The following is a 53398-nucleotide window of genomic DNA, read 5'->3' on the forward strand; positions in this document are numbered from 1 at the left end:
ATAAATTTGGCGCGAGCTTGACGTGATTGAGAAGATCCTTGCTCAAGGAATTCCTGCATCCAAGCGCGGCGGGTAATTCTCTCGTCAATCTTGCTGGCGAGCTGATCCAACATGCTGGCCGATTCCGGCATAGCAATGGGCGCCGATAGCGGCCCCTTCCCGATCATAGCTTCGATTTCTGGCAGCGGTGTCTCTACTCTGCGGCCATCCCAAGAACGCCAGACTACAAACCATTGACTGAATGGCCCTGTGCGATCTGCGTTCTTGGAAGCATCGGGAACAGGCCGCCCGACTATATCGAAATCCGGGAACAGCCTCTTGAGGAGGCTAGGCGAAGGCTGCGCCAGCGCCGCTTCCAAGCTAATTCTGGAAACGCCGCGCCGGTTGCCCCCTTCACCATCAAAAGCGTAGCATTTGTCTCCCGCCACCCGTTCGTCGAAGGTCGGATCATAAAGAGGACCGCAAACCACACGGGACCTAGGGTCGGGTTCGAAAAACCTGTCACGCTCTTTGATGTCTGCTACAGAATAGGCTCCCTCCGTTAGCTGACGCAGCGCCATAAAACGCCAGAAATTCTGCGCGATTAAAGGGTATTTTTCAATTATGCACGATGCAAGAGCATATCTGTAGAGTGGCTTCCATCGGCTGATTGCAATGCCCTCATCGACTTCCGGACAGCCTATCGAATCTGCGCGTCGCTCGAGGCGGATCTCGTTTGGATCGAAATCAAATGACCTGGCCATATCGGCAATTGCCTTGCCGACAGGCTTCAAACCCTCGATCTCGTCATCTTTATCTTCGTGACCGCGTAACGTGCGGAGCCGATCATTGACGGCCTTCTCATCGGCATCCAACGTGGAAACCTCCTTGATCAGCCGATCGAGTTCCGCTGACCTTCGCTCGCCCCTGCTGTCGAAGAGCTTGGGCGCAAGTGCTGCGCGCTTTTCAGCGATTGCCTTTTGTTTTTTCCGCAGATCCTGGACGACTGACGAAAGCTCGTACGCATCCCAGCGCCGCACAGTTTCCCGCCAACCCTCCCCGAGCAACTGAGAACGGCCGTATTGGCCGACAGACATGGCATCCTCTAAAAACGTCAGAAGCGGAAGCCCTGACTGGATCCCGTTCTGGACATAAGTGACATCCAGGAGGTCACCCATTCGGCTTAGATCATCGAATTCGCGCAGCCGACCGATGAAGTAATCGTCGTTCCTCTCCCTCATCTCCTTAAGCGAAGCTAAGCGTTCGGCACCGCCGTCCTTAACAAGGATCGACTTGTCCTGTGCGAGTAAAAGCCCCGCCGTCAGGGATACCGCCACCGCTTCTGGGCGAACCTCATTCTCGAAGAGGCGCCAGCGCGCCGGCGAAAGATTACCAGAATCGGTTCGGCTGAGAAATTTTGGCAGTGAGTTAGCACTCGGAGGCGACGCGCAGCCTGTGCGCTCGAGGTTTCTGAGATAATCGAAAAGAGGCCTTGTCTCCGAGAAATTGCTCAAGCCGAGCGAAAGATACCCAATGACCGGATCAAAGCATGACTCGGAATCATCGGTTAGACCGTAGACTGCGGCTATCTGACGGCGAATAAATCGCCTCGAACGATCCATTGCTTCTGCCTGCGCCGAGTTAGATCGAGGCGATTTGATCAAGGCGGCGTGCAGGCTAGGAACGCCCGTTCGAAAGACAGTGGTCGATTGTGTCACATATGAAATGCAGAGATCCCGATCGGCGGCCTGCTCATTCCAATGGCGGTACCGCGCCTCGAAATTGCGATAGGAAAGGCGATTGAGGTTCAGGCCGTAAATTGCAGTTCCCGAACGCATAAAGCGCTGGCATGCATCGGCTTGTGGATCCAAAAGCCCCGATGTTACCACGTCGGTCACATAGTCAATCTTCGCCGATATTCGGTCTAGGCGTTCGTTGATTTTGCGATCTAAAGCGTCGATCTGCTCAGATAGACGCATGATGCCTTGAAGCGCGAGTTGCTGCTGATGGAGTATGCGGTCGAGCTTCTCGTTGATTAGCCCTAGGGCCTGCATTATGCGGCCCATCATCACCTGCTCTTGAGTTGGCCCTGCATTTCCAAATGCATTTACAAGCGTAGTGGCCATTCCGACCGCAGATGTCCAGCTTCCAATACTCGTAAACGCAGCACTCGCGGCAAAATTTGCCACCTGTGTCGAGAAACTTAATGCAAATGAAACTGTCGATATTGCCTTGGCGAGCTCGGCGTCTATAATATTTGCTCTAGCTAATGCGTTAGCTAACCCGGCAACCGCCTCTCCAAATTTCGCTTTTTCCTGAAGAGCCTCCATACGAGCCTGGACTTTAACCTGCTCTTCGAGCTCATCTCGGTTCTGCATCCCAAGAAAGAAGCCGCCACTTCTAAGTGCCTCTTGCTTCTCGCGAGCACTCATATTTCGCCAAGCCGCATGCTGTAGATAGTCAATTTGCTGAGCATGCACGTCCACCGTCGACCGGACGCGGTCGAGGTCAACCCTAATGATCCCCACCTCTATGATCAGCGCATCGTAGCTCTGCTCCAATGCGTCAAGCCGCCCATCCGTTCGCTTGGCGAAGTCCGCGAACGCCGCTTTCACCTCTTCAAGCCCGGCGCGGGCGGCAGTTGCCTGCCTTTGCAAATCTAAAAGCGTTTCGCCAATTGGTAATCGGAAATGGGCACGCACGGTTGCTCTGGTCAAAGCCTCACATGCGTCTGGGGACAAAGATTTGCAGACGACGGTTGACCCTGCCTGCCTGATGAAATTTTCTGATTTCACTAGTTCCTGCGCGCCGCGCTCTCTGAGCTCAGCCGCACGAGCATATTGCCGGCGCTCCTCCGCTAAGCGCGCTTCCCTATAGTAATTCTCGGCCGCTTCGCTGCCCCGTATTGAACCGGCTCCAATGGCCGCTCGTATTTCCTTGCCTTGAACCTCAACATACTTCTCGTACACAGCCTTGTTCAAAGCGTTGAAGGCCGGATCCATGACGGAGGTCGCAGCAAGCCCTAAGGGCCCCGCCATTAAGGCGGCAGTGATCTTTATGCCACCCTGCATGCCCTTTATACCGTAGCGGTAGGTTTGATACTCACCGTGCGCGGCATTAATGCTGCCAGCCATCTCCGCCAGCAAGGGATCCGCAATAAGCGCGCTTGCCTGCCGCCGCCCACGCGCGTCGCTGATGTCCGTTGCTGCCTCTAATGCAAATTCTATTGTTTTGCCCTTGCCGTTGAGAATTAGCTCAGCGCCCTCCTTGCTCGAAATGGAGAATTCGTCGGCGGCTTGGCTCCAGGAGATAGACGACAACATGATTCCAGCGGCAATCACGCAGGAGCCCGTTCGACATTTCAGCGCCCAGATCATGCCCATCCCCCCGGAGAACAACTCACCGTAGCAGTCTGGCGCTGGTTGTAAATCCAGTCTGGACTTACCGAGGGGTGATAAATTAGATATTGGATCCCCCGACACTTTGCTAATGAACTAGGCCGCTGGCGAGCCAAGAATTTCACGCGCGATTAATGCGCGCCTTTAACTCGATGAGGTCGATAGGCTTCGTCATTTGTAGGAGATGTGCAGTTCACGCTCATCATGGGGCCACGACGCCCTGTCTTCGCGATATGCCCGCACCTTCGGCTTTGCCCCGTGTGCCGCCTCGAGGGGATCGTGAGGGCGCTCCATCCTCCACAGACGGGCTAGTTGGCCAAGGCCTGCCTTCAGGGCTGCCAAGCCATCCTCATCGACAGCGCCTTCCCGCAGCACCACGCCCTCCATCACGACGAATACCTGCCGGCGATCAGGCAGGCGCCGAATGGCGTTCATTGCCGCCCCATGCTGAACCAGCACCCGCTCGCGGCGCTCTTCTTCGGTTTCGGTGCCCACATCCGTGCCAGACCGCTCCTCACGGCTGCGGCTGTCCTTGTCGACCTCGTTCGCCACCATCTGCCCCATCGAAGATCCGGGCATGACCGGGGATGCGAGAACCTGGTGAAATTCTCCCACCAGCCGCCGCCAACGATCGCCGGCCCAGTACTCCGATTCCGTGATCTTGTCGGCCAGAAGCAGCCGTCCAAGGGCGTTTTCGGCCAGTTGGTCCCCGCGCCTCCCCTTGCCCAGCCATGCCCGATGAGGTTGCGAGAGTGCCACGTTCATCACGCCCTGAAGGCCACGCGCCGCGCGCTCCGCATTGGCCTCGGAAAGCTTCCCCGAGCGGGTTCGCAGTCCGTCTTTCCGCTTGCGTCCCTTGCGTGCCATCTTTCCGACCTCCACCACCACCGTCCATTCACCCGCCCGCCGCCTGCTGCTGCTGGCGGTCAGGCCCGTCCCGGCTCGGTGGCCACTCGCTGGGCATGTAGCGGCCCGTCACGGCCTTGGGGCGCCCGGCGAAGGGGCGAGCCGCATAGCCGATCGCGCGCAGCGGCAACTGCGCCTCATCAGCCACGGCCTGCCATGCCGCCCATTGCGGCGAGCCATGCTCGACCATCACGCCGCCGGTGAAATTCGGCCCCAGAGCCCGGCGCAGAGCCTTCACGGCCTCGCTCTCAGGCGCCCTTGGGGTCAACCGGACGGTGAAGTTTTTGAACGTCCCGCGCAGGTAGGTCGACGGGTCGCTCATCTTGCGTCGCTCTTTGAGGCAGGTCGCCCGGCAGAGCGGGATGGCAGCGATAGCGGCCTTTCGCTCGTCGTCGGTCAGCTTGAGCCACTGGCGATGCCCGCGGTGCTTCGGCCATGCCTGGGAGGGGCCGTACTCGGCGAGGAAGGCGAGATAGGTCGGATCCTGCTCCCATCCCTTCGAAGTCTCGCCTCGCACCGCCCCCTTGGGGGCTATGGGGGAAACCTTCGGTTCTTCTAACGGTTCTATGGGGGTGTCAGCAGTGACACCCTCGGGGGTGTCTGCCGTGACACCCTCCCCCGAAACCGGGAGGGTTTCAGCCTGACACCCTCCCCCGTGAACGTCCGAGAAACATCCTTGCGTGGATGCAACATCATCTCGCGTCAGGTTCTTCATTATCATCAAGCGGTAGTGGTTCGCCCGTTGCCGGCCGCTAGCCTCGTGCACCTCTGTCTTCTCAACGAGCCCCTGTTCGATCAGCCAGCCGATCCGGCGCAGCACGGTGCTCTTGGATTGGCACGATTCCTCGCAGATGCGGGCGATGGTCGGCCAGCATTCCCCGGTCCTCTTGTCGGCATAGTTGGCCAGCGAGATCAGGACGAGCTTGGTAGCCGCGTCGGTGATGTACTGATCCAGTGCCCAGGCGACGGCTTGCACGCTCACGACGTCTGCTCCCATCGGAGCCTGTCGAACAGCGGACCATGATTTCGGCGACGCGATGGTGTGTCCCAGTGACGGCCGCTGACCGAGCCAACCAAATGCGAACCGGCAGCACGCAGCGAAGCTCCACACTCTGAGGCAAGAGTGTATGTCACGACCCAGCGACAGCTGCGTCCGAATGCTGCGCGACAAGCTGAACGTGACAGAAATGAGCAGGCTTCGCGTGGGCCATTAGAGGCTACCCGCCGGATCTCGACGGTGAAGCCATCCTGCGATGCGCCCGCGATCGGACGGCCAACGATTGATACCGCGACCAAACTGCCGCCCAGTTTAGCGCCCGAGGAACAGAGATGTCCGACGACCGGATCGTTGTGATGATGATGTCGATCAACGAAGGCAATCGCCTCAGCGAGCTCAAGGGGGGCAAGGACGAGATGGATCATCGCCGATGCCCTTCTGACCGCCTACGACTGATGGTAACATCGCCTGTCGAAACGGGGCGCAGGGAACACCAGCGATGGCTTTGATCGGTACGGGCAAGCAGCCGGACTATGACGAAAACATGAGGGTTAGATTTGCGATGAAGGATAGCAAAACAGACGCGACCGTCGTTTGCACCATTTCGGGAGAAGCCTTGCAGGATCGGTTTTCTGCCAACATTGACGGACCGCTTGCCGCCTTCCATTTCAGTAGAAGTGAAATAGAGAACGCCGCATCGAGGCTGTACCGCGACGATGGCAAAGGCGTTAGCCTGACGAACGCCTCCTTCTGAGTAAGTCACAGCCCGCACCCCGCTTCGCAGACCATGAGCATGCCTTGGCCGGCTTCCTCGTCGGTGCGAAGGTCGACTTGGTCGAGCGGCTTTAGGGAACGGTGGATATAGAGCTGGCCGGTCATCGTCCCCTTCGCATTCCGGACGATTCCGGGCCGGATCGCCGCATCGATGGCTACGGCATCTGCAAAATCGGCCGGGGATGTATCCCGCAGCCGCGCAAGCTCAGCATTGGTGCGGTAGGGACAGAAGGTGCAGGCGCTCTTCATCGGCACCTCGTATCCATGCCGGCGCAGCCACTGCTCGCAATCCCACCGGGTCATCGCATCGCGGTGCGGATCCTTGCTCTGCTCCAGCAAAGGATGCCGGTTAACGATCCAGTTTTCGAACGCTGGCGCTGCGCGAATGATCTCGTCCTGAGAAATGCCAATCCACACCTCGGCGCTCGCCGCCGGGATCCGCTGGCGCGGACGATAGCCAAGCATGCGGCGCAGTTCAGCGTTGATCGGCTCTATCTTGTAGGCCGAGGTGCATTGCCGCCTCAGGGGTGCCGCCGCCCCGTTGCGTCCATGCGTGTAGAACGGCGCCGATGCCGCCCGGCCGCCGGTGCTGACAGCCTGCCCGGAGAGGATGGTATGCAGATCGTCCCGGATGTTGCCGGCGGAGACGGTGACAACCGGAAAGGGCAACACGTTGCCAGAAGAGAGCCAACGGACGTGCTCATAAACCGCCGCCGGCTCCGCTCCCGTATCCGCAAAGATGGCGAAGTCCGGCATGGGGCCAATCTCGCCATGCGCCGCCATCAGCGCCAGCGTCGTCGACTGCACTCCGGCACCCAGCGAAAGCACACGAAGCTTGGCGCCTTCGACAGGCCCCCAGGACCAGCCGCCGCGGCGTAAACGCGGCGTCTTCGGGGCCGGTGGAGAGGTGAGGGAAAACGATGCAGTCATGACACCACCCTCTCGACAACCGGAGGGCAAGCGGGCAGCGTCCAAGCATGAGAAAAGGGACGAACGACCTTTGGCCCCTTGCGATCATCCTGATGGCTGTCGCGCTGATCGTTTGGACGGGCATTGATGGGCCGGTAATCAAATCGGCCGGCATTGCCACAGCCGCCGAATGGCTTGGCTTTTTCGGAGCACTGATCGGCGCCTTCGCGACAATCGCTGCTGGATTTGTGGCGTGGACTTCCGTTCAGCATCAAATTGCGAGGGCCGATGCCATCAGAAATGAAGAGCAAGCCTATGCGTGCGCTCTCTGCGTCGAGTACGTTTCTCACGTGAAGAGTCGGGCGCGCCCCTTCGCAGACGCTCTCGGCCGCGCCCTCATCGGCGATGACGAAGGTTGGGACGCGGTGATCGTTTGCACGGGTATTGCAAGGCAAGAAGGCCTCGCTCCCGTCCGTTTCGACGTTGAGAATTCTCTGAAAAGTGTTCCGTTGCGGATGCTTCGTTTGACCCGAGCATGCATTGAAGCGGAACGGAGATTTGATGCCGAATTGGAGCGGTGGCCTCGCAAAGCGCGGGAGATCGTCTCGGTCGATCGGGAGCACATCCATCGCATGCGAACCGCTGCGCAGATGGCAGCCATTCGCGCCGAGGCAGCTCTCAGTGGCTCCTCCGAGTTGGGTTTTCACTCCACCGCATCCGCCAGCCCGACCCGTACCGAGCGCGGCGCTTCCAAGTCCTGAAAGGGCGCCGACAGCAGCACCTCCCAACCGAACTCGCCTCGCGATCCGTGTATCGCGGCCGTGTCGCGTTTCAGCGCATCCAGGCTTGAGGACCGCAATTCGAGCGACAGAGCCTCCAAGTTCACTGCTCACGACGCGCTCTCCCCGGCCAGCAGGTCGAGCACCTTACCGATCGGCGAGAGCGCCCTGCCCTCCTCGTCGCGGGAGAGGCCATGCCGGAGCACATCGGGGCTGGCACCGTGCTGGAGCGCTATCGAGGCGACGACGGCAGCGTCGCGCGCGTTGACCTCGATGTCGGTGCCGGCCTTCGGGCCACAGAGGAACACCTCGCCCAGGCGACCGTCCTCGTAGAAGCCGAGCGTCGCCGTGTAGCGGATATGTCCGATCTCGAAATCGAAGCTCTCGGCCGGCCGGCGGTTCGGAAGCGTCTCACGGGTCATGCCGCCACCCTGTCGAACTTCTGGGCCTCATCTCCCCAAACCGTCCAGCCCGGCCGGCTCTCGCGACCGAAGATCTCGAGATACGGGCCCGGCGCGAAGGCCTGCACGCTCTCGTAAAATTCCTCGGGCTTGCGGCTATGCTCTCGGCGCGGCGCTACGATGAGTTCAGCGACCGACTTGCTCAGGCGCTTGGGCCGGCCGATCCGGAAGAGCAGGCAGATCTCTGCGTTCTTGCGGGTGGTGTAGCCCATGCCCTTGTGGAAGCAGTCGCGCGGCAGGAATAGGGGGATGCCCCCTCGCCCGAACCGCATGTGCGTCTTGACCCAGATGAAGCCGACAGCCGAGTAGCGGAACCGATAGGCCCGGGCGATCTCGAATGCCTTGGGCAACTTTGGCCCCGTCGTCCAGAACAGCAGCCAGCACCCGGTAGGATCGGCCAGCGAGCGGACAGGGAGCGCGGCAATCTCTGCGTCGGTCATGCGCTTGTAGTGCTGCGGGCGCCCCTTGGTGCCGGCTGCGAATTTGTGCGGCGCATCCATGCAGATGACGCGATAGGTGCCGGTCAGGTTCGCGAAGGGTCCGCGCTCGGCGCTCATGGCGTCGGCTCGCCGGTGATCGCGGTGCGCAGCCGGCCGATATCAGCCGCGACCGCCGCGTCCGTTTCAACCTGTCGCGCGAGTTTGTTGACGGCGTGCATCACGGTGGTGTGGTCCCGCCCGCCCATGCGTCGACCGATTTCCGGAAGCGAGCGCAGCGTAAGGAACCTGGCGAGATACATCGCGACCTGACGCGGCATCATCACATTGGCGGTGCGACGGCGTGACAGCAGATCATCCCGAGACACATCGTAGTGCCGGCAGACAGCCCTCAGAACGTCGTCCAGACGCACGTTTCGCGCGGATACAGGCTGGGGTGCGATTTGGGCGGCGTGGGCGGCGATCGCCTCCATTGTCACCGGCACGCCGCTCATCACCAGTGTGCGCAGCGTGGCCAGCATCGCCGGCAGGCCGAGGTCGAGCGCCACCAAACCGTCAAGCGTTCGCTCGTCCAGGACGCACACCAGCCGGCGCGCCTCGATCTCTAGGGCGGCCCGGCAGAGCGATGCATCGGGTGGCTGTATCTCGACAATGACAGCCTCCGCCAGCGTCTCACCGGCCCGGCAATCGGAAGGCGGCAGCCGTCCGGCTGAAAGGCCGCGTACGATCCGACCGGTGACATGCCGACAACGGCTCTCGGCTGCGTCATGCGCGTCGTCGAGAATGCGGAGGCGCTGGCTGGGCAGCACCGCGCGGGCCGCCGACAACATCAGGCTCTTGCCGCAGCCAGACGGCCCATAAAGGTAGAGAGATCGTCCCGGCAGTTCATCGCGCAACAGCCGGCGAAGCATTTCGACCGCCAGCGCATTGCCGGGACCAATGGCGATGCCGGCGAGCGCGGCGGCGATCTCCTCTTCCTCGAGGTCCTGCGCCGGCAACGCCGCTTCTTCACGCGTCACCGCAGGCGGCTCGGGAGCCGCGACCTGCGTCGGCTCCCGCCTGCTGCTGCGGGGCCGCGCAAGACGCTGCCGTACGGCGTTGTAATGCGCCGCCTGAGACGCGCGGTCGTGGAAAGGGATGGTTTCGTCTGACGGGATCAGCGCGGCGAGCGGGTGCCTTGTCAGCGCCGCCGGCCTCGCTACCGCGACCCCGTGGGCTTGGGAGGAAGGGTCGCCCCCCCCACTCTGCGGTTCCACTCCGCTGCTCTCGCTCGCTACCTTGAGCACCGGCGCGGTCGTCTCCGGTGCGCGCACGGCGCGCGGAAGTATCGCGATCGCCACCCGCGCGGCTCGGCGCGTCTCTGGCGGGGCGTAGGCCAGCAATGCATGAGCCCGGCAATAGGCTCCCTCTGCCACCCGAGCCCCGCAATAGCGCCCGCCGTCGACCGCGCGCTCGACATGACTCCAGAGTGGCCAACGGCACATGGTTCCGTCGAGATCCAGTATTCCAGTGTCCGTCTCGGCTACGGCCGTGCTCTCATCAGCAAGCTCAAGCATGCGACCCGTCCTGTGTTTTCAGACTGTTACAGTGGGTGTTTCCCGTGGAACTGGGTTCCGGGAAGGGTTTGACGGTCGTGGCGTGCGGGTGCAGGCCGACATAGGCGGCGCAGCGCGCCAGGCTGTCGAACGAAAGCTCGTGCCCGTTCTCGCATCGTGAAATTGTCGCGGCCGAGACACCGACAACGTCCGCTGCCGCCCGGACCGAATGCCCGCGCAATTCGCGCGTCACCCGCACGCCGGCGCCAAGGGTTGCCCAACATACGGAGCCGCCCGGCCGGCTATCCGGGCAGATATCCACCGTGACGGGATCCACCGCGAGGACCGCACAAATCGCCATATGCGCGAGGGCGTTCACCGGCCGGCCCATTGCCGCGTTGCGCCATAACCGCATGTCCACCTCTGCCACACGACAAAGGCTGATCTCACGATCAAGGCCGAGAGCGAGGCTGCGGATATGGCTGGAGAGCTTCGTGCGGCGCTCAGCCGGCGCAAGCCAAGGTGCGTTGTCCCGCATCATGAAGCGACCTCGGGCCGCAATCCCTCAGCGTTTGCCATTGTCTCAGCTCGGACTGAGCATGCCGAGGGCTTGCATGTAGAGGTCGACGATCGCCTCGTGCTCGGCGTGCTGGTCGGCACCCTGCTTGCGGATCTTGAGGATTTCACGCAGCGCCTTGGTGTCGAAGCCGGTGCCCTTGGCTTCGGCGAAAACGTCCTTGATGTCGTCGGCGATGGTCTGCTTCTCCTCTTCGAGCCGTTCGATGCGCTCGATGAAGGATTTGAGTTGCTCCTTCGCGAAGCCGGCAGCGGCGTCAGAAAGGGGCTGGTCATTCGGGATGTCAGACATGGCTTCTCCTCCGCGCCTCTCGCGCGCTCGTCGATCTGATGCCGGTCGGCAGGTTGTTCAGCCGGCTGAACGATGGTTCCCGCGCGCCTTCACCGGCCGAAGACGGCGGTGAGCAGCGTGGCGGCGATGTCGATGAGTTCCTTGGTCAGGGTCTGGTGTTCGCTTTTCCGACGCTTGCGCTGATCGGCAGGAAGCACGGCGCGCCTGACCGAGCGTTTCGGTCGAACATGGGCAAAGCGGACCGCGGCGGACTTGTTCATCGGCCACTCTCCGTCTTGCGAAGGGGGCTGACGTTGTCACCGGCCTTGTGTGCGGCGAGCCCGTCACGGAGATCGTCGACGGCGCGCGCAAGACCCGCAGCCTCCCGATCGACCAACTCCGCGTCACTGGCGGAGAACCGACCGTCGGCCTGGGCCTCCGCAAAGGCCTCCGACACATCGGCAAATTCACGGAGCGTCGCGTTGAAACGCGTATGGATGCAGAGTAGCGGGCCGGAGGCACGTTCTTCCGCCGCCACGAGCTGATGCCCGCTGTAATCCGCCATGATGCGGGTCACGCAGGGCCGCCCACAATCCGCCTCAAGCACCATGGCCGAGAGGAGCGGGATCATGTCCTTGTCCTGCTGGTAGCGGTAGACCGAGCCGGCATGTACGCCCAGCAACTCTGCGCATCGCTCGGCCCCGCCGCATTCGGTGATCAGGTCGCGTGTCGCCGCAACGATGCGCAGACGCCAGGCGCGGGGAAGCGGGTTCTCAGCCATGGGAGGCACCCTCCCCCGCGAGATCGTCCGGACTATTCGCGGCCACGTCCGAGGATCGTGCATGGCACTGTTGGGAAAGTTCGATGGCTTCGCGCTCTTGAGCAGCCCGAACCGTCTCGGCGACAGGTCTCTGCACCCCCCGCGGCCATGGAACCGTGGGGGGCCAATTGTCTGAGAAGAACCGTATGATCTCGTCGTACTTCCGCGCGGTGAAAGATCGACCGGCGGAAATGCGGGAAAAGAAGCTACCGTCGTTCGCCGCAAGGCGGCCAACGGTAGAGATTTCGAAGCCCCGCGCAGAGGCAAAGGCCTCGGCGCAAGATTGAAGATTGGATCGCAACTCCTGTTCCATGCCAAAAACATAGTGGGATTATTCCCACTTTGCAACCCAGATTTCCCACGCGATATCCCACGCGCGCGCATGGGATAATTCCCAATATGGAGAACACCTTGCAGCAGGTGGTGGAACGTCGTCTGGAAGAGCTCGGTATTGGCCCGATCCAGGCAGCGACCGCTCACGGCCTTGAACGCACCTTCATTCGCGATATCGTCGACGGACGGAAGAAATCGATCCGTCAATCGACCCTTCCCCGACTCGCGAAGGCTTTGGGTTGGTCAGCACGGCAACTCACCGATGCCCTCGACGGGCTATCAGCGTCATCATCCGACGATGATGAACTGCAGGATATAGGTGCAGCCCTCGTGCCCGTACGCGTTCAAGGCACAGTCGAAGCTGGCGCATGGCGCGAGGTCGAGGAATTCGACGACGTGCAGGATGAACGCACCTTCGATGCCCGCGATCCCGACTTTCCCCAAGCGAGGTTGTTCGCGAGCGACGTGGTAGGGGATTCCATGAATGACCTGAAGCCCCGGCCGATACTCCCGGGGGACCGGATCATATGGGTTCGCTTCGAGGATCTCGCCGGGCGCGTGCCTCTGCGCGATGGCATGGTCGTGGTCGTGGAACAATCGAAGGATGGCGGCCAGCTACGCGAGCGCTCGGTCAAGCAGCTGCTGATCTTTGAGGATCACTATGAGCTCCAGCCTCGTTCGACCAACGCGCGCCACAAGCCGATCATGGTTCAGCGAGATCTCCACGCAGATGACGGCCGCAGCGTCGAGATCATCGGGCTCGTGCGCAAAACCATGAACACGATTCCGATTTCATATAGATAGAGCTCACTTCTCAAGCATTATTGCTTACGCGTGAACAGTACGAGGTCATAATTAGATGACGTGGAATGTATTTATCTAAGATATGCTGAGATAAAATAATCGATTATATTTTATTTCGTGGACGCATCAGATTCTGATGGCTTCGGAACTGTCTGCAACCTGTTTGGGGGAGGCCCATCTTTTTGCTCGGGGTTCGTGACGTCATTCCTCTCGGGCTTGGCCGCATTAGTTAGTGGCGATCCAACCCCTTGCTGCAATGGCGTTCCAGGTCCTTCGGCAACGGATGCGCAGAGCACCAGCCCGAGCAAGATAATCGCAGCTATGCCACCGATCCAGGCTGCCAAAAAGAAGCCGCTCTCTGCTGATGCCGCCGGCTTAACCACCATCGCCTGATAATCGTTCTCTGGCATGAAACGGTAGATCTTGGCATGCCACTCGAATCGCAAACGCCTTTGCAGGCGCACATATTGCAGGCCGGATGCGATAATCGAAGCGACATAAAGAAATAATACAACACCTATCACCGCCACAGCCTGCTTGATGATCGGCGCCGGGTTATCGAGCGCCAAACGGCCTGCTATCAATGCAATTCCGGCGAACAAGGCCCCCGCAACAGCGGACGCAATACTTCTTGTGGCGTCCGACAGCTTTCCTATCTCTTCACCGACAGCCTTTCGAAGATCCGTCATGGCCTTCAGGCTATCCCGACTAACTTCAGACAACCCGAAAGCTCTTGCCATTATGGCCCCCTCGAGCGCCGTTTCGGCAGCTAATCGGAACATCGCTCCCGCCCCGCGATCGCTGTGCGCCGTCCGAGCTATTTCCGGCGCGAAGAGATCGTGACGTGGCCTCATCTCAACTGAGGACTCGAACACCCACGACGCGGCTCGCTGGACGGCGCGCATACCCGCTGGCCCCAAGGCTTCGATTATGTCTGCTTCTGGCTTTAACCGAGAAAGCGGTGGGCCCCGGAACAGGAGACAGCCGTCCTCTTCAACTTCGTCGCTCAAGCAGCGTAGGAGAACGGCAAAGGCTGGTCTGGCCCAAGTCACGAACGCCCAATGCGTCGTAGGAAGATCGACGTCCGGATAGCGCAGCAGCCAATGGTCGATCTGGCTGGTCACCAATCGACGGGTTGCGAATTCCCGAACCACTTTACGAGGGTCACAACCAGTTGGCATAGGATTGAAAGCGCTATTGTCGCCCCAAGGTGCGATACGAGAAGCCTTCGTCTCGAATGCGCTCGTCAATCCGGCTACCCAAAGCACGGCCGGGCGCTTTTCGTCACGCAGCCAGAAAGCCACACCGGCACGGGAAACAGCCGTCGCAAATCCTTCCGGTTGCGGCGGTTTCGTTATCACCAAACGGTAGGGTTCGTAAGCCACCGAAATCTGATCGGTGGCAATGATCTCGGGTGTCGCGTCTTCAATCGAAAAAGTCCAGCCGAGCGCCACCAGCGTCTTGGCAGTTGCCGCCACGTCGATCGCACTCAGGCCGGTGACCGTCAGGTCACCCGCGCTTTCCGTCGCAACTGCCCGCCCGGCCTGGACTAGGCTATCAAGTGCGGTCGCGAGACCTGTCGGGTAGAGTGCCATCCTCAACCAACTTTTCTTCGGTCTGCACCGTGATAGTCGCCCCACCATCTGGAGAGAGGCGGCGGCGCACGGTTTTATCTTCCTGGTCGCCGGGAAATTCAATCACCACGCCTTCGGCGGTACGTATTCGGCGACGAGCGGCGGTCCGCAAAACAGCCGGATGCGGCTTGAAGGTGACACCATTTAGCTTCTTGGCCTTCAGGTGCCGCGTGACCGCTCTCTCCACCGCCGCCCGGATCTCTTCCTCCTGCGGCCGCCCAGCTGCCACGAACAACGCCTCCTTCACTGCAGATTCGTCGACCACCTCACGACCTTGCAAAGCTTCCTTAGCGGCCCGCAAAGCCGCTGGAACGTCGCGGTCAGGGAGATAATCGCGCAGATCTTCAACGACTGATCGCAAGGCGCCACGCAGATCTTCGCTGAGCTGAGCATTGTTGCGTTCGCGCTTAACGTCGAGAAAGGCCTCGAAATAATCGGTCAAATCCGGAGAGTTGCCCATCCGATCTCGAGCCGACAGCGCGGGCTCCGCAACGCCATTGCGGGTGCGGACAATAGCGGCCTTCTGGATTGCTCCTTTCTCTTGGACAAAAGCCTGTACAATCTGTCGTAGCGCATTGCGCCCTTGCTTTTCGTATAACTCCACGGCTTGTCGATAATCGTATTTCATCATCCCATAGAGACGAATAGAAGGATCTTCAACAACTAATTCGAATACGAAGAAAGCACCAGATGTTGCCGTTTGAGGATGAACATTGTCGAAACGTCGACTTATATCTTGCGCGCCCTTCTCGAAACCAATGACACCTGACGCAATTTGCTCTATCGTCGATCTCGTATCTGAACTCACCTTAAATTCGTGAACGCTATCGATTGCGGCATCGAACAGACGTGCCAAGAAGAAGTCCAAGTGATCGACACCGTTAAGATCCATTTCTGACTGAGCGACAAAATCCTCTTTGCTCTTGCTGACCACGTGCAGGATCATTCGATTGATCCGCAGTTCTGCCATTTCCTGGTCGCTGAAAAAACCCATTGTTCCCCCCTGCCCGCGAAGAGCGGCGAGTTAAGATTATACCGCCTCCGCCAGAAGTTATAGATCTTGCCGCAACTCAAACGCGAATCTCAGCAGGCCGTATCGGGAAAATGCGCTCAACCTGAGTGTGTGTCTTAGAAAGCCAATTCAAGCCCCCCGTCCGGCACCTCACCATAGGTCGCGATCAAAACGGGCGGCTCGGCGTCGCCACTTTCCATCTCCACCTCTGTCGAGAACGCAACGGCGCCGGCCTTGATGAGGCTCATGCGTTCGGCCTTACGACTGGCCTCCTCGGCGTCGCGTACCTCCATCGGGATGCCCGCCTTCAGCCTCCTGCCCTTCGCTTTCTCGAAGGGTTGCACCACAAAAAACGTCTTCTTCGCCATGTCGAACCTCCTTCAGATGAAGCGCCGCTGCGGCGGCCGTTTGGATGCGCGGGACGCTGACGCTGGCGGGAGTTCGCGCAGGGCGAACCGCGCCATCTCGACGTCATGGGGTTGCAGACCTGTCGCGTTGAGGATGGCCTGCATGGTCGCATCATCGTCGGCCACGTAGTCGACCAGGGTCGCGAGGAACCGGCCATCTTCGGCACACGCCCGGATGGTCGACGGCATGAAACCCGTCACCGATAGAAAGCGCTCGAGATGGATCGCGTCAGATGCAAGGGCCCCCAGGATCCGAACGGCGATCCACTCGGCCTTCTCGCGATCGGGCAAAGGTGCGCTAGGCATGAGCGACCTCCGGGATTTTGAGTTTCGCCACGCCAGCGATGAGGCCGATCGGCATGTCGCAGCTGGCGCATACGAAGCGCTGCCGCTGCAGAAATGCGCTCTCCAACAGATCATCGATGTCGGTAGGCGCGTCGTCGACGGCCGGCACGTCCAGGATCATCTTGCTCTCGGCGATACAGTGCTCGCACCTCAGATGGATCCGGAAACGCGCGGCGATGGACGGGGGGACTTCACTCTCTCGCAACTCCATGACGCTAGCCCTGCGATATCGTTCTTGTTCTGTTCTCATGTTGGGGAGAGGACGGCCGAGAGTCGAGTCGAATCAAGCCACAAACGTAGGATTATTTTCATTATGGGTTATTTCCCACTTTCTCGTTGACAGTGGGAAATAACCCACCTAGCCTTACTCCATCAGCCACTCCTGCTGATGCGTGCCCGGCGGCGGACCATCGCCCCCCAGCCCCCGCCACCGGGCACGCCAAACCGCTGATGGGATCGTCGCCATGGCACAGCACAATGATCGCTTCTGGATGGTCTACGGCCATGGCACCCGCCAGCCGGTGGTGCGCCATAAGACCGAAGCCTCGGCCCTGGCCGAAGCAGAGCGCCTGGCCAAAGCCTTTCCTGGTGTCCGGTTTTACGTGCTCGAGCCCGTCAGCATGTCCGTGAAGATCGAGGTCGAAACGACCAATCTCCGGCTGGTGGGCGATCTCGTCGCTCGTGCGGCCGAGTACGCCGAGATGATCGGCTGCGTCCACGCCTCCCCTGCCCGGCCTCGCCATGCCGACGGCATCCCCGGCGACCTGTCGGATTCCGACATCCCCTTCTGAACTCTGGCGGGGACCGAACCGCCCGGCCGGGCCGCTCCTCCCCAATGACCCAAAGTCGGCCCGGCCGCCTTTCATTCGCAGGGATGGTCATCATGACCAGCGACAACACCAAGGTCACCCGCCTCCGCCCCGCCACCAGCGAGCAGCGTAGCCGCGCCGCAGCTGCCGCGTTCCGGCTGCGCGCCGCGCTCGAAGATGCCGAGGCGGCCGACTGCCCGAAGCTCGCCCAGTCCATCCGCCGCGCCATTAAGTCCGCCGATGGCGCCCGTCGCCATATCGAGCGCCGGCGCAGCGCCACCCCTCCTGTTGAGGTCTCGCCATGATCGCCAGCTCATCCAACGCGAGTTCACCCGTTCGCAAGCGCTCCATCGTCATCGCCGGCCATAAGACCAGCGTCTCCATGGAAGATGGCTTCTGGGATGCGCTGCGCGAGATTGCCGCCGCCTCGAAACGCACGCTCACCCAGGTCGTGTCCGAGATCGATGGCGATCGCTCGCAGGGGAACCTCTCCTCGGCGCTCCGCCTGTTCATCCTCTCCCACTATCAGGCGAGGGCAGCGCGATGAGTGGCCTGGCCGATCGAGACAGCGCCCTGCAGCGCACGCCGGCCTATGTCGCGGCGCGCCATCTGGAACTTGAAGCCCGCAGTGAAGCGGATGCCGGCTTTCGGCTGATCGAGGAAGGCCGCGCCAAGCTCGAGCTGGCGCGTCGGCACCGGCTGGCGGCGCGCGAGATGCGCGACACCGTGTTCGCGGAGGCCTCCCATGTCGGTCGCTAGTGAACGCCGCGAGAAGTGGAAGCGCCGGCGCGAGGCTGCGAAGACCGGGCGCGCCCTGCTGGTGGAGCGCTTCCCGCGCTGCTTCTGCGCCAAGGGCGAACCCAAGCGCCCGCTGAAGCTCGGCATCCACAAAGACCTGCGCATCGCCGCGCCGGACATCCCCCGGCGGATGATCGTCTTCGCGCTCGCCGACTACACCAGCGGCCTGTCCTACCTGCGCGCCATCCAGATCGGCGCCTCTCGCGTGGACCTCGAGGGATGGCCGGCCGGCGAGGTGTCGATCCCCCAGGCCAAGGCGGCGCGCGAGCAGCTCGAGCGCATCGAATCCAAAATCACCCAGCGGAGGGCACCCGATGCTCAAGACCTTGCTGCATGAGGCAGCGTCTCTCGCTGCCCTCAGTCTGTTCGTCGCCGCCGTGATCCTCTGGTCCGGCATCAAGACGGGGGCGCTGTGATGCCCTGGAAACGTCGCTCAACGAGCGTCACCGTCGATACCGAAGTTGATCTGGTGGATTTCGACACCGGCACGCTCCTGCAAGAGCTGATCAATCGCAAGGTCATCTCCGAGCCTGCGGCCGAAAAGCTGCTGGCGCGTGACGACACCGGTCTCCGTCTAGAACCGCTGGAGACTGATGAACTCAACGTCGCGCGCTACGAGTTGGTCAACGGCCGGCGCGGCGAAGCCCTCGTTCACATCGAGCGGGCTCTTGGCCCCGAGTTCATCGGGAGGCTCTCCTGATGCCCCCGGTTTGCGATCTCGGCGGCTTCGACTGGTTCGCCATGTTCATCGGCATTGCCGTGATGATGGCCTTCCTGCCGCTTGCCTTCGCCGTCGGCTGGCGGCTGTCCATCCAGGACGATTTCCCCGATCCCTTCGCCGAGCCCTATGGCGATGATCCGGGGGTGCCCCATGGCTGACGTCGTCGACGCTATGGCCATCACGCTCGCGCAGGCTGCCATCGACCTGACCGATGAGCGCGAGGCCGCCCTCGTGCTCTTGGAAGCCGGCTACGACGAGCGAGAGATCGCCGACCACCGCCATAACGCCGTCAGGCGCGCGGAGAACGCGAGGCGCGTGGATCGCATTTGTGCGGGCGCCGGCGGCTGGCGGGACGTGCTTGAGCTGACGAGCCCGGCCGGCCCTCGCGTAACGGCGGACATCATCGAGGCGCGGTATCAACGGCTCGCCACCCTCAGGCCGACGATTGAGCTAGCCGACCTCGAGCGAGCGCGAGACCAGGCGCTGGCCGAACTCGGCCTGGAGGCGAGCTGAACCATGCTCACGTCCCGCCAGCATGAGTTACTCATGTTCATCGACACCCACATTCGCGAACGCGGCTTCGCTCCTGGCTTCCGTGAGATGGCCGACGCGTTGGGAACGAAGTCCCTCAACACCGTCGACCTGTTGCTGAAGTCTCTGGAAGAGCGCGGATTCATCCGTCGCTTACCCCGTCGCGCGAGGGCGATCGAGATCGTGCAGCTGCCGGGTGGCAACCCCAGCATCGCCGCCGAAGCCATCGCAGCTATCAAGCTCCGCAAGCGCGCCCGCGAAGCAGGGCTCTTGCATGGCGCCGAACTTTGGTCGGCTGCGGACAAGGCTGAAGATGCTGTCCTCGCCAAGGCGGAGGCGGCCCATGTCTGATGCCTCCACTCTCCGCCACTTTCGCGACATCGTGGCAGCCGGCGGCTACATCGGCGGCGCTGATCGTGAAGCCGTCACCGCTTTTGGAGCTGAAGGCGCAATGGCTGCGCAGAGCGCCACGTGTGGCGCCCGCGCCGGTTCGATCGACGGCGCTGTCCTCTTCAAAGAGATCATGCTCCCCGGTTGGTACTGGCGCTGCGGGCACGGCTCGCAGGATCCCGGCTGGGCTCATCTGAACCGACTTCACCCTGATCATTGCGATCGCCTTGACGAGGCTAATGGCCTGGCGCCGACGCCGGCCAAGGCCCTGGTCGTCGCCACCCTCAACGCCCTGATTGCCATTGCCGAGGCACGCCATGGATGAGCCCAACATCTTCGTCGCCGGTCTCGGCCGCTGCGGCACCACCATGGTCATGACCATGCTCGACCGCGGAGGCTTCCCGCTCGGAGACGGGCCGCCCGATTACGAGCAGTACACCCCCATGCGGCCCGGCATCATCTCTCGGGAAGCGCTGGAGCCCTTTCGCGGCCTCGCCCTGAAATGGATCGATCCCACCTTGGCGACCCTGCCGCCAGGCGTGAAGGCACGCACCATCTGGCTTGAGCGAGATTCGATCGAACAGGCCCGCTCCCAGTTGAAGCTGCTCGGCCGCAAGGCGTCCCGCCGCCAAGTGCGCGCGCTCGCCAGTTCGATCCGCGCCGATGCCGTCAAGACGCGGCAGATCGTCGACAGGCTCGGCCCTGTGCTGCCGATGTCCTTCGAGAGGATCCTTGCCGCCCCGATCATCGAGACTGCGCGCATCCACGGCTTTCTCGGCAGGCTCGATATCGCTCGGGCGTCGGCCGCTGTTCTCCGCCGCTCCGCCACCTGCGCGCCCGACCTCATCGTCGAGGCTCGCCTCATGCGGGAGGCTCTCAATGGCTGATCCACGGATCGAGGCTGCCGCCGCAGCGGTGTTTGCGCGCCTGCGTATCGACTTGGTGCGCGCGATCAATTGCGCTGCGGGCGCCAGCGTTTCCCCAGCGGTTCTTGAGGTGGTCCTCATCAAGGCCGCGGCTTTCACGATCGCCGTCGCATCGGGCGCCATCCAAGCCGCTGAAGGTCGTACCGCGCCCGCCGACGTCCCGGCCCTCGATGAGCAGATGAAGATCCTCGACACCGGCTTGGCAGCCGTTCGGGCTGAACTGCTCGCTGACCTGCAGAACGCCGCGGCGCTCGCCTTCCCGGAGGTGCAGGGTCATGGCTGATCACACCGGCATTGAATGGGCGGATGCGACATGGAACCCCATCGTCGGGTGCTCCATCGTTTCCCCCGGCTGCACCAACTGCTACGCGATGAAACAGGCCGCGCGCATCGAGCGCATGCAGCCCGGCTCCCACTATGCCGGCACCACGCTCTCGCTCACGGCCGGCGCCGTCTGGTCAGGCGAGTTCGCCCTGGCGCCGGATCACATCCTTACCCAGCCCCTGCACTGGCGCCGGCCCCGCCGCATCTTCGTCAATTCGATGGGTGACCTGTTCCACGAGGATGTGCCCGACCACTGGATTGATCGGGTGTTCGCGATCATGGCGCTGGCGCCGCAGCACACCTTCATGGTGTTGACGAAGCGCTCGGCTCGCATGCGCCAGTACCTTGTAGAAGACCGCCGGCACTGGCGGTGCATGTCGGTTGACGGTCTCTTTCCGCAGCGCACCGATGCGTCACGGCAGGCCCGTGATCGCTTGGCTCGCCTCACCGCGCCCGGCGTACCAGCCCCGCTTGAGAACGTCTGGCTCGGCGTGTCGACCGAGGATCAGCGCCGCGCCAATGAGCGCGTGCCGGATTTGCTCGCCACCCCTGCCGCCATCCGCTTCGTCAGCGCCGAGCCGCTGCTGGGGCCTATTGACCTGACGCGCGTCGGGGACCTCTCGACCGTCAGGGCCGCCATGCCCTCCATTGTCGCGCGCGAAGAGCAGGGCCGGCCGGTCACCGGGCGCGGATCGGTTTCCGGATTTCAGGTCGAGGCGATCGGCAGTCGGCACTCTTCTATCGAGTATTTTCAGACGCCCGATCATATGGGCGGCTTCTCTGCTGCGTCGCCGCGCCGCTTCCCCCGGCTCGATCTCGTCATCGCCGGCGGCGAGAGCGGCCCCAAGGCCCGCCCCGTGCATCCGGACTGGGCACGCTCCCTGCGCGATCAGTGCGCCGCCGCGGGCACGGCGTTTTTCTTCAAGCAATGGGGAGAGTGGGCTCCCGAGGAACACCTCTCCATCGAGCAGGCCGCCAAGACATACGAATCCGACCTTCACGCTGGCCGTACATGGCGGTTCACCGGCCAGCCGATGCGGCGTCTCGGGAAGCATCATTCCGCCGGCCGCCTGCTCGACGGCGTCGAGCACAACGCCATGCCGGAGGTGCGGCCATGATCGCTCTCAGCTTCGCGGCGTGGTTCGTCCTTACTTGGGCCGTTTGGGCGCCGGCGTCACTCGGCCGCCACCTCGCGGAAATCGCTGACGCCTTCGAGCAGCAGCGCACGAGACTCCGCACTGAGCGGGAGACGGCGGCATGAACGCGCCCTCCTCCTATCGCCAGTTCCTCGAAGCCAAGATGAAGGTCGCACCGTCGACCGGCGTCTCCATTCCGCTGGCCGAGATCAACCCGGATCTCAAGCCATTCACGCGCGCTGTGGTCCAATGGGCCGCCGCCGGCGGATGCCGTGGCATCTTCGCCAGCTTCGGGCTGCACAAAACGTCGACGCAGATCGAGCTCTGCCGGCTGCTGAAGGCCCGCGCCGGCGGCGAGGCGCTGATCGTGCTGCCGTTGGGCGTCCGGCAGGAGTTCTTTCGCGACGCCCGGCTCCGATTCCGGGGCGACTTCGCGGTATCGCTGCGCTTCGTCCAGTCGGAAGCGGAACTCGAAGCCGCGCGCGCCGATGGCGGGGACCACATCTACCTGACGAACTACGAGACGATCCGCGAGGGGAAGCTCGATCCGGGCCAGTTCACCATCGCCTGCCTCGACGAGGCGTCAATCCTGCGCAGCTTCGGCTCCAAGACCTTCCAGACTTTCCTGCCGCTGTTCGACAAGGTGCGCTTCCGGTTCGTCGCGACGGCGACACCCTCGCCGAACCGGTACAAGGAAATCATCCACTATGCCGGCTTCCTCGGCATCATGGACACCGGCCAGGCGCTGACCCGCTTCTTCCAGCGCAATTCCGAGAAGGCCGGCGACCTCACGCTCTACCCGCACAAGGAACACGAGTTCTGGATGTGGGTGTCGACCTGGGCGGTCTTCCTTCAGAAGCCCTCTGACCTTGGCTTTTCCGATGAGGGCTACGACCTCCCGCCGCTCTCCGTCCGCTGGCACGAGGTGCCCGTCGACCTGATCGGCTCGACGGCGGATCGCGACGGCCAGATGGCGTTGATCCGGCCGGAGGCCAAGGGACTGTCGGAAGAGGCGCGCGAGCGCCGCGCCGCGCTGCCGGCCTGCATCGCCCGGATGCGTGAGATCATCGCCGCCGATCCGGAGAGCCACCGCATCCTTTGGCACGACCTCGAAGACGAGCGCCGCGCCATCGAGGCGGCGGTGCCCGGGGTGCGCTCGGTCTTCGGCACGCAGGATCTATGCGAGCGCGAAGACCACATCATCGCCTTCTCGGATGGCGGCTTTCCGTACCTCGCCGCGAAGCCGGTGATGCTCGGCTCCGGCTGCAACCTGCAGCGCCACTGCCACAAGGCGGTGTTCCTCGGCGTCGGGCACAAGTTCAACGACTTCATCCAGGCGGTGCACTGCATTCAACGGTTCGGGCAAGAGCACCCCGTCGAGATCGACATCATCTATCCCGAGAGCATGCGAGCGGCGCGCCGTGACCTCGAGGCCAAATGGGCGCGCCACGAGGAAATGGCCGCGCGCATGAGCGAGATCATCCGCAAGCACGGGCTCAGCCTGGCCGGCATGGCCGAGGTGCTCCAGCGCTCCATCGGCGTGCAGCGCATCGAGGCCAGCGGCGAGGGCTGGTTGGTGGCGAACAACGACTGCGTCGAAGAGTGCCGGCGCATGGAGAACGACAGCGTCGATCTCATCGTCACGTCGATCCCCTTCTCGAACCACTACGAGTACACGCCGACCTATGACGACTTCGGCCACACGGACGATGACGAGCATTTCTTCGGGCAGATGGACTTCCTGACGCCGGAGCTGCTGCGGATCCTGAAGCCCGGCCGGATGGCCTGCATCCACGTCAAGGATCGGATCATGTTCGGTTCGGTGACGGGCATGGGCACGCCGACCGTCAATCCGTTCCACGCGACGACGCTGATGCACTTTCGGCAGCATGGCTTCGCCTACATGGGGATGGTGACGATCGACACCGACGTCGTGCGGGAGAACAACCAGACCTATCGGCTCGGCTGGACCGAGAACGCCAAGGACAGCAGCAAGATGGGGTTCGGCTCGCCCGAATACCTCTTGGTGTTCCGCAAGCTGCCGACCGATCGGTCGCGCGCCTACGCCGACGAGCCGGTGACGAAGCAGAAGCCGCACGTCGAGATGCTCGACGGCCAGATCGTCGAGTTCGACGACAAGGGCCGCCCGATCCCCGGCTGTGGTTACTCTCGCGCCCGCTGGCAGACCGATGCCCACGCTCGCTGGCGCTCCAGCGGCAATCGCCTGCTGACGGCCGGCGAGATCGCCCAGCTTGATCCTTCCACCATCGGGAAGGTCTTCAAGCAGTTCAGCCTCGAGACCGTCTACGACTACGAGACCCACGTGCGGATCGGCGAGCAGCTGGACTATCGCGGCGTGCTGCCGGCGATCTTCATGGCGCTCTGGCCGGCGAGCACCCGCCCGGACATCTGGCCGATGTCGATCGGGTGCGGACGCTGAACACGGCCCAGGCCTCGGCCGGCCGGGAACTCCACGTGTGCCCTCTGCAGTTCGACATCGTCGATCGCTGCATCAACCGCTACAGCAACCCCGGCGAGCTCGTCTTCGATCCCTTCGGCGGGTTATTCACCGTGCCCAACCGCGCCCTTCAGCTGGGGCGCCGGGGCCGGGCCGCCGAGCTCCACCACGGCTATTTCCTCGACGGCGTGAAGTACCTCGAGGCGCTGGAGCGCAAGGCGGCGACGCCATCACTGTTCGACTTCCTCGCGGCGGAGCCGGCTGCCAGCGCGCAGGCCGCAGAATGACCTGCAAGATGCTCGTTTCTGATCCCCTCTGCGGCGCGGGCGGCCTGTCGGCGGGTCGCCAACAAAAATCCCGTTGCCGACCCCGACAATTAGCCTTCGATAGATCTCAGCTTACTAGCCAACTCGTAATTGTAGGCTTCGCCGTCGTCTGCTGCGTGAACACGCCTATGGCAGTTTGGGCAGAGCGCGATGACGTGCCGTGGGTCATCTGGGCCACCATCGCTGACCCGTCGAATATGATGAGGCTCCAGATAGGGAGTGCCGTCAGGTCGATTGAATGGTGCACAAGCAGCGCAGCCTTCGCAAAGGCCCTTTGCTCGAGCAAGCACATATCGCCGGACAGCAATACTGCGCTCATAGACTGTACGGAATACCGTATCACTAGGAGCCGCCATTTTGGCAGCTGCCATCGCTTGAGATCGCAACACGTCGATGTGCTCCTCGACCTGAAGCCTCTTATCTTTGTCGACCTCGACCTTCACCGCTTCAAGTGGTCGGAGCTCGAAGACAAAGGCACGACGCATGGCCCGGTTTCTGTCGGGCGCATCACGTTCCAGCACATTCTCGCATACCCACTCACCCTCGAAACGAAGGCGGCCGCTGCGATCTTTTCGAAAAAGGAGAAGGCTCTTTCCCGCGGCAGCATGGCCCCCGATCTGGCGATTGCCGCGTACCATCTGCATGTCGCCAATCTGGCCCTCCCCGAAATATTCGAAGACACCGTCAGCACGCAGCCGGTCGCTATAGCCGTGCTGCTCTCCCTCTTCGCCCGTGATCGCGATGACAAGCTGATGGAGGCTAGGAGTAATTATTCCGCCTTGCTGTTGACCACCATATCGGCCGTGAATGTCAGCCCGTCGATTGTAGGTCCGGCCACGCTCAAATGGCCAATCAGTCAACGGCATAGGGGTGTCTCCTCCCGATCCCCGAAGCATACCAGCTCTGCTTCCAGTTTGCGGGCGCGGGAAACTGGAGCTTGTCGACGCGGCCATCCTTGCGTTGGAGGACCCCGGCGACCGCGACGGCGGGCGCGGCCGGGCTCGATGATCGTCGCAGGGTTAGGTCGCCCCTATGGCTGCCCCCGCGTGCCATGTCCGCGGCGGGCCGGCTGGTGCGGGAGGCATCAGTGAAGACTGCCTCAACTCCTGGAGATCGCGTCCCTCGTCGCGTCCAGCTCGGGCGAGATGCCGACGGCCGGACCGTGGTGCCGACCGGCGCCGTTCGTGTCGACCGCGCGTCCCCCTGGTGGCCGCCCTTCGATCTCGATCACCCGTACATTGCGCGCCGGCGTGGCGCCTGGGTCGATGATCGAGCACATCGACTTTGGCTGCTCGCCAGCATGTACCAGGCATGGATCACCGGGAAACTAGTCGAAGATTCCATGTGGTGGCTCCTGACGCCGGAAAGCTCGCGCCGAACGGTCTATCTCCCGCCGGCCGTCGCGGAGATCCAGCACGTCCTTAAGGGCAAGGCCCTTGCAGACTGGGCCCCCATTGGCTGCCCCTGCATCGGCGATGTGTTGCTTTCCATCGCCAACCAGAGCCGCGAAGGGGTGCTGTTTCCAACCGCCTCGGACAATTTCAAGCCTCGACGACGGCCGTTGACCGTTGGGCAACGCCAGGTCACTCGCCGCCAGAACAGCTATGTCTCCACGGTTTTTGGACGCTGATCATGGCTTGGCGCATCGACAGCGGTATTCGCTCCCAACTGAAGAACGCAGGCCAGAAGTTTCAGCGCCGCGGCCGGCCGGCCCGGGCTGCACAGAGCCAGGACCGCGAGCACCTCGCCCTGATCCGCCAACTGCCTTGCCTGATATCCGGCCAGGCCGTCAGGGTGCAGGCGGCTCACATTCGATACGCGAACGCAGAATTCTCCAAGCCCATCACCGGCGGCAGCACCAAGCCGGACGACAAATGGACGGTCCCGCTCAGCGCCTGGTTTCACACCCTGAGCTCCGATTCCCAACATGAGCACGGCGAGGAAGGCTGGTGGATGGCGCGCGGCATCAATCCACTGATAGTTGCCTCTCAGCTCTATGCGTCCTCCTCCGCCCTCCGGTCCGCCAAGTTGCCGGCCGAGGACATCGTGCGGGTTCTGACGCAGATCGTGTTGGTTGCTCGAAAGGAAGGCCACCTTGATGAGCCGTGACCGCCTTGCTCGCGTACAGCGACGGCCGCGCGTAGAGCAGTGGCTCGACGACGAGCCGCTAACGCTTGCGGAGGCCGTAGCCCTCTTCTTCCCGGAAGGGCCGCTTACCATCAATTCGTTTCGGAAGGCGGCGAAGTCCGGCCAGCTTGCAGTGCGTCGCGTCGTGGGCAAAGATTTCACCACGCCACGCGCGGTGCGGGAGATGATGAACCCATGTCAGGCCGAAAGCCAAAGCCGCCCCGCCTCCATCTCCGAGAGCGCGATGGGCGAAGCTCGATCTGGGTCGTCCTCGACCGCGGGCGGGAGGTCAGCACAGGCTGCAGCGAAGAAGACGCTCGCGGGGCTGAAGATCGGTTCAAGGAATACCTTGCCGGTAAACACGTCAGCACCGTTGGCACCCGTGATTTCACTCAGCTCTCGGTAGCCGACGTCCTGACGTTCTATGCCTCCGCGAAGCGACCGTCCGAGGGAGCGGCGGAGAAGACCATCCGCCGCTACAACGAGATGGTCGCTTTCACCGAGACATTGAATGAATGGTGGGGCGCGAAATTCGTCTCCGATATCCGGGGCGAGACATGTCGCCATTATGTCGACTGGCGAACCTCTCAGCCCCTGCGCCGGGCGAAGTCAGCCGCTGCGCTCAAGAAGCGCGTCAGCACGGCCACCGCGCGCCGCGAACTCGAAGTGCTCCGCGCTGCGGTCAATCTCTACCACGCCGAGTTCACGCTCCCCTCGGTGCCCAAGATCACCCTGCCTGAAAAATCGGTTCCCCGGGACCGATGGCTGACCCGGTCCGAAGTTGCCGTCCTCCTATGGGCCTGCCTCGGCTGGCGACGCGATGCCAGCACGGGCCGCTGGTCCAAGATCCAGACCGAGGGCATCCGGAAGCAGACGCGCACTCGCCGCGCCCACATTTCGCGGTTCATTCTCCTCGGCCTCTACACCGGGACGAGGCACGAGGCGATCGAGCGCCTGCAGTGGCACGCGAACGTCGACGGCGGCTGGATCGAAATTGAGCGGGGACTGATCTATCGCCGCGGGACGGGCGAGCGTGAAACGAAGAAGCGCCGGCCGCCGGCGCGTATCCCGCACAGACTGCTGCCGCACCTGGAGCGATGGCTGCAAATCGATCTCGCAAATCAGACCGCCGACGGGAAGCCGATCCGGCACGTCATCCACACCAGCACCGGCGAAGGCCTGTCGACGCCGATCCGCACCGGCTGGGAAGGCATCCGCTCCGACGCGGGCTTAGGCGACGATGTCGTGCCCCACGTCCTCCGGCATACCTGCGTCACGTGGCAGCTGCAGGCTGGGGTGCTGCCGTGGGAGGTAGCTGGCGCTGTCGGCATGACGGTAGAGCAGATCGAGAATGGGTATGGGCACCATTCTCCCGATTATCAAAAGGCCAGCGCAAGCGCATTCAGCCGAGGAGGAAAGGCGTGAACATGATCAATCCGCAGGATCCGGAGACGCTCGCTATCGAATTGCTCGAAGCCTGGAACGACGGCAAGGAGATCTATCTCCAAAAGGCCATCGAAGTCCTCGCAGACGCTCAACGCCAAGCCGGCGTGAGACAGATTGTTCTAACGGTGAATAGCTATAGAGACGTTGAGGTGGCCGGCGCGTCGGGTCCGCATGTGCCCGCTACCTACGGCACTGTTGATCGCAGCGGAAAGTTCAAGCAGTCCGGAGAGCCACTGGTCTATGACAAGAAGGAATCGATTGAGGAAGTGCTACGGAACAAACCCTGACCCGCCCATGAATTGCCCATGAAATAGGGCTCACGGACGCGAACAAAGGGTGACAACCGGAAACGCCGATCGTTATTTTTCAACGTCTTATCGTAAGCCGCATTCGTTCGGGACGAGGGGGTCGCAGGTTCAAATCCTGCCACTCCGACCACACTTTCCCGAGACTATCCCTGTTTCTGCCGAGACGAAGCACCGCCCTCCGGGGCGGAAGCTATGCGGCTGGACAAGACGCGAGTCCTCCCCATATCCGGCAGATGAAGCATTCCCTCCGGTGCCTCGCGTGAGCACGGCCGCCTCTTCCTTTCTTCCCCTTCCCTCGCCACTCGCCGCGGATGGCCGTCTACGGCTCGTGGGGGTCGAGATCGAATTCACGCATCTGTCCGAAAGGCAGGCCGCCCTGCGCCTGCGCGAGGCACTCGGCGGCCATGTCGAAGAAGAGGATCCGCACGCCTTTCGCCTGATCGGCTCAGCTCTGGGCGACATCGGCGTCGAACTCGACATCCGCCATGTGCATCCTTGGCGAGCCGACGGGCCGGGGCGCTGGCTGCGCCCGCCGTTTTCGTCCTGGCTCGGTGCGGCGGTGCGCCCCTTTGTTCCCCGCGAAATGGTCACCGGACCGCTCATCCCGGAACGGCTCGCGGAACTCGACGCGGTGACGGCGGCCCTGCACGAGGCGGGAGCGCGGGGCCAGGGAGGCGGCCTGCTGGATTCGCTCGGCCTGCACTTCAACATCATGCCGGTGGCAACCGACGCGCCGACGATGCTGAGGCTGTTCCAGGCCTATCTGTTGCTGGAGCCGCGCCTGCGCGCCGAAAGCCTTGTCAGCCCCCTGCTCCGGCTCCACGGACCGGCCGGCTACCCCGCGCCCTATGTCCAGCGCGTCCTGTCGCCGGAATACCGGCCCGACCTCGCCCAGCTTTGTGAGGATTACCTCGCGGCCAATCCGACGCGGAAGCGCTCGCTCGATCTTCTGCCGCTGTTTCTGCAGCTTTTCCCGGCACAGGTTGCGCCGCGCATTCGCGGCAAGGTGAAGCCGCGCGCCGTGCTGCATTACCGGCTGCCGGTCGCCTATGTCGGGCGGCCCGGCTGGAGCCTGGCGGCCGACTGGAATCGCTGGATCGAGGTGGAGAAGCTCGCCGCCGCTCTCACTGCCGAGCCGGAGCTGCTCGGCAAAGCGAGCCGTCGCTCAGGTTTTTGACGGCGCCTAGCCACCGCAAGGCGGTGGGATCTGCCGTCAGCTTGCGATGGCAACCGCCACAGGACCGCACCCGTCGCGGCGAAGGGCGCGCGGGCTGAGGCGCTGATCGGAAAGAACACGCATCGCCTCGGCGCCGCGCTGGTGCTGCAGCAGGCCGCTCTGCAGCAGCTTGCCGCAATCGGGCCGGCCGATTCCGTCCAGCCACCCGATCAGTGCGGAATAGCGGGCGGCCGTATAAGCAGCCGCAGCCTGTACGGCGCCGGCAATCGCGACATCGAGCACCCTGCCGTCGTCGATCTCGCCGGCAAGTTCTTCCTCGCTGATGAAGATGCCGTCGATCGCCGGGCATTCGACCGCGCGCGGGCGGCAGTCGCGACGCCGGCAGACCGCTTCGATCTGCGCCACATTGACGTCGCATGCCGCAGCGAACTGCTCGACCTCGCGTCGCAGCACCGGGTCGGTCGCCTTGGCAGCTATCAGGCCAAAGGTCTTGGCGATGCGTCGCTCGGTGTAGAGCAGTTCGCCCAGGCCCTGTACGAGAAGGTCGTCGAGCGATCTGATGTCTTTCGAGAGCAGTCCCACGGCACGTCCTCCCGCCTTAGCTGAAGGCCGTTCAAACCGGCCCAACCGCCAAACGCGGGAGCACCGCCAAGGTTCCTTACCCATGCGCCCAAAGTATTAGGCGGGCTGGAAGGTTCCGTCCGGCTGCAACCGCTCGAGCACGCCGGTCGCCACGGCGAAATAAGCGCCCTGCAAGTGCAGACGGCCGTCCTCGACCCGCTCGCGGACCCACGGAAAGGTCTCAAGATTGCGCAGCGACAGCTTGACGCACTGATGTTCCAGAATCGTCCGCCGCTCGGCGGGGTCGTCGCTGAGCTTGAGGGCAATGTCGCGCGCCGGGCCGCCGATGCGGATCCAGTCGGGCAGGAAGTCCTGTGCCTGCTCCGGAGCGCCGTCGACCAGCGCCCCGGCGCCGCCGCACAGCGCATGGCCCAGCACGACGATCTCCCGCACCTCCAGCACCCGCACGGCAAATTCAATCGCCGCGCTGGTGCCGTGGTGTTGATGGTCCGGCGTGGAATAAGGCGGCACCAGATTGGCCACGTTTCGCACGACGAAGAGCTCGCCCGGTCCGGCATCGAAGATCATCGAGGGGTCGACCCGGCTGTCCGAGCAGGCGATGACCAGCGTGTCAGGCTTCTGTCCAAGGGCTGCCAGCCTCTCGAAAAGCGCCTTGCGTTCCGGCCAGTTGGTAGCACGAAATCGCCGATAGCCGTTGAGCAGTTTGTCCATCCATCACCCTTGCGATAGGCACGCCGCGCAATAGCTGCATAAACGTGCCGGGGCCGGCGCGCAAACGGATCGCGCCAACCCATCGCGTCACGGACCGGAGAGGCGAAGAATGGCCGAGGACATTCCCTTTGATCGACGCTTCGACGCCGTCGCGGGCGTTGTCGACACCGTCGCTCCGAGCGTGCGCCGCGTGCTGGCCCCCAATCCGGGTCCGTTCACCTTCACCGGCACCTGCTCCTACATCGTCGGGCGCGGCGACGTCGCCATCGTCGATCCGGGGCCGGAGGATGCGTCCCACCTCGCGGCCCTTCTGGACGCGGTGCGGGGCGAAAGGGTCACCCACATCTTCCTCACCCATACCCATCGCGACCACAGCGGCGGGCTGGCGGCGCTGAAGGCGGCGACCGGCGCGCCTACCTATGCGGAAGGCCCGCACCGCGCCGCGCGTCCACTGCACGCGCGGGAGGCCGCCACGCTCGATTCCGCCGGCGACGGTTCCTTCCTCCCCGACGTCGCTCTGGCCGACGGGGCTCGGGTAGAGGGCGCAGGCTGGACCCTGGCGGCCCTAGCGACCCCCGGCCACACCGCCAACCACATGGCCTTCGTGCTGGAGCAGGACGGCGCCATCCTCGTCGGCGATCACGTCATGGGCTGGTCGACCACCGTCGTTGCGCCACCGGATGGCTCGATGAACGATTACATGGAGTCGCTGCGCCGGCTCGGGGAGCGGCCCGAGACCTTGTATCTTCCCGGCCATGGCGGGACGATCACGCAGGGGTCCGCCTTCGTGGAGCGATTCCTGCGCCATCGTCAGGCCCGCGAGACGGCGATCCTGCGGGCGCTGGAACGCGGGCCGCGCTCCATCCCCGATATTGTGCGGGCGATTTATTTCGGCCTCGACCCGCGCCTTGCCGGCGCGGCGGGCCTTTCCACCCTCGCCCATCTCGAGGATCTGGTGGATCGCGGCGATGTGCTCACCGACGGACCCGCGCTGCGCGACGGCATTTTTCGCCTGCCCTGAGCCGCCTCTCGCCCTACCGCCGCAGTGGACGGCCCTGCTGGTCGGCGAGTTCGGCGAAAAGCTGAGAGATGCGGCGCGCATTCGAGCCGAAATCAGCCTCGCCGTTCCGCGCCGTGGAGCGCATGTCGACGCGCGTTCCCGCACCGGTGCCACGAATCCGGATCACCAGGTCGTCGCGCAGGCCGAAGGGCAGGCTGCGCGCCACCGCCTCGATGCGCCCGTCCCGGCCCTCGCGCGGGGGCACCGCGTCGACGATCAGCCATTTATGCCGCTTGGCCAGCGACAGGAGGCTGCGGAAGATGTCGTCCGCAGGAGCGTCGAAGGTGATCGGCTTGATGCCGGGATAGAGGTCCAGCTGCATCCCGGCGAGCCTGTCGCCGGGATAGACGAGGCTGTTGGCGGTGCGCGAGCGGACCGTGCCGAGCGTGACGAAATCCGGCGGGTCCTGCGTGTCGGTGGTCACGTCGGGCAGGTTGCGCACGCCCATTCCGAAGGCCGCCAGCGTGGCCGTCGGGGTGATCAGCACAAGCGCCAGCGCGCCCGCACCCAAGACCCGCCACAAGCCTTTCAGCCCCTCGTTCCAGATCACCACGAAACCCGCCAGCGCGAGCAGCAGGGCCAGCACCGCCACCCCGACCCCCGCCAGCACTGTGTAGCGCGCGCTCTGGAAATCCAGCGTCTCGGTGGCATAGAGCGCCGCGCCGATGAAGGTTACGGGAAAAGCGAAGACGGCGATGCGCAGGCTCCAGACGGCGAGCCGCGACATCCGTTCGTCAATATAAAGCCTCCGGCGGATCATCGCGGGGTGCTCCCTCTCTCCCGCTTCACGCCACGGCGGCCGCAGGCTGCGTGCCGAGGATGATGTCGGCAAGCTGCTCCACCGTGTCAACGACCAGATCGGCCTCGTGCGCGAAGGCATCCACCGGCGCCGGCCCGCACCGCACCAGAATCGCCATCGCCCCGGCGGCCCGGGCGGTGTCGAGGTCGTGCCGGGTGTCGCCTACCAGCGCGATGGTGGCCACTGGGAGGCCCGTCAGCGTGCTGAAGGCCCGCACCATGCCGGGCGCCGGCTTCGAACCATAGCCCGAATCATGTCCGTAGATCGCCATCACATAGGGGGAAAGACCCAGCCTGTCCGCCTGCAGGCGGGCATTCGGTTCGGCGTCATTGGTGGCGATGCCGAGCGGAAGACCGGAGGCGTGCAGCCGCGCCAGCACCTGCGCGGGTCGTCCGATCGGTGTGAGGAAGCGCTCCCCCTCCTCGCGGAAAAGAACATCCACCTCGCGGTAGAAGTCGGAATCGGGCGCGCGCGCCAGTATCTCGGCCCAGAGCGGGCCATATTGGCGTGAGGATCCGGCGATCAGTGGCGAGGTCTGGAGGAAGCGCCGCTCATCGGCGAGATAGTGGCTGGCGTTGAAAAGTCGCTCAAGGGCGGCCGTGTCCGCACCGGCGAGCCGGCGCATCACGGCACCGGCGGCCGGACCCCAGGTATGGTCGAAATCGACAAGAGTACCGTCCTTGTCGAACAGAATGGCGCGTGGGGCGTTCACAGTCTGACGCAATCCGGTTTGTTCCGGCATGATGCCTGCAGGTGGAGGCCTGATAGCATGGATTTCTCCAAGCTCCCATTCGGGGCTGTGGGTGTGGGCGCCGGACTGGCTCTGCTTTTGGCCAGTGCCCTGCCGCTCAGGGCGGAGCCGGCACAGGAGATCAAGCGCTCCATCGACGAGGCGGGCACCGCCGTCAATCGCCAGCTGGGCGAATGGCTGGGCGTCACGCCGGAAAAGCCGGCGCGGCGGAAGGTCTCGACCAAACCGAAGGCCAATGCCAGCATCCCGCTGCCGCGTCCCCGCCCGCAGGATATCGATGCGCCGGCCCAGTCAGCGAGCACGGCGGCCGAGGTTCCCACGCCCACGCCCCGCGATGTGACGGAAGCCGCGGGCATCCCGGCCGACACCAATGTTTCCCCACCCGTAACACTGGCGCCTCCGGTCGCCCCGGTGGAGCCGCCCCCCAGCCGGCGCGCGGAGCCGACTGTTGCGGCGGTGCCGACGCCGCAGGAAAAGCCCGCCGAGCAAGCCAAGCCCGCAGCGCCCGAGCGTGCGGAGGCTCCCGTGCCACGCCAAGAGCCGGCCCCGCCTCCTGAGGAGGCGGCCGCCGCCGTCCCGCTCCCCACCCCTGGCCCGGAGCGCCAGATCGCCGCGCTGCCGCCCGTGCCGCCCTCTTCTCCCCCGCCCGCCGCAGAGCCGCAGCCCGCGGTCGCCGTCCCGACGATATGTCCCGAGCTGTCGAACGAGAATCTCGGCGTCTTCACCCCCGTCGCCGTCACCGCCACCAACACGGCCTGTACGGTCGACCGGGGCGTGAGCCTCTCCGCCGTCCGCATGAAGGATGGCAGGCTGGTGACCCTGGAGCCGGCGGCGACGCTGCGCTGCGAGATGGCCGCCGCCGTCGCACGTTGGGTGCGCAACGGCATCGAGCCGGCCGTCGCCACGCTGGGTGCGCCGCTCGACAAGGTAATGGTGGCCGCCTCGCAGCAGTGCCGGCCGCGCAATCGCGTGCCCGGCGCGAAGATCAGCGAGCACGGCAGGGGCAACGCGCTCGACACGGGCGGCTATGTGCTGAAGGACGGCCGCCGCTTCGTGATCGGCATTCCGGCAGCGGGCAGCGCCGACAAGCCGATGCCGGTGGCCTTCCAGGAATTGCTGAAGGCCAGCGCCTGCACAGAATTCACCACGATTCTCGGCCCCGGCTCGGACGGCTATCACGAGCAGCATCTGCATGTGGATCGCGCGCAACGGCGCAGCGGGGCGGTGCTGTGCCAATGGGCTGTCGCCGAGGCAGTGGCGAGGGCGCCCAGCCCGCCGAAGAAGCCGCCGGTTCCCGCGGCGACGGACGATGAGGAAGGCGGCGAGGACGCGCCGGGCCCCGCGCCCGATACCGGACCTGCGGCTCAAAGCCCCGGCACGAGTCAATAGCCCGGTGCCTCCGACCAAGGGCGCGCTTCCGGCGCGCCCGCCGCCGCTCTAGGGTGAACATGGTTTCACCCGGCCGGCGGAGTAGCTGCCATGCTCACCAATCTTCAGGCTCGCGACGTCGAGACGCTGATCCACCCCTATACCAATCTCGTCACCGTGCGCGAGACCGGACCGCTGATCCTCGAACGCGGCAAGGGCGTGTGGGTATATGACGTCGACGGCAAGCCCTATCTCGAAGGCATGGCCGGCCTTTGGTGCACCGCGCTCGGCTACGGCAATGAAGAGCTGGTGGAAGCGGCCGCGACGCAGATGCGCAAGCTGCCCTTCACCCACATCTTCGGCGGCAAGAGCCACGACCCCGCGATCGAACTGGCGGAAAAGCTGAAGGAGATGGCCCCGGTGCCGATCTCCAAGGTGTTCTTCACCAATTCCGGGTCGGAGGCCAACGACACCCAGATTAAGCTTGTCTGGTACATGAACAATGCGCTGGGCCGGCCGAAAAAGAAGAAAATCATTTCCCGTATGCGCGCCTATCACGGCGTCACCATCGCCTCGGCCTCGCTGACCGGACTGGCGGGCAACCACAATGATTTCGATCTGCCCATTGCCGGCGTGCGGCATACCAGCTGCCCCCATTACTACCGCCTGGCGGAGGAGGGCGAGAGCGAGGAGGATTTCGCCACCCGCCTCGCCACCGAACTGGAGGCGCTGATCATCGCCGAAGGACCGGAGACGGTCGCGGCCTTCATCGCCGAGCCGGTGATGGGCGCCGGCGGGGTGATCGTGCCGCCCAAGAGCTATTTCCCGAAGATTCAGGAAGTGCTGAAGCGCTACGACGTCTTCTTCATCGGCGACGAGGTCATCACCGGCTTCGGCCGCCTCGGCACCGCCTTCGGGTGCGAGGCGCTGGAGATGCGGCCGGATTCGATCTCAATCGCCAAGGCGCTTTCCTCGGCCTACCAGCCCATCGGCGCTGTGATGATTCCCGAGGAGATGTACCAGGCCATGCTCACCGAGAGCAGCAAGCTCGGCAGCTTCGGTCATGGCTACACCTATTCCGGCCATCCGGTGGCCGCGGCGGTAGCGGTGAAGACACTGGAGATTTACGAGCGCGAGAGCGTCTTCGCCCGGGTGCGCGCCAAGATCCCGCAATTCGATGCCCGCCGCGCCGCGCTGGAAGACCATCCGCTGGTCGGCGAGGCACGCGGCAAGGGGATGGTGGCAGCCGTCGAGCTGGTGGCCGACAAGAAACGCAAGCACCAGTTCGACCCCAAGCTCGGCATGGCCGCCAAATGCGTGGCCTTCTGCCAGCAGGAAGGGCTCATCCTGCGCAATGTGTTCGGCGACGCCGTCACCATCTGCCCGCCGCTGGTCATCTCCCCGGCCGAGATCGACGACCTGTTCGACCGCCTCACCCGCGCGCTCGACAAAACCCTCGACTACGCCGTGCGCGAGAATTTGCTGGCGGCGTGAGGCCGCGACACATCCCCGGGTTCGGCCCGGGGATTCACGACTTTCCGCAGCGCCCCTGCCAAGGCAGCGCCCCGGTGAAGCAAGACGCGGATGGCCGGTGAGACCCGGCCATGACGTCCATCGCCTGCGGCCATCCGGCATGACGGCTCACCGGGAGCCGGTTGCCCCGCACAAACAAAAAGGGCGCTGCCGGCGGCAGCGCCCTTTTCACATGGTCCGTGTCGCGTGTGTCAGAGGACGACGACATTCGCGCCCTGCGGCACGCGGGTATAGAGGTCAATCACGTCCTCGTTGAGCATGCGGATGCAGCCCGAGGAGATGGCCTGGCCGATATATTCCGGCTGGTTGGTGCCGTGGATGCGGAACAGCGTGTCCTTGTTCCCCTGGAACAGGTACAGCGCGCGCGCGCCCATCGGGTTGTGCGGGCCGGGGCCGACGAAATCAGGAATGCCGGCGAGGCGCTGCTTGATCTCGGGGGTCGGGGTCCAGGTCGGCCATTCCGCCTTGCGGCCGATCTTGGCCTCACCCTTGAACGCCAGACCTTCCTCGCCGACGGTCACGCCGTAGCGAATCGCCTTGCCCTCGCCCTCGACAAGATAGAGGAACTTGCGGTCGGTATCGACGACGATGGTGCCCGGCTTCTCGGTGCCGGCATAATCGACGATAGCCCGCTGATACATCTCCGGCGGCAACACCTTCTTGTACGGTGCATTGGCGAGCAACTTCTTGTCCCGCGGCGTCAGCGACGCCTCCGGGGCCGGCTGCCGCTGCGCATTGCTGCACGCACCCAGAAGAACCGCCAACAGGACAACCACCGCCCCGCGCAAAACCATTTTGAAAGCTCCGAATCCCCACGCGCACCGCGCGCGCCAAACCGCTCGTCACCGTCGATTAGCCCATGTGGGAGCCGCCTTGAAGGGGCCACATCATCGACACGGGTTCGTCGCCACAAGTTGTTGCGGAAAAACCTCAGTTACGTTGGAAGAGGTGCGAAAACCCGTCGAAAGCGATGCTCCGCAACGTGAGGCCTTATCTCCGACCGCGACTTTGCATATTTTTGACGCAGTCGGCGCCCACTTCGTCGGCACCACCCCGAGTGGTGGTCAACACTGGAGAATATGATGTCTACCGAAGAAGAGAGCCCCGCCCAACCGAGCCGCGGCACCGAGGGTCGCCCGAGCGAACGCTGGGACCGTGCGGAGCAGAGCGCTCATTGGCGCGAGATCGGCATTTCCGCGGTTGCTGCCGCGGCCCGCTACGCCTCCCAGCCGAAGACGGTATCCGATGCCCCCATGACGGGCGCGGCGCGGACCGATGATGCGGAAGTCAAAATCGTCACGCTTCGCGACGTAGAATATTTCGCGGCCTGACGCCGCCGGCCATCGGGCCGGGCTGCAACCGCCGCCTCCTCTCCCAGAGCCGATGGAAGACGAATCGCTCATGACCGGGCGCCGCATGCGCGCGCGCCGACCCATGGCGAGAACCGCCCCTCGGCCGGACCGGAGCTATTGCCACGCGCCGTTCCTGCGCCATGGGCGGAGGGACGGCTGGAATCCGCGTGCGAAGCAGCGCAAGGTCGGCGCTCGCGCGTCACAGTCGGGGAAGCCATGATCACCGCCTATTGCCAGCGGGGAGGCATGCTCGCAGCCGTCCCCATCACCGCCGGGGCGGAGATCCCCGCCGATGCCGTCTGGATCGACCTGTTCCGCCCGGAAGAGGGCGAGGATCGCATCATCGAGGCCGCCCTCGGCATCTCGGTGCCAACGCGCGAGGAAATGTTCGAGATCGAGCCCTCCAGCCGCCTGCGGGTGGAAAACGGCGCGCGCTACATGACCGGCGCCATCGTCTGCAACAGCGAGGGAGAGCGCCCCGCCCTCGCGCAGATTTCCTTCATTCTCGCGGGAAACCGGCTGACCACGGTGCGCTATGACGAGCCCACGCCGTTCCGGCTCGTCGTGGCCAAGCTCGACCGATCCTGCCCGACAGGCACGCGTGGCGAGCGGCTTCTGCTGATCATGCTCGACACCATCATCGACCGCGCCGCCGACATCATCGAGCGACTGGCGGTCGACATCGACGCCGCCTCTCAGCAGGTCTTCGAGCCGGAGCTGGAGCGCTCGGGCGACAGCCAGCGCTTTCGCACGATCCTCAAGCTACTGGGCCGGCGCGGCGATCTCGGCTCCAAGGTCCGGGAGAGCCTGGTGTCGATGGGCCGCGTGGTGACCTTCCTGTCCACCGAGGGCGAGGCGGAGCGCTTCGACAAAGACCAGCGCGCGCTGCTGAAAAGCATGCAGCGCGACGTCGCCTCGCTGAACGACCACGTGTCCTATCTCGGCAGCAAGATCACCTTCCTGCTGGACGCCACGCTCGGCATGGTCGGCATCGAGCAAAACAACATCATCAAGATTTTCGCCGTGCTGTCGGTGGTGCTGATGCCGCCGACGCTGATCGCCTCGGTCTACGGCATGAACTTCCAGCACATGCCGGAACTCGACGAGCGGTGGGGTTATCCCATCGCCCTCGTCGCCATGCTGGCCGCCGCCGTGGTGCCGTATCTGTTCTTCAAGTGGAAGCGCTGGCTTTAAAGCCAGCCGCCTCTAAAGCCAGCGTCATCTAGGGCGGCGGAGCCCTCCCGCCTCAGACGTGCTGGCCGCCATTGATGTGGATTTCGGCACCGTTGAGATAGGATGAGGTGTCGGTGCACAGCACATAGATGATCTTCGCCACCTCGTCGGGCGTGCCCAGCCGCTGCATCGGGATCTGCTCGACAATCTTCTCCGTGCCCGGCGACAAGATCGAGGTGTCGATCTCGCCCGGCGCGATGGCGTTCACCCGCACGCCCAGCCGGCCGAAATCCTCCGCCATCTCGCGAGTCAGCCCGGCCAGCGCCGCCTTCGAGGTCGCGTAGGCCGCGCCGGCGAAGGGGTGCACCCGCGAGCCGGCGATGGAGGTGACGTTCACCACCGCGCCATGGGTGCGCTTGAGCTCTTCCAGCAGGCCGCGCGCCAGCAGGATGGGCGCGAAGAAGTTCACCTGAAACACCCGCCGCCAGTCTTCTTCCGGCGTGTTGAGCGTGCCCAGCCGCGCGCCGCCCTGCCCCTTGGGCGAGATGCCGGCATTGTTGACGAGAGCGTGCAGTTCGCCATTGGCGAGCCGGTTCTTGATCTCGTCCACCGCCCGCAGCGTGTCCGCGGGGTCGGAGAGGTCGACCTGGATATGGTCTTCCGGCCCCATCTCCCACGGACAGTTTTCCGGGAAGGCATGGCGCGAGCAGGTGATGACCCGCCACCCCGCTGCCGAGAAGCGCTTGACGGTGGCGTGGCCGATGCCGCGCGAGGCGCCGGTGAGCAGGAGAGTGCGGCGAGGCTGGTTGTTCATAAGCGTGTCTTAGCTCAGCGGCGGGGTGGTGTCAGGGAGAAAGCCGTTCAGGAAGAGAGGCTCAACCACTCACGGGAACAATCGCGTCTTCGACCAGTCCGGCATGTCGGCATTGTCGCGGGTGAAGACGACGCGGTCATGCAGCCGGAAAGGCCGGTCGTGCCAGAATTCGATCTGTGTCGGGCGAATGCGGTAGCCGGTCCAGTGCGCCGGGCGTGGCACCGAGCCGAGCGCATATTGCGCCGTGACCTTCGCCACCGCCGTCTCCAGCGCGAAGCGGCCCTCCATCGGGCGTGACTGCCGGCTGGCCCAGGCGCCGATCTGCGACAGGCGCGGGCGCGAGGCGAAATAAGCGTCGGCCTCGGCCTCACTGACGGTCTCGACAGGCCCGCGCACCCGCACCTGGCGACGCAGTGATTTCCAGTGGAACACCACCGCCGCCTTCGGCACGGCGGCAAGCTCCTGCCCCTTGGCGCTGCCGGTATTGGTGAAGAACACGAAGCCCCGCGCGTCGCGCTGGTTCAGCAGCACCATGCGCACATCCGGCAGGCCGTCGGCATCCACCGTGGCGAGCGCCATCGCGTTCGGGTCGTTTGGCTCGCTTTCCCTGGCTTGCGCGAACCATTCCTCAAACAGCAGGAAAGGCTCGGTAGAAGCGGTGAAATCACCGGATGTTAACTGTTCAGGCGCTTCCATAACGGCATCTTCGGGCGTTGAGTACAGGACCCATGGGCATGTTCCACAGGTGGCGAAAGCGGGCGGCGCGCTTCGGGGCGGGCACCGGCCTTTCATATAAGCCCGCGTCCTCGTTCCGCACAGCACCCGCAGTGCTGACTTTGGTCGCGGGCGCGCTTCTTGTCGGCGGATGCTCCACCGCGCCCGGCCTCGACACGCTGGCGACCGCCTCCGTCACCCCCCGCGCCTATGCCCGCGAGCCCGTGCCCAAGGGCATCGCCCCCGATGATTGGGCGGCCGCCCGCACGGCTCTCGCCGAGGCGCTGCACGAGAAGGAAGCCGCCCCCAGCGTGCCCTGGGAGAACTATGCCAGCGCCACGCGCGGCACGGTGACGCCGCTTGGCGAGAAATCCGATGGCGGCAAATGCCGCGAATTCCTCATGAGCTTCGTCCGCGACAGCCGGGAAGACTGGCTTCAGGGCGAAGCGTGCCGTTCCGGCAAGAATGGCTGGAAGGTCGACCAGACCCGGCTGCTCGACAGAGGCTGAGCGCGCAACGGCGCCGCGCCGCCGTTGCATCGCGGCAACACCGTCACTACATGGTCGGGAGCCGGAACCGCCGGACGAGATGACTATCCATGCGCGATCCCTATGAGATTCTCGGCGTTGCCCGCACCGCCGACCAGAGCGACATCAAGCGGGCTTTTCGCAAGCTCGCCAAGAAGCTGCATCCGGACGCCAACAAGGACAGTCCGAAGGCTCAGGAGCAGTTTGCCGAACTGAACGCGGCGCACGAGATCCTGTCCGACGTTGAGAAGCGCGGCCAGTTCGACCGTGGCGAGATCGACGCCGAAGGCAAGCCGCGCGGCTTCGAGGGCTTTCCGGGCGGCGGCTTCAACAGCGGCTTCCGGCGCGGGCGGCAGGCCGAAAATCCCTATGAGAGCTTCTCCTTCGGCCCGGACGGCGTGCGCCGTTCCGGCCATGGCCCCCATGACGCCGGCGGGTTCGACGATGTGATCGCCGATATCCTCGGCGGCCTCGGTGGACGCGGCAGAGGGCGCTCCGGCGGCGGCGAGGTGCCGCGTGGCGGCGACATCGACATCACCGTGCCGGTCGCGCTTGAGCGAGTGGTCGAGGGCGGCTCGGTGAAGGTACACCTTCCCAATGGCCGCACGGTGGAGGTGAAGATCCCCGCCGGCGTGGCGGAAGGCCACCGCATGCGGCTGAAGGGCCAGGGCGAGCCCAGCCCGTTTGGCGGGCCGGCAGGCGATGCCTATGTCGTCGTCTCCTATGCCCCGCACCGGCATTTCCGCATCGAGGGGTCGGACCTGCGCACCGATGTGTCGCTGCCGCTCGTCGACGCGGTGCTGGGCGGCAAGGTGCGCGTGCCGACGCTTGGCGGCGAGGTCGAGCTTTCCGTTCCCGCCCACACCCAGTCCGGCCGCACCTTCCGCCTGCGCGGCAAGGGGCTGCCCAAGGCCGACGGCGCGGCGGGCGACCTGCTTGCCACGACGCGGATCATGCTTCCGGACGCCCCCGACGGCGAGATCGAGGAGCTGATGCGGCGTCGGCGCGAGGGTCCGGCCTGAGCCATCCCGCACGCGGGAACCGGCCGCGCGCCACCGCTCGCTTGAGCGGCTCTTTCGCCTGTGCGATAGGAACCTGCGCCCAATCACGTGGGCAAAGGTACGGAGCATCGTGGCGAGCATGGCATCGGGCGGATTGATGAGCGGCAAGCGCGGCCTGGTGATGGGAGTGGCGAATAATCGCTCCATCGCCTGGGGCATCGCGAAGGCGGCCCACGCGCATGGGGCGAAGATCGCCCTCACCTATCAGGGCGAGCCGCTGCGCAAGCGCGTCGAGCCCCTCGCCGCCGAGCTCGACGCTGCTGTCGTCGGCCATTGCGACGTGACCGACCCCGCGACCATCGACGCGGTGTTCGCCGAGACCGAGCGCCAGCTTGGCGGGCTGGACTTTCTCGTCCACGCCATCGCCTTTTCCGACAAGAATGAGCTCGACGGCCGTTATGTCGACACGACGGCCGAGAATTTCAGCAAGACCATGATGATCTCCTGCTACAGCTTCACGGCGGTTGCCCAGCGCGCCGAAAAGCTGATGACGGAGGGTGGCTCAATGCTGACCCTGACCTATTACGGCGCCGAAAAGTGGATGCCGCATTACAATGTCATGGGCGTCGCCAAGGCCGCGCTCGAAGCCAGCGTGCGCTATCTCGCCGCCGATCTCGGTCCGAAGAACATCCGCGTCAACGCCATCTCCGCCGGCCCGATCAAGACGCTGGCGGCCTCCGGCATTGGCGATTTCCGCTATATCCTGAAGTGGAACGAGCTCAACGCCCCGCTGCGCCGCACCGTCACTATTGACGAGGTGGGCGACACCGGCATGTATCTGCTGTCGGACCTCGGGCGCGCCGTCACGGGCGAGATACATCACGTCGATGCAGGCTACCATATTGTCGGCATGAAGAACCCGGACGCGCCCGACCTTACCCTCGATCGCGACTGAAGCGACCCACCAGCGGAGCACGCGCCATGATGAAGGCCCGCCTGACCACGCTCTTCCGCGCCTATGGCCTCGCCGCGCTCGCGGCTGCGGGCCTGTCGTTTGCCGGGCCCCTCGCCGGGCCGGCTGCGGCGCAATCGGGGCCCATCATCGTCAATCCGCCGCCGGGCTCCGGCCTTTCAAGCCTTCCCTATGTGCCGCCGCCGGGCGCACAGGACCGCGGCACCCCGCCCGATTTCCAGCAATACCCGCTGCTCAGCCGCATCTTCGGCTTCGGCGGCGCCATTTTCCCGGGCTATGTGAGCCCGAGCAATGGCCGCACCCAGGGTCGCCTCGCCTATCTCACCGGCGGCGGCCAGGGCCGGACGATCTTCGCCGCCGGCACCGTCGACCGGCTGTGCCAGATGGAGCAGGCGCCGGAAGTGAAGGTGCTGGACGCGCCGCCCGGCGTGCGGCTGAAGTTCGATCTCGGCGCCTTCACCGCTCTCGATGCCGATGGCGGCTCGCACCGCTGCATCGGCCGCATGATCGAGGGCGTTCGGGTTTCCTATACCGGCCGTGCGCCGAAGGGCTCGACCGCGACGCTGCGCGTCTCCTACCCCTTCAAAGGCGTCAGCTACACGCATGTCGTGAGTTTTCCGCCGAAATGACCGGACGCATTTTTCTCGTTCGGCATGGCGAGACCGATTGGAACCTCGCCGGCCGCCTTCAGGGCACGCATGACATCCCGCTCAACGATCTCGGCCGCGAGCAGGCGGCCGATACGGCGCGCGTGGTGGAGCGTCTCAGCGGCGGCGCCCACAAGCTCGACTTCGTAGCGAGCCCGCTCAGCCGCGCCTCGCAGACCATGGCCATATTGCGCGCCGAACTCGGCCTGCCGCCCGATGGCTTCCGGCGCGATCCGCGCCTGCGCGAGATCAGCTTCGGCCGCTGGGAAGGCTCGACTTGGCACGAGTTGCGCCGGCGCGACCCGGTGACCCTCGCCGCGCGGGAAGCCGACCCCTGGAACTTCGTGCCGCCCGGCGGCGAGAGCTACACCCAGCTTTCCGAGCGCGTGCTGGCCGCCATCGCCGAACTTTCCGGCGACAGCGTGGTGGTGACCCATGGCGGCGTGGTGCGGGCCATGCTGCATGCCTTTGCCGGCATGCCGCCCGCGCAGGCGGTGGAGCTTCCCGTCCGCCAGGGCGCTGTCTACCTGATCGAGAACGGCGCCTTCGAGCTCGCCGTCGCCTGACCATCCTTCCGGGAGATGACGCGCATGGCCGCCCAGTTGATCCGTGCCGACGAGGCGCAGGCGCCCCGCCCGATCTGGTGCGTCACGGCGCAGAACTGGCGTGAGGTGGCCGGCGGCCTTCCCGCCCCGGCGCTCTCCTTCGCCGAGGCTACCGGCTTCAAGGGGGAAGCCGGCGCGCTGCTGGTGCTGCCGGCGGCGGACGGGGCAATTGCAGGCGTGCTTTTCGGCTGCGAGGGCGCGTCGGGCGATCCGTTGGCCTTCGGCAAGCTCGCCACCACCCTGCCGGCGGGCGATTATGTCATTGCCCACCCGCCCGCGAACCCCCGGCTTGCCGCCCTCGGTTTCCTGCTGGGCGGCTACCGCTTCACCCGCTACGGCAAGCGAACCTTGGCCGATGTGCGTCTCGTGGTGCCCGACGGGACCGAGGAGGCCTATCTGCGCCACACCGCCGAGGCGGTGACGCTGACCCGCGACCTCATCAATACCCCCGCCAATGATCTCGGCCCGGCGGAGATCGAGGCGGCGGTGCGCACCCTCGCCGCGCGCTTCGGCGCATTGGTGAAGGTGACGACCGGCGACGATTTGCTTTCTGCCAATTTTCCGCTGATCCACGCCGTCGGGCGCGCTTCCCCTCGCGCGCCGCGCCTCATCGACCTCAGCTGGGGCGACCCCGGCGCGCCCAAGGTCACGCTCGTAGGCAAGGGCGTCGCCTTCGACACGGGCGGGCTCGACATCAAGCCTTCCAGCGGCATGCTGTTGATGAAAAAGGACATGGGCGGCGCCGCCAATGCCATCGGCCTCGCACAGATGGTCATGGCACGCGGCCTGAAGGTGCGGCTGCGCCTCATCGTGGCGGCGGTGGAGAATGCCATCGACGGCTCCGCCTTCCGCCCCGGCGATATCTTCCCCTCCCGCAAGGGCCTCACGGTGGAGATCGGCAATACCGACGCGGAGGGCCGGCTGATCCTCGCCGACGCGCTGAGCCTCGCCGACGAGGAAGCCCCGGAACTGCTGATCGACTTCGCTACCCTTACGGGGGCCGCTCGCGTCGCGCTGGGGCCGCAGCTTCCCCCCGCCTATACGGAAGACGACACGCTCGCCGCCGACCTCGCCCGGCACGGCGCGGCGGAGGCCGACCCGTCCTGGCGGATGCCGCTCTGGCAACCTTATGCGGCAATGCTCGACAGCAAGATCGCCGACCTCAACAACGCTCCGGCGGGCGGCTTTGCCGGCTCGATCACGGCGGCGCTGTTCCTGCAGCGTTTCGTCGCGCGCGCCGGCGCCTGGCTGCATCTCGACATCTTTGCCTGGAACCCCTCGGGGCGGCCGGGCCGTCCCGAGGGTGGCGAGGCCCAGACCATCCGTGCGCTCGACGCCCTGCTCGCCGAGCGCTACGGCGCCTGACGGCAGGTCACGCTCGCACCTGCGTTAATGGTTTCTTCGTCGCGAAGCCGCCATAGTCCGGGGAACAATCCGCAGCCGTAACGATTGCGGACCGGGATCGGGCCAATGGCGGTCGAACTGCGTCCATCGCAGGCTTTGCGTCTGCTGCACGAGCTGTCGCTCGCGCAGGTGCGCGACGACGCGCCCGATCTCAGCCCGCGCCAGCTCGCCATTCTGCTCAGCGTCTATCTGGAAGCGCCGCCGCACACGGTGCGCGGCCTTGCCGCCCGGCTCGGCGTCACCAAGCCGGTCATCACCCGCGCGCTGGACACGATGGGCCAGCTCCGCCTTGTCTCGCGCCGACGCGACGAGGCGGATCGACGCAATGTCATCATCCAGCGTACGGTGGAAGGCGCGCTCTATCTGGAGCGGCTCGGCGATCTCGTCGTCGCGACCGCACGCGCGCTGCCCCGTTGACGGACCTTTCGCGCCGATGAGCACCCTGCCCTCCGGTTTCGACCCGCGCCTCACCCCGGCGCGTCCCGATCTCGCCGCCGCCCATCTCCAGGGAAGCGTTGAGGCCGCGCGCTATGTCGAAGGCACGCCTTACCGCATCGCCCGACCCGCCGCGCCGCTGCGCCGGGAGCCCGATCCCACATCCTCGCTGGTGACCGAGGCGCTGCACGGCGAGATCATCACCGTCTACGAGATCGATGTGGAAGGCTGGGCGTGGGGCCAGCTCGATGCGGACGGCTATGTCGGCTGGGTGCCGGTCGACGCACTCGCACCGCCTGGCGCGCCGGCGACGCACAAGGTGAGCGCGCTGCGCACGCCGGTTTTTCCCGGGCCATCGATCAAGCTGCCGCCGATGGAGCTGCTCTCTTTCGGCAGCCGGCTCTGCATCGCCGGCACGCGCGAGCGCTTTGCGGTGACGCAGGATGGCGGCTTCGTCTTTGCCCACCACCTCGCCCCCCGCGGCGCAGTGGAAGAGGATTTCGTCGAAGTCGCCGCCCGCTTCCTGGGCGCCGCCTATCTCTGGGGCGGCCGCTCCAGCCTCGGGCTGGATTGTTCGGGGTTGGTGCAGGTGGCGCTGAATGCGTGCGGCATTGCCTGCCCGCGCGACACCGACATGCAAGAGAGCGCCGTCGGCGCGCCGGTTACCTTCACCGGCGATCTGCGCGAGTTGCAACGCGGCGACCTGCTCTATTGGCCCGGCCATGTCGGCATTGTCGCGGACGAGGCGACGCTGCTGCACGCCACGGCGCATTTCATGTCGGTGGTGCGCGAGCCGCTCGGTGCCGCTCTGGCCCGCATCGAGGCCGCCGGCACGCCGCTGCGCAGCGTGCGCCGCCTCTAGCGGTTCGCCGCGACGAATGCTTCGACCCGCGCCCGGTTCAGCGCGAACCATTGCAGCGCAATCAGCACGAAGCCATTGGCAAAAGGCGCGTCGGAAGCCGCGCTGAGAGCTTCAAGCGCTTCGTCCACCGCGATGAGGAAAGGCCGTGTCAGCTCGCTTTCGCCGGGCTCGCCGGCCTCGGCCGGCACAAGCGAGGAATCGACGAGGCCGAGATAGAGCGTCGCATATTCATCCGTCACGCCCGGCGTCGGCAGGAAACGGGCGATGGGCAGCAGCGCCCGCGGCGCCACGCCAGTCTCCTCCACACATTCGCGGCGTGCCGCGCTGTCGGCGTCCTCGCCCGGATCGATGATCCCGGCCGCGATCTCGACGAGTTCGCCCGCGCCCGTGGCAAGCTGCGCGCCGAGACGGAACTGGCGGATCAACACGAAACAGCCCGCATCAGGGTCATAGGCCAGCACGCCGACCACAGGCCCCACGCGCAGGATGTCGCGCTGCTGGCGAAGGCGCCCACCGCCTGCGCCCTCGAACGTCGCCACGAAGCGATGATAGGGCCGAAAGCCGGTGCCAACCTCCTCCGGCCCGCTCAGATGCAGCGCGATGGAGCGATCGGCGATGTCGCCAGCCTTGGCACGCTTACCGGGGGCAGGTGTGCTCACGAAGCCTCCGCCGCCGTCTCCAGGTCAAAGGCGGCCGCGAAAAGGGCGCGGGTGTAATCGGTCTTCGGCCGCGCGAACAACTCGGCCGCCGGCCCCTCCTCCACCACCACCCCGTTCTTCATCACCATCACCCGCGAGGCGAGGGCGGCAACGACGCGCAGATCGTGGCTGATGAACAGATAGGTCAGGCCGCGCTTGGTCTGCAGGTCGCGCAGCAGGTCGACGATCTGCGCCTGCACGATCATGTCGAGCGCGCTGGTCGGCTCGTCCAGCACGATGAAGGACGGTTCCAGCACGATGGCGCGGGCGATCGCGACGCGCTGGCGCTGCCCGCCGGAGAATTCATGGGGGTAGCGGTGCCGCGCCTCGGGATCGAGCCCGACATCGGTGAGGGCGGCGATCACCCGGGCGTCCCGCTCGTCGGCGGTGAGGCGTGGCTGATGCACGCGCAGGCCTTCGCCGATGATGTCGGCGACCGACATGCGCGGGCTGAGCGAACCGAAGGGGTCCTGGAACACCACCTGCATGGCGCGCCGCCGGGAGCGCATCTGCTTGAAGCCGAGCCTGTCGATGGGGTCGCCCATGAACACGATCGGCCCCTCGCTGGAAATGAGCCGCAGCAAGGCAAGGCCCAGCGTCGTCTTGCCCGAGCCGCTCTCGCCCACCACGCCCAGCGTCTCGCCGCGCCGGATCTCGACCGAGATGCCGTCCACCGCCTTGATGTGGCCGACGGTCTTGCGCATGACGCCGGCCTTGATCGGGAACCAGACCTTGAGACCCTTCGCCTCCAGCACCATCGGTGCCTCCGGGTGGGGCGAAGCCGGATTGCCGCGCGGCTGGGCGGCAATCAGCGCCTGCGTGTAGGGATGGCGCGGATGGGCGAAAAGTTCTGCCACCTGGCCTTCCTCGACGATCTTGCCGTGATTCATCACGCAGACCCGGTCGGCGATCTTGCGCACGATGCCGAGATCATGGGTGATGAACAGGATGGCCATGCCGAGCCGGCCCTGAAGCTCCTTCAGCAGCTTCAGTATCTGCGCCTGCACGGTGACGTCGAGCGCCGTGGTCGGCTCGTCGGCGATCAGGAGCTGCGGCTCGTTGGCGAGCGCCATGGCGATCATCACGCGCTGGCGCTGGCCGCCGGAAAGCTGGTGCGGGTAGGCGCCGAGCCGCGTCTCCGGCTCGGGAATGCCCACCTCGGTCAGCAATTCGATCACCCGCGTCCGTGCCGCCGGCCCGCGCATGCCGCGATGCAGAAACAGGATCTCGGCGACCTGCCGTTCCACCGTGTGCAGCGGATTGAGCGAGCTCATCGGCTCCTGGAACACCATGGTGATGTCGTTGCCGCGCACCCGGCGTATGTCGTGCTCCTGCATGGCGAGGAGATCCGCGCCCTTGAACAGCACCTGCCCAGAGGGATGGCTGGCGGCGGGGTATTGCAGCAGCTTGAGGATCGAGAGAGCCGTGACCGACTTGCCGGAGCCGCTCTCGCCCACCAGCGCCACCGTCTCGCCGCGATGGACATCGAAGGACACCTTGTCGACCGCAAGCGTGCTCCGCCCGCCCTGCGCGAAGGCCACGGAAAGCTCGCGGACGGAAAGGAGGGGGGTATCGTTCAACGGCATTTCGCTCACTGGAAGGTCTTCCGGGGATCGAAGGCGTCGCGCACGGCTTCACCGATGAAGATCAGCAGGCTCAACATGATGGCGACGGTGAAGAAGCCGGTGAGGCCCAGCCAGGGCGCTTGCACGTTGGACTTGCCCTGCGCCAGCAATTCGCCCAGCGACGGCGAGCCGGGCGGCAGGCCGAAGCCGAGGAAGTCCAGCGCGGTCAGCGTCATCACCGAGGAGGAGACGATGAAGGGGAGCATGGTCAGGGTCGCCACCATGGCATTGGGCAGCATGTGCCGCCACATGATCACGCCGTTGGAAACGCCGAGCGCCCGCGCCGCCTGCACATATTCGAAGTTTCGGGCGCGCAGGAACTCCGCCCGCACCAGCCCGACCAGCGACACCCAGGAGAACAGCAGCAGGATGCCGAGCAATACCCAGAAGCCGGGCGCCAGGATCGAGGAGATGATGAGCAGGAGATAGAGCGCGGGGATCGAGGTCCAAATCTCGATGAAGCGCTGGAAGATAAGGTCGGTCCAGCCGCCGAAATAGCCCTGCACCGCGCCCGCCGCGACGCCGATGACGGAGGAGATGATGGTCAGGATGAGGCCGAACAGCACGGACAGGCGGAAGCCGTAGATGAGCCGGGCCAGCACGTCGCGGCCCTGGTCGTCGGTGCCGAGCCAGTTCCACTCCAGAGCGTCACAGCCGCCTTTCAGCCCGAGCTTCTCCACAACAGGCGCGCATTGCGCGTCGGTGAGCATCCAGGTCGGGGCCGAGGGCGCCGGGGTGGGCAGGTCGAGATTGTGAGTGGAATAGGAATAGCGGATCGGCGGCCAGACCATCCAGCCGCCCTTCTCGGCGATCAGCTTCTGCAGATAGGGGTCGCGGTAATCCGCCTCGGTCTCGAAATCGCCACCGAACGTGGTCTCGGGATAGGCGACCACGCCGGGGAAATAGTAGCCGCCATCATATTCGACCAGGAACGGCTTGTCGTTGGCGATAAACTCCGCGCCAAGGCTGAGTACGAAGAGCACCGAGAACAGCCAGAAGCCCCACCAGCCGCGGCGATTGCGCTTGAAGTTCGTCCAGCGGCGCTGATTGAGCGGCGAGAGCCAGGGGCGGCGCGGCCGGTCGGAGACGACATCCGCCGAGGCGGGCGGCAGGACGGTGTTGGCGGCGTCCATGTTCAGACGTCCCGCGTGTCGAAGTCGATGCGCGGATCGACCCATGTGTAGGTGAGGTCGGAAATGAGGTTCACCACCAGCCCTACCAGCGAGAAGATGTAGAGGTTGGCAAACACCACGGGGTAGTCGCGGTTGAGCACGCTTTCGAAACCCAGCAGGCCAAGCCCGTCCAGTGAGAAGATGGTCTCGATCAGCAGCGCCCCGGTGAAGAAGGCGCCGACAAAGGCGCCGGGAAAGCCGGCGATGACGATCAGCATGGCGTTGCGGAAGACGTGGCCGTAAAGCACGCGGCGCTCCGAGAGCCCCTTCATTCTTGCGGTAATCACATACTGTTTCTTAATCTCGTCGAGGAAGGAATTCTTGGTCAGCAGCGCCGTGGTGGCGAAGGCTCCCAGGGTCATGGCGGTGATCGGAAGCACCAGATGCCAGAAATAATCGAGAATCTTGGCCCCGAACGAGAGCTGGTCCCAATTGTCCGAGGTCAGCCCGCGCAACGGGAACCAGGAGAAGAACGACCCGCCGGCGAACAGGATGATGAGCAGGATGGCGAACAGGAAACCCGGGATCGCAAAACCGATGATGATGGCCGCCGAGGTCCATACGTCGAAGCGCGAGCCATCGCGCACCGCCTTGGCAATGCCGAGCGGGACGGAGATGGCGTAGGTGATCAGCGTCATCCACAGGCCGAGCGAGATCGACACCGGCATCTTTTCGATGATGAGGTCGACAACCGAGACGTCGCGGAAATAGGACTGCCCGAAATCGAACCGGGCATAGTCCCACAGCATTTTCAGGAAGCGTTCATGCGCCGGCTTGTCGAAGCCGAACTGCTTCTCCAGATCCTTGATGAAGGCCGGATCCAGCCCCTGCGCGCCGCGATATTTCGAGGAGACCGGATCGCCGGCCGCCGCGCTCTGCCGCATGCCGCCGAAATCACCGCCGCCGCCGGAGATGCGGGCGGTGGCGGAACTCCCCTGCCCGGTCAGTTCGGCGATGACCCGCTCGACCGGGCCGCCGGGCGCGAACTGCACCACCGCGAAGGAAATGAGCATGATGCCGATCACGGTCGGCACCATCAGCGCGATGCGTCGGACGATATAGGCGAGCATTCGTTCGGGTTTCCTCCGCGAGGCGGGCACAAGGTGGAGGGCCCGCGCAGCCGCGTCAACTTAACGTCCGTTCATGCGGGCGCATTCAATTAATGCACTTACCCCGCCGGACTGCGCCGTGCCGACCAGATCTCGGGGATGGCGCGGGCATAGGTAGGACGCGGCGCGCCGGGCCAGGCGAACTCGTCCCAGAAGGCAATACGGAATTCGGCCGAATACCATTGCGGCACCCAGTAGCGCCCCGCCCGCAGCCGGCGGTCGAGCACACGGCAGGCGGTGCGCAGCTCCTCGCGCGTCGGCGCGGCGATCACCTCCTCGATCAGCAGGTCGACGATCGGGTCGGAAATGCCGGAGAGGTTGTTGGAGCCCGGCGTCGCGGCCGCCGTCGAGCCGAAATAATTGCGCAGCGACTCGCCCGGCACGGTGGAGACGGAAAAGCGCCGCACCGTGGCATCGAAGTCGAACTCGTTCATCCGGCGCTGATATTGCGGTGAGTCGACAAGGCGGAAATGTGCCTCGATGCCGAGCAGCTTGAGGTTCTTGATGAAGGGCGCGGTATGGCGCTCCAGCCCGTTCTCGTCGTCGAGGAACTCGACCGTAAGCGCCGTGCCCTCGGCATCGACCAGGCGGCCGCCCTTGATCGTCCAGCCGGCCTCGCGCAGCAACTGCGTGCCCCGGCGCAGCAGCGCGCGGTCTTGCCCCGAGCCATCGGAAACCGGCGGGCTCCAGGGTGGGGCCTTCAGGATCGCGATCTCCTCGGGCGAGAGCCGGTCGCCGAGGCGCGCGATCAGCGCCTCCTCGTCGGGCCCGGCAGGGCCTTCCGCCTTGAGATCGGAATTCTCGAAGAACGACGTCGTGCGCCTGTAGGCGTGATACATCAGGTTCTTGTTGGTCCACTCAAAATCGAAGGCGCAGGACAAAGCTTCGCGCACGCGCGGATCGGCGAATTGCGGACGGCGCAGGTTGAGGAACCAGCCCTGCGCGCCCGACGGCGTGCGATCGGGCAGAACCTGCTGCTTCACCCGGCCCTCGCGCAGCGCCGGAAAATCATAGCCGGTCGCCCAGGTGCGGGCGGTGAATTCCTGTCGGAACAGAAAGGCCTTCGCCTTGAACGCCTCGAACCCGACTTCGCGGTCGCGGAAATATTCGTAGCGCAGCACGTCGAAATTATTCACGCCGACATTCACCGGCAGATCCCTGGCCCAGTGTTCAGGGTCGCGGCGATACTCGATGAAGCGGCCGACCTCGAAATGACCAACCTTGTACGGCCCCGATCCCAGCGGCGGCTCCAGCGTGCTCGCGTCGAAAGGGGTGGCGCTGTAATAGGCCTTGGAAAAGATCGGCAGCGAGGCCGCAAAGAGCGGCACGTCCCGGGCGCGCTTTGGCACGAAGCGGATCACGGCAATTTCCTCGCCATCGGCCTCGGCGCTCGCCATGTCGCGCAGATTCTGCGCGATGATCGGATGGCCCTTGCTCTTTAAAAGGTTGAGCGAGAAGGCGACGTCCTCGGCGGTGAGCCTCGAGCCGTCGTGGAAGCGCGCCTCCGGGCGCAGGCGGAAGCGATAGACCGTGCCATCCTCCGACACCGCAACGCTTTTCGCCACCAGCCCGTAAATGGCATCCGGCTCGTCATTGGCCCGCGTCATGAGCGAATCGAACAGCAGTTCC

General features: G+C 64.7%; 66 protein-coding genes (2 of these 66 only partly in view). 36 read left to right on the plus strand and 30 right to left on the minus strand.

Going from position 1 to position 53398, the window contains the following annotated elements:
• The 4 genes from ACQY76_RS03370 to ACQY76_RS03385 all read right to left on the minus strand — a co-directional run.
• Positions 1-3356, minus strand: the 5' portion of a protein-coding gene (locus ACQY76_RS03370) for a hypothetical protein (protein ID WP_428031506.1). Its footprint begins 28 nt before the window's first position; the window shows 3356 of its 3384 coding nt (coding positions 1-3356); the start codon lies at positions 3354-3356; the stop codon falls past the left edge of the window.
• A gap of 192 nt (positions 3357-3548) precedes the next feature.
• Positions 3549-4244 (minus strand): hypothetical protein, encoded by a 696-nt coding sequence (locus tag ACQY76_RS03375; RefSeq protein ID WP_428031507.1) that lies wholly within the window; start codon positions 4242-4244, stop codon positions 3549-3551.
• 28 nt (positions 4245-4272) lie between these two features.
• A complete protein-coding gene (locus ACQY76_RS03380) occupies positions 4273-5265 on the minus strand; it encodes a helix-turn-helix domain-containing protein (protein ID WP_428031508.1) in 993 nt (330 codons plus the stop codon).
• On the minus strand, positions 5262-5705 hold the full coding sequence (locus ACQY76_RS03385) for an XF1762 family protein (protein ID WP_428031509.1): 444 nt from the start codon (positions 5703-5705) through the stop codon (positions 5262-5264). The genes ACQY76_RS03380 and ACQY76_RS03385 overlap by 4 nt, the downstream gene beginning before the upstream one ends.
• Positions 5706-5779: 74 nt before the next feature.
• Between ACQY76_RS03385 and ACQY76_RS03390 the strand changes: the two genes are divergently transcribed.
• Positions 5780-6034 carry a DUF1488 family protein gene (locus tag ACQY76_RS03390; protein ID WP_428031510.1) on the plus strand — a complete coding sequence of 85 codons (255 nt, stop codon included), beginning with the start codon at positions 5780-5782 and terminating at the stop codon, positions 6032-6034.
• Positions 6035-6039: 5 nt separating this feature from the next.
• On the opposite strand, the gene ACQY76_RS03395 is transcribed toward ACQY76_RS03390, so the two are convergent.
• Positions 6040-6984, minus strand: coding sequence for a hypothetical protein (locus ACQY76_RS03395; protein WP_428031511.1), 945 nt, complete (start codon positions 6982-6984; stop codon positions 6040-6042).
• 92 nt (positions 6985-7076) lie between these two features.
• Here ACQY76_RS03395 and ACQY76_RS03400 point away from each other — a divergent pair, with 92 nt between their 5' ends.
• Complete coding sequence (locus ACQY76_RS03400) at positions 7077-7724, plus strand: hypothetical protein (protein WP_428031512.1); 648 nt, start codon at positions 7077-7079, stop codon at positions 7722-7724.
• Positions 7725-7852: 128 nt separating this feature from the next.
• Here the strand turns inward: ACQY76_RS03400 and ACQY76_RS03405 are convergent, their stop codons facing one another.
• The 7 genes from ACQY76_RS03405 to ACQY76_RS03435 form a co-directional block, all read right to left on the minus strand.
• Positions 7853-8164, minus strand: a complete 312-nt coding sequence (locus ACQY76_RS03405) for a hypothetical protein (RefSeq protein WP_428031513.1) — start codon at positions 8162-8164, stop codon at positions 7853-7855.
• Positions 8161-8760 carry an MT-A70 family methyltransferase gene (locus ACQY76_RS03410; protein WP_428031514.1) on the minus strand — a complete coding sequence of 200 codons (600 nt, stop codon included), beginning with the start codon at positions 8758-8760 and terminating at the stop codon, positions 8161-8163. Before ACQY76_RS03410 ends, ACQY76_RS03405 begins: the two co-directional genes overlap by 4 nt.
• Positions 8757-10196 carry a helix-turn-helix domain-containing protein gene (locus tag ACQY76_RS03415; protein WP_428031515.1) on the minus strand — a complete coding sequence of 480 codons (1440 nt, stop codon included), beginning with the start codon at positions 10194-10196 and terminating at the stop codon, positions 8757-8759. Before ACQY76_RS03415 ends, ACQY76_RS03410 begins: the two co-directional genes overlap by 4 nt.
• Positions 10189-10716: a helix-turn-helix domain-containing protein gene (locus tag ACQY76_RS03420; protein WP_428031516.1), complete on the minus strand. Its 528-nt coding sequence runs from the start codon at positions 10714-10716 to the stop codon at positions 10189-10191. Before ACQY76_RS03420 ends, ACQY76_RS03415 begins: the two co-directional genes overlap by 8 nt.
• Before the next feature lie 42 nt (positions 10717-10758).
• The gene (locus ACQY76_RS03425) at positions 10759-11043 is read right to left on the minus strand and encodes a DUF2312 domain-containing protein (protein WP_428031517.1); all 285 of its coding nucleotides are present in this window, start codon (positions 11041-11043) and stop codon (positions 10759-10761) included.
• Positions 11044-11132: 89 nt separating this feature from the next.
• Entirely contained in the window at positions 11133-11303 is a 171-nt protein-coding gene (locus ACQY76_RS03430) for a hypothetical protein (RefSeq protein ID WP_428031518.1), read from the minus strand.
• Positions 11300-11803, minus strand: coding sequence for a hypothetical protein (locus ACQY76_RS03435; RefSeq protein WP_428031519.1), 504 nt, complete (start codon positions 11801-11803; stop codon positions 11300-11302). The genes ACQY76_RS03430 and ACQY76_RS03435 overlap by 4 nt, the downstream gene beginning before the upstream one ends.
• 438 nt (positions 11804-12241) lie before the next feature.
• Here ACQY76_RS03435 and ACQY76_RS03440 point away from each other — a divergent pair, with 438 nt between their 5' ends.
• Positions 12242-12979 (plus strand): LexA family protein, encoded by a 738-nt coding sequence (locus tag ACQY76_RS03440; protein WP_428031520.1) that lies wholly within the window; start codon positions 12242-12244, stop codon positions 12977-12979.
• 110 nt (positions 12980-13089) lie between these two features.
• Here the strand turns inward: ACQY76_RS03440 and ACQY76_RS03445 are convergent, their stop codons facing one another.
• The 5 genes from ACQY76_RS03445 to ACQY76_RS03465 form a co-directional block, all read right to left on the minus strand.
• Positions 13090-14574 carry a hypothetical protein gene (locus ACQY76_RS03445; protein WP_428031521.1) on the minus strand — a complete coding sequence of 495 codons (1485 nt, stop codon included), beginning with the start codon at positions 14572-14574 and terminating at the stop codon, positions 13090-13092.
• Complete coding sequence (locus tag ACQY76_RS03450) at positions 14537-15607, minus strand: hypothetical protein (protein ID WP_428031522.1); 1071 nt, start codon at positions 15605-15607, stop codon at positions 14537-14539. The genes ACQY76_RS03445 and ACQY76_RS03450 overlap by 38 nt, the downstream gene beginning before the upstream one ends.
• Before the next feature lie 134 nt (positions 15608-15741).
• A complete protein-coding gene (locus tag ACQY76_RS03455) occupies positions 15742-15993 on the minus strand; it encodes a hypothetical protein (RefSeq protein WP_428031523.1) in 252 nt (83 codons plus the stop codon).
• Between the two features lie 12 nt (positions 15994-16005).
• Entirely contained in the window at positions 16006-16338 is a 333-nt protein-coding gene (locus tag ACQY76_RS03460; RefSeq protein WP_428031524.1) for a DUF3572 family protein, read from the minus strand.
• Positions 16331-16498, minus strand: a complete 168-nt coding sequence (locus ACQY76_RS03465) for a hypothetical protein (RefSeq protein ID WP_428031525.1) — start codon at positions 16496-16498, stop codon at positions 16331-16333. The genes ACQY76_RS03460 and ACQY76_RS03465 overlap by 8 nt, the downstream gene beginning before the upstream one ends.
• A gap of 343 nt (positions 16499-16841) precedes the next feature.
• Here ACQY76_RS03465 and ACQY76_RS03470 point away from each other — a divergent pair, with 343 nt between their 5' ends.
• The 15 genes from ACQY76_RS03470 to ACQY76_RS03540 all read left to right on the plus strand — a co-directional run bounded on the left by ACQY76_RS03470 (position 16842) and on the right by ACQY76_RS03540 (position 24757).
• A complete protein-coding gene (locus ACQY76_RS03470; protein WP_428031526.1) occupies positions 16842-17168 on the plus strand; it encodes a hypothetical protein in 327 nt (108 codons plus the stop codon).
• Between the two features lie 92 nt (positions 17169-17260).
• A complete protein-coding gene (locus tag ACQY76_RS03475; RefSeq protein WP_428031527.1) occupies positions 17261-17491 on the plus strand; it encodes a hypothetical protein in 231 nt (76 codons plus the stop codon).
• On the plus strand, positions 17488-17733 hold the full coding sequence (locus tag ACQY76_RS03480; RefSeq protein WP_428031528.1) for a ribbon-helix-helix domain-containing protein: 246 nt from the start codon (positions 17488-17490) through the stop codon (positions 17731-17733). The genes ACQY76_RS03475 and ACQY76_RS03480 overlap by 4 nt, the downstream gene beginning before the upstream one ends.
• Positions 17730-17945: a hypothetical protein gene (locus tag ACQY76_RS03485; protein ID WP_428031529.1), complete on the plus strand. Its 216-nt coding sequence runs from the start codon at positions 17730-17732 to the stop codon at positions 17943-17945. The genes ACQY76_RS03480 and ACQY76_RS03485 overlap by 4 nt, the downstream gene beginning before the upstream one ends.
• On the plus strand, positions 17932-18321 hold the full coding sequence (locus ACQY76_RS03490; protein ID WP_428031530.1) for a ProQ/FINO family protein: 390 nt from the start codon (positions 17932-17934) through the stop codon (positions 18319-18321). Before ACQY76_RS03485 ends, ACQY76_RS03490 begins: the two co-directional genes overlap by 14 nt.
• Positions 18322-18399: 78 nt before the next feature.
• Positions 18400-18684 (plus strand): hypothetical protein, encoded by a 285-nt coding sequence (locus ACQY76_RS03495; protein WP_428031531.1) that lies wholly within the window; start codon positions 18400-18402, stop codon positions 18682-18684.
• Entirely contained in the window at positions 18684-18863 is a 180-nt protein-coding gene (locus ACQY76_RS03500; RefSeq protein WP_428031532.1) for a hypothetical protein, read from the plus strand. Before ACQY76_RS03495 ends, ACQY76_RS03500 begins: the two co-directional genes overlap by 1 nt.
• On the plus strand, positions 18856-19218 hold the full coding sequence (locus tag ACQY76_RS03505; RefSeq protein ID WP_428031533.1) for a hypothetical protein: 363 nt from the start codon (positions 18856-18858) through the stop codon (positions 19216-19218). The genes ACQY76_RS03500 and ACQY76_RS03505 overlap by 8 nt, the downstream gene beginning before the upstream one ends.
• 33 nt (positions 19219-19251) lie before the next feature.
• Entirely contained in the window at positions 19252-19587 is a 336-nt protein-coding gene (locus ACQY76_RS03510) for a LexA family protein (protein WP_428031534.1), read from the plus strand.
• Positions 19580-19951, plus strand: coding sequence for a hypothetical protein (locus tag ACQY76_RS03515; protein ID WP_428031535.1), 372 nt, complete (start codon positions 19580-19582; stop codon positions 19949-19951). Before ACQY76_RS03510 ends, ACQY76_RS03515 begins: the two co-directional genes overlap by 8 nt.
• Positions 19944-20513, plus strand: coding sequence for a hypothetical protein (locus ACQY76_RS03520; protein WP_428031536.1), 570 nt, complete (start codon positions 19944-19946; stop codon positions 20511-20513). The genes ACQY76_RS03515 and ACQY76_RS03520 overlap by 8 nt, the downstream gene beginning before the upstream one ends.
• The gene (locus ACQY76_RS03525) at positions 20506-20835 is read left to right on the plus strand and encodes a hypothetical protein (protein WP_428031537.1); all 330 of its coding nucleotides are present in this window, start codon (positions 20506-20508) and stop codon (positions 20833-20835) included. The genes ACQY76_RS03520 and ACQY76_RS03525 overlap by 8 nt, the downstream gene beginning before the upstream one ends.
• On the plus strand, positions 20828-21994 hold the full coding sequence (locus tag ACQY76_RS03530; protein WP_428031538.1) for a phage Gp37/Gp68 family protein: 1167 nt from the start codon (positions 20828-20830) through the stop codon (positions 21992-21994). Before ACQY76_RS03525 ends, ACQY76_RS03530 begins: the two co-directional genes overlap by 8 nt.
• A 139-nt stretch (positions 21995-22133) precedes the next feature.
• Positions 22134-24452 (plus strand): DNA methylase N-4, encoded by a 2319-nt coding sequence (locus ACQY76_RS03535; protein ID WP_428031539.1) that lies wholly within the window; start codon positions 22134-22136, stop codon positions 24450-24452.
• Between the two features lie 35 nt (positions 24453-24487).
• Positions 24488-24757 (plus strand): hypothetical protein, encoded by a 270-nt coding sequence (locus ACQY76_RS03540; protein ID WP_428031540.1) that lies wholly within the window; start codon positions 24488-24490, stop codon positions 24755-24757.
• 89 nt (positions 24758-24846) lie between these two features.
• Here the strand turns inward: ACQY76_RS03540 and ACQY76_RS03545 are convergent, their stop codons facing one another.
• Positions 24847-25662 (minus strand): HNH endonuclease, encoded by an 816-nt coding sequence (locus ACQY76_RS03545; RefSeq protein ID WP_428031541.1) that lies wholly within the window; start codon positions 25660-25662, stop codon positions 24847-24849.
• Positions 25663-25883: 221 nt separating this feature from the next.
• On the opposite strand from ACQY76_RS03545, the gene ACQY76_RS03550 reads away from it, so the two are divergent.
• The 5 genes from ACQY76_RS03550 (at position 25884) to ACQY76_RS03570 (ending at position 29854) form a co-directional block, all read left to right on the plus strand.
• Complete coding sequence (locus tag ACQY76_RS03550; protein ID WP_428031542.1) at positions 25884-26426, plus strand: hypothetical protein; 543 nt, start codon at positions 25884-25886, stop codon at positions 26424-26426.
• Between the two features lie 2 nt (positions 26427-26428).
• Positions 26429-26905: a hypothetical protein gene (locus ACQY76_RS03555; RefSeq protein WP_428031543.1), complete on the plus strand. Its 477-nt coding sequence runs from the start codon at positions 26429-26431 to the stop codon at positions 26903-26905.
• A 213-nt stretch (positions 26906-27118) separates the two neighbouring features.
• Entirely contained in the window at positions 27119-28348 is a 1230-nt protein-coding gene (locus tag ACQY76_RS03560; protein WP_428031544.1) for a tyrosine-type recombinase/integrase, read from the plus strand.
• Positions 28345-28656 carry a hypothetical protein gene (locus ACQY76_RS03565; protein WP_428031545.1) on the plus strand — a complete coding sequence of 104 codons (312 nt, stop codon included), beginning with the start codon at positions 28345-28347 and terminating at the stop codon, positions 28654-28656. Before ACQY76_RS03560 ends, ACQY76_RS03565 begins: the two co-directional genes overlap by 4 nt.
• Positions 28657-29005: 349 nt before the next feature.
• Positions 29006-29854 carry an amidoligase family protein gene (locus ACQY76_RS03570; RefSeq protein WP_428031546.1) on the plus strand — a complete coding sequence of 283 codons (849 nt, stop codon included), beginning with the start codon at positions 29006-29008 and terminating at the stop codon, positions 29852-29854.
• 36 nt (positions 29855-29890) lie between these two features.
• Here ACQY76_RS03570 and ACQY76_RS03575 read toward each other — a convergent pair whose 3' ends face one another.
• The gene (locus tag ACQY76_RS03575) at positions 29891-30436 is read right to left on the minus strand and encodes a ferritin-like domain-containing protein (RefSeq protein WP_428031547.1); all 546 of its coding nucleotides are present in this window, start codon (positions 30434-30436) and stop codon (positions 29891-29893) included.
• 96 nt (positions 30437-30532) lie between these two features.
• Entirely contained in the window at positions 30533-31147 is a 615-nt protein-coding gene (locus ACQY76_RS03580) for a carbonic anhydrase (protein WP_428031548.1), read from the minus strand.
• Positions 31148-31256: 109 nt separating this feature from the next.
• Between ACQY76_RS03580 and ACQY76_RS03585 the strand changes: the two genes are divergently transcribed.
• On the plus strand, positions 31257-32168 hold the full coding sequence (locus ACQY76_RS03585) for an MBL fold metallo-hydrolase (protein ID WP_428031549.1): 912 nt from the start codon (positions 31257-31259) through the stop codon (positions 32166-32168).
• Between the two features lie 13 nt (positions 32169-32181).
• Here the strand turns inward: ACQY76_RS03585 and ACQY76_RS03590 are convergent, their stop codons facing one another.
• Positions 32182-32934, minus strand: coding sequence for a DUF1499 domain-containing protein (locus ACQY76_RS03590; RefSeq protein WP_428031550.1), 753 nt, complete (start codon positions 32932-32934; stop codon positions 32182-32184).
• 58 nt (positions 32935-32992) lie between these two features.
• Positions 32993-33730 (minus strand): HAD family hydrolase, encoded by a 738-nt coding sequence (locus tag ACQY76_RS03595; protein ID WP_428031551.1) that lies wholly within the window; start codon positions 33728-33730, stop codon positions 32993-32995.
• A 45-nt stretch (positions 33731-33775) separates the two neighbouring features.
• Here ACQY76_RS03595 and ACQY76_RS03600 point away from each other — a divergent pair, with 45 nt between their 5' ends.
• Together ACQY76_RS03600 and ACQY76_RS03605 are read left to right on the plus strand one after the other, a co-directional pair.
• A complete protein-coding gene (locus tag ACQY76_RS03600; RefSeq protein WP_428031552.1) occupies positions 33776-35146 on the plus strand; it encodes an extensin family protein in 1371 nt (456 codons plus the stop codon).
• A 90-nt stretch (positions 35147-35236) separates the two neighbouring features.
• Positions 35237-36619: an aminotransferase gene (locus ACQY76_RS03605; RefSeq protein WP_428031553.1), complete on the plus strand. Its 1383-nt coding sequence runs from the start codon at positions 35237-35239 to the stop codon at positions 36617-36619.
• A 230-nt stretch (positions 36620-36849) separates the two neighbouring features.
• Here ACQY76_RS03605 and ACQY76_RS03610 read toward each other — a convergent pair whose 3' ends face one another.
• Positions 36850-37452 (minus strand): L,D-transpeptidase, encoded by a 603-nt coding sequence (locus ACQY76_RS03610; protein WP_428031554.1) that lies wholly within the window; start codon positions 37450-37452, stop codon positions 36850-36852.
• A 288-nt stretch (positions 37453-37740) separates the two neighbouring features.
• Between ACQY76_RS03610 and ACQY76_RS03615 the strand changes: the two genes are divergently transcribed.
• A complete protein-coding gene (locus ACQY76_RS03615; RefSeq protein WP_428031555.1) occupies positions 37741-37989 on the plus strand; it encodes a hypothetical protein in 249 nt (82 codons plus the stop codon).
• A gap of 237 nt (positions 37990-38226) precedes the next feature.
• On the plus strand, positions 38227-39204 hold the full coding sequence (locus tag ACQY76_RS03620) for a magnesium transporter CorA family protein (RefSeq protein WP_428031556.1): 978 nt from the start codon (positions 38227-38229) through the stop codon (positions 39202-39204).
• A 52-nt stretch (positions 39205-39256) separates the two neighbouring features.
• On the opposite strand, the gene ACQY76_RS03625 is transcribed toward ACQY76_RS03620, so the two are convergent.
• Together ACQY76_RS03625 and pdxH are read right to left on the minus strand one after the other, a co-directional pair.
• Positions 39257-39997 carry an SDR family NAD(P)-dependent oxidoreductase gene (locus tag ACQY76_RS03625; RefSeq protein WP_428031557.1) on the minus strand — a complete coding sequence of 247 codons (741 nt, stop codon included), beginning with the start codon at positions 39995-39997 and terminating at the stop codon, positions 39257-39259.
• Positions 39998-40066: 69 nt separating this feature from the next.
• Positions 40067-40693 carry a pyridoxamine 5'-phosphate oxidase gene (gene pdxH / locus ACQY76_RS03630; protein WP_428031558.1) on the minus strand — a complete coding sequence of 209 codons (627 nt, stop codon included), beginning with the start codon at positions 40691-40693 and terminating at the stop codon, positions 40067-40069.
• 131 nt (positions 40694-40824) lie between these two features.
• On the opposite strand from pdxH, the gene ACQY76_RS03635 reads away from it, so the two are divergent.
• From ACQY76_RS03635 to ACQY76_RS03670, 8 genes are all read left to right on the plus strand, one after another.
• Positions 40825-41220 carry an RT0821/Lpp0805 family surface protein gene (locus ACQY76_RS03635; protein ID WP_428031559.1) on the plus strand — a complete coding sequence of 132 codons (396 nt, stop codon included), beginning with the start codon at positions 40825-40827 and terminating at the stop codon, positions 41218-41220.
• Between the two features lie 89 nt (positions 41221-41309).
• Positions 41310-42260: a DnaJ C-terminal domain-containing protein gene (locus tag ACQY76_RS03640; RefSeq protein ID WP_428031560.1), complete on the plus strand. Its 951-nt coding sequence runs from the start codon at positions 41310-41312 to the stop codon at positions 42258-42260.
• A 118-nt stretch (positions 42261-42378) separates the two neighbouring features.
• A complete protein-coding gene (fabI, locus tag ACQY76_RS03645) occupies positions 42379-43194 on the plus strand; it encodes an enoyl-ACP reductase FabI (protein ID WP_428032920.1) in 816 nt (271 codons plus the stop codon).
• A gap of 26 nt (positions 43195-43220) precedes the next feature.
• Positions 43221-43841: a hypothetical protein gene (locus ACQY76_RS03650; protein WP_428031561.1), complete on the plus strand. Its 621-nt coding sequence runs from the start codon at positions 43221-43223 to the stop codon at positions 43839-43841.
• Positions 43838-44425: a histidine phosphatase family protein gene (locus ACQY76_RS03655; RefSeq protein ID WP_428031562.1), complete on the plus strand. Its 588-nt coding sequence runs from the start codon at positions 43838-43840 to the stop codon at positions 44423-44425. Before ACQY76_RS03650 ends, ACQY76_RS03655 begins: the two co-directional genes overlap by 4 nt.
• A 24-nt stretch (positions 44426-44449) precedes the next feature.
• Positions 44450-45829: a leucyl aminopeptidase family protein gene (locus ACQY76_RS03660; RefSeq protein WP_428031563.1), complete on the plus strand. Its 1380-nt coding sequence runs from the start codon at positions 44450-44452 to the stop codon at positions 45827-45829.
• A gap of 105 nt (positions 45830-45934) precedes the next feature.
• Positions 45935-46285 (plus strand): MarR family transcriptional regulator, encoded by a 351-nt coding sequence (locus ACQY76_RS03665; RefSeq protein WP_307063607.1) that lies wholly within the window; start codon positions 45935-45937, stop codon positions 46283-46285.
• A gap of 16 nt (positions 46286-46301) precedes the next feature.
• Positions 46302-47165, plus strand: coding sequence for an NlpC/P60 family protein (locus tag ACQY76_RS03670; RefSeq protein WP_428031564.1), 864 nt, complete (start codon positions 46302-46304; stop codon positions 47163-47165).
• On the opposite strand, the gene ACQY76_RS03675 is transcribed toward ACQY76_RS03670, so the two are convergent.
• The 5 genes from ACQY76_RS03675 to ACQY76_RS03695 form a co-directional block, all read right to left on the minus strand.
• On the minus strand, positions 47162-47824 hold the full coding sequence (locus ACQY76_RS03675; RefSeq protein ID WP_428031565.1) for an NUDIX domain-containing protein: 663 nt from the start codon (positions 47822-47824) through the stop codon (positions 47162-47164). The two genes, ACQY76_RS03670 and ACQY76_RS03675, sit on opposite strands and share 4 nt — an antisense overlap.
• Positions 47821-49449, minus strand: a complete 1629-nt coding sequence (locus tag ACQY76_RS03680; RefSeq protein ID WP_428031566.1) for an ABC transporter ATP-binding protein — start codon at positions 49447-49449, stop codon at positions 47821-47823. The genes ACQY76_RS03675 and ACQY76_RS03680 overlap by 4 nt, the downstream gene beginning before the upstream one ends.
• Positions 49450-49454: 5 nt before the next feature.
• Positions 49455-50621 carry an ABC transporter permease gene (locus tag ACQY76_RS03685; RefSeq protein ID WP_428031567.1) on the minus strand — a complete coding sequence of 389 codons (1167 nt, stop codon included), beginning with the start codon at positions 50619-50621 and terminating at the stop codon, positions 49455-49457.
• Positions 50622-50623: 2 nt separating this feature from the next.
• Positions 50624-51730 (minus strand): microcin C ABC transporter permease YejB, encoded by a 1107-nt coding sequence (locus ACQY76_RS03690; protein WP_428031568.1) that lies wholly within the window; start codon positions 51728-51730, stop codon positions 50624-50626.
• A gap of 98 nt (positions 51731-51828) precedes the next feature.
• Positions 51829-53398, minus strand: the 3' portion of a protein-coding gene (locus ACQY76_RS03695; RefSeq protein ID WP_428031569.1) for an ABC transporter substrate-binding protein. 416 nt of this gene lie beyond the right edge of the window; only the last 1570 of its 1986 coding nucleotides appear in the window; the start codon falls outside the window, past its right edge — the gene reads right to left on this strand; its stop codon occupies positions 51829-51831.

Source organism: Ancylobacter sp. (assembly GCF_965279025.1).
Taxonomy (GTDB): domain Bacteria; phylum Pseudomonadota; class Alphaproteobacteria; order Rhizobiales; family Xanthobacteraceae; genus Ancylobacter.

Bases quoted from the DNA above. Each gene is read 5' to 3' on its own strand.
- ACQY76_RS03375 (WP_428031507.1), bottom strand. From the start codon at position 4,244: ATGGCACGCAAGGGACGCAAGCGGAAAGACGGACTGCGAACCCGCTCG.
- ACQY76_RS03385 (WP_428031509.1), bottom strand. From the start codon at position 5,705: ATGATCCATCTCGTCCTTGCCCCCCTTGAGCTCGCTGAGGCGATTGCC.
- ACQY76_RS03390 (WP_428031510.1), top strand. From the start codon at position 5,780: ATGGCTTTGATCGGTACGGGCAAGCAGCCGGACTATGACGAAAACATG.
- ACQY76_RS03395 (WP_428031511.1), bottom strand. From the start codon at position 6,984: ATGACTGCATCGTTTTCCCTCACCTCTCCACCGGCCCCGAAGACGCCG.
- ACQY76_RS03400 (WP_428031512.1), top strand. From the start codon at position 7,077: ATGGCTGTCGCGCTGATCGTTTGGACGGGCATTGATGGGCCGGTAATC.
- ACQY76_RS03405 (WP_428031513.1), bottom strand. From the start codon at position 8,164: ATGACCCGTGAGACGCTTCCGAACCGCCGGCCGGCCGAGAGCTTCGAT.
- ACQY76_RS03410 (WP_428031514.1), bottom strand. From the start codon at position 8,760: ATGAGCGCCGAGCGCGGACCCTTCGCGAACCTGACCGGCACCTATCGC.
- ACQY76_RS03415 (WP_428031515.1), bottom strand. From the start codon at position 10,196: ATGCTTGAGCTTGCTGATGAGAGCACGGCCGTAGCCGAGACGGACACT.
- ACQY76_RS03420 (WP_428031516.1), bottom strand. From the start codon at position 10,716: ATGATGCGGGACAACGCACCTTGGCTTGCGCCGGCTGAGCGCCGCACG.
- ACQY76_RS03425 (WP_428031517.1), bottom strand. From the start codon at position 11,043: ATGTCTGACATCCCGAATGACCAGCCCCTTTCTGACGCCGCTGCCGGC.
- ACQY76_RS03430 (WP_428031518.1), bottom strand. From the start codon at position 11,303: ATGAACAAGTCCGCCGCGGTCCGCTTTGCCCATGTTCGACCGAAACGC.
- ACQY76_RS03435 (WP_428031519.1), bottom strand. From the start codon at position 11,803: ATGGCTGAGAACCCGCTTCCCCGCGCCTGGCGTCTGCGCATCGTTGCG.
- ACQY76_RS03440 (WP_428031520.1), top strand. From the start codon at position 12,242: ATGGAGAACACCTTGCAGCAGGTGGTGGAACGTCGTCTGGAAGAGCTC.
- ACQY76_RS03445 (WP_428031521.1), bottom strand. From the start codon at position 14,574: ATGGCACTCTACCCGACAGGTCTCGCGACCGCACTTGATAGCCTAGTC.
- ACQY76_RS03450 (WP_428031522.1), bottom strand. From the start codon at position 15,607: ATGGGTTTTTTCAGCGACCAGGAAATGGCAGAACTGCGGATCAATCGA.
- ACQY76_RS03455 (WP_428031523.1), bottom strand. From the start codon at position 15,993: ATGGCGAAGAAGACGTTTTTTGTGGTGCAACCCTTCGAGAAAGCGAAG.
- ACQY76_RS03460 (WP_428031524.1), bottom strand. From the start codon at position 16,338: ATGCCTAGCGCACCTTTGCCCGATCGCGAGAAGGCCGAGTGGATCGCC.
- ACQY76_RS03465 (WP_428031525.1), bottom strand. From the start codon at position 16,498: ATGATCCTGGACGTGCCGGCCGTCGACGACGCGCCTACCGACATCGAT.
- ACQY76_RS03470 (WP_428031526.1), top strand. From the start codon at position 16,842: ATGGCACAGCACAATGATCGCTTCTGGATGGTCTACGGCCATGGCACC.
- ACQY76_RS03475 (WP_428031527.1), top strand. From the start codon at position 17,261: ATGACCAGCGACAACACCAAGGTCACCCGCCTCCGCCCCGCCACCAGC.
- ACQY76_RS03480 (WP_428031528.1), top strand. From the start codon at position 17,488: ATGATCGCCAGCTCATCCAACGCGAGTTCACCCGTTCGCAAGCGCTCC.
- ACQY76_RS03485 (WP_428031529.1), top strand. From the start codon at position 17,730: ATGAGTGGCCTGGCCGATCGAGACAGCGCCCTGCAGCGCACGCCGGCC.
- ACQY76_RS03490 (WP_428031530.1), top strand. From the start codon at position 17,932: ATGTCGGTCGCTAGTGAACGCCGCGAGAAGTGGAAGCGCCGGCGCGAG.
- ACQY76_RS03495 (WP_428031531.1), top strand. From the start codon at position 18,400: ATGCCCTGGAAACGTCGCTCAACGAGCGTCACCGTCGATACCGAAGTT.
- ACQY76_RS03500 (WP_428031532.1), top strand. From the start codon at position 18,684: ATGCCCCCGGTTTGCGATCTCGGCGGCTTCGACTGGTTCGCCATGTTC.
- ACQY76_RS03505 (WP_428031533.1), top strand. From the start codon at position 18,856: ATGGCTGACGTCGTCGACGCTATGGCCATCACGCTCGCGCAGGCTGCC.
- ACQY76_RS03510 (WP_428031534.1), top strand. From the start codon at position 19,252: ATGTTCATCGACACCCACATTCGCGAACGCGGCTTCGCTCCTGGCTTC.
- ACQY76_RS03515 (WP_428031535.1), top strand. From the start codon at position 19,580: ATGTCTGATGCCTCCACTCTCCGCCACTTTCGCGACATCGTGGCAGCC.
- ACQY76_RS03520 (WP_428031536.1), top strand. From the start codon at position 19,944: ATGGATGAGCCCAACATCTTCGTCGCCGGTCTCGGCCGCTGCGGCACC.
- ACQY76_RS03525 (WP_428031537.1), top strand. From the start codon at position 20,506: ATGGCTGATCCACGGATCGAGGCTGCCGCCGCAGCGGTGTTTGCGCGC.
- ACQY76_RS03530 (WP_428031538.1), top strand. From the start codon at position 20,828: ATGGCTGATCACACCGGCATTGAATGGGCGGATGCGACATGGAACCCC.
- ACQY76_RS03535 (WP_428031539.1), top strand. From the start codon at position 22,134: ATGAACGCGCCCTCCTCCTATCGCCAGTTCCTCGAAGCCAAGATGAAG.
- ACQY76_RS03545 (WP_428031541.1), bottom strand. From the start codon at position 25,662: ATGCCGTTGACTGATTGGCCATTTGAGCGTGGCCGGACCTACAATCGA.
- ACQY76_RS03555 (WP_428031543.1), top strand. From the start codon at position 26,429: ATGGCTTGGCGCATCGACAGCGGTATTCGCTCCCAACTGAAGAACGCA.
- ACQY76_RS03560 (WP_428031544.1), top strand. From the start codon at position 27,119: ATGTCAGGCCGAAAGCCAAAGCCGCCCCGCCTCCATCTCCGAGAGCGC.
- ACQY76_RS03580 (WP_428031548.1), bottom strand. From the start codon at position 31,147: ATGGACAAACTGCTCAACGGCTATCGGCGATTTCGTGCTACCAACTGG.
- ACQY76_RS03585 (WP_428031549.1), top strand. From the start codon at position 31,257: ATGGCCGAGGACATTCCCTTTGATCGACGCTTCGACGCCGTCGCGGGC.
- ACQY76_RS03590 (WP_428031550.1), bottom strand. From the start codon at position 32,934: ATGTCGCGGCTCGCCGTCTGGAGCCTGCGCATCGCCGTCTTCGCTTTT.
- ACQY76_RS03600 (WP_428031552.1), top strand. From the start codon at position 33,776: ATGGATTTCTCCAAGCTCCCATTCGGGGCTGTGGGTGTGGGCGCCGGA.
- ACQY76_RS03605 (WP_428031553.1), top strand. From the start codon at position 35,237: ATGCTCACCAATCTTCAGGCTCGCGACGTCGAGACGCTGATCCACCCC.
- ACQY76_RS03610 (WP_428031554.1), bottom strand. From the start codon at position 37,452: ATGGTTTTGCGCGGGGCGGTGGTTGTCCTGTTGGCGGTTCTTCTGGGT.
- ACQY76_RS03615 (WP_428031555.1), top strand. From the start codon at position 37,741: ATGTCTACCGAAGAAGAGAGCCCCGCCCAACCGAGCCGCGGCACCGAG.
- ACQY76_RS03620 (WP_428031556.1), top strand. From the start codon at position 38,227: ATGATCACCGCCTATTGCCAGCGGGGAGGCATGCTCGCAGCCGTCCCC.
- ACQY76_RS03625 (WP_428031557.1), bottom strand. From the start codon at position 39,997: ATGAACAACCAGCCTCGCCGCACTCTCCTGCTCACCGGCGCCTCGCGC.
- pdxH (WP_428031558.1), bottom strand. From the start codon at position 40,693: ATGGAAGCGCCTGAACAGTTAACATCCGGTGATTTCACCGCTTCTACC.
- ACQY76_RS03640 (WP_428031560.1), top strand. From the start codon at position 41,310: ATGCGCGATCCCTATGAGATTCTCGGCGTTGCCCGCACCGCCGACCAG.
- fabI (WP_428032920.1), top strand. From the start codon at position 42,379: ATGGCATCGGGCGGATTGATGAGCGGCAAGCGCGGCCTGGTGATGGGA.
- ACQY76_RS03650 (WP_428031561.1), top strand. From the start codon at position 43,221: ATGATGAAGGCCCGCCTGACCACGCTCTTCCGCGCCTATGGCCTCGCC.
- ACQY76_RS03655 (WP_428031562.1), top strand. From the start codon at position 43,838: ATGACCGGACGCATTTTTCTCGTTCGGCATGGCGAGACCGATTGGAAC.
- ACQY76_RS03660 (WP_428031563.1), top strand. From the start codon at position 44,450: ATGGCCGCCCAGTTGATCCGTGCCGACGAGGCGCAGGCGCCCCGCCCG.
- ACQY76_RS03665 (WP_307063607.1), top strand. From the start codon at position 45,935: ATGGCGGTCGAACTGCGTCCATCGCAGGCTTTGCGTCTGCTGCACGAG.
- ACQY76_RS03670 (WP_428031564.1), top strand. From the start codon at position 46,302: ATGAGCACCCTGCCCTCCGGTTTCGACCCGCGCCTCACCCCGGCGCGT.
- ACQY76_RS03680 (WP_428031566.1), bottom strand. From the start codon at position 49,449: ATGCCGTTGAACGATACCCCCCTCCTTTCCGTCCGCGAGCTTTCCGTG.
- ACQY76_RS03685 (WP_428031567.1), bottom strand. From the start codon at position 50,621: ATGGACGCCGCCAACACCGTCCTGCCGCCCGCCTCGGCGGATGTCGTC.
- ACQY76_RS03690 (WP_428031568.1), bottom strand. From the start codon at position 51,730: ATGCTCGCCTATATCGTCCGACGCATCGCGCTGATGGTGCCGACCGTG.